We start from the raw sequence: 57671 nt of genomic DNA on the forward strand, positions 1-57671 counted from the left end.
CTGCATCGGGTGGCTCCTCTCAAAAGCAGTTCATAGCAACTGCACTATGGTGCATTGCCACGCCGGTTGATGCAGGAGCCATCCACCCCATCCGCACTGCAGACGCCGACCTAAACCGCACCTTGGGACCGGTCTGGGGCAAAACTGTTTCGCTATTGCTCGGCGCGGACCGTTGACAAGATTCGCAAGATCCGTCCGGTGGCGTCGGCAGGGTACGGCACGCGACACAGAGCCCGCGCGCGCAACATCCTGTCGCGGGCAACCTGCGCTGATATCATCCGAAACATAAGCCGAAGTCGGTTTTATCATTTTTTGCGTCGGACTGATTTCGCGTCCGTGCTGAACTCTGCGTCATAAACAATACAATCGTGAATCAGAGAACTCGGAGAGCGGGCTCATGAAAACCCAAGTCAAAGCACTTGTTGTCGGTGGTGGTGCCATCGGGACCTCGATCGCATATCACCTGGCCAAGGCCGGTTGGGACGACGTCATGCTCATCGAGCGTGACGAGCTGACCTCCGGCTCTACCTGGCACGCAGCCGGCCTGTTGCCGCTGTTCAACATGTCCTACGCGACAACCCATATCCACAAATACTCGGTCGATTTCTACAAGACCCTGGAGGCTGAAACCGGCCTCAACGCGGGCTTTGCGGTCGTCGGCAACCTGCGCATGGCGCAGACGCAGGAGCGCATGGACGAATACATGCTCTATGCCTCCACCGCCGAGACCTGTGGCGTGAACTACGAATGGCTGACCCCGGATGAGATCAAGGCACGCTGGCCGCTGATCGAGACCTCCGACCTGAAGGGCGCGATCTACCACACCGAGGACGGCTATATTAACCCCGCCGACGTGACCCAGGCGATGGCCAAGGGTGCGCGCCAGCATGGTGCCGAGATCGTGCGCAAGCTGCAGGCTGATGCTTTCCACTGGACCGGCACCCATTGGGAAGTCACCTGCACCAAGATGGTGGAAAAGGGCGGCAACCTTGTCGAAAGCGACGAGCAGGTGGTGATCACCGCCGAGCATGTCGTCACCGCCTCCGGCAACCACGCGCAACGCACTGCCAAGATGCTGGGCATCAAGATGCCCGCGGTCCCGGTCGAGCACCAGTTCATCGTCACCGATGTGGATCCGGCGCTGCAGGCGTTCCGCGACGAGGGCAACCCGGAGCATCCGGTGATCCGTGACGCCGACGCACAATCCTATGTGCGCGAAGAGCGTGGCGGCTGGATCCTCGGCGTTTACGAAAAACACGCGCCGGCCTGCTTTGAATATGGCGTGCCGGACAGCTTCCGCGCCGACCTGTTCCCGCTGGCGCTGGAGCGCATCGAAGACCAGTATATGGCGATGATCCACCGCATGCCCTCCAGCGAGGAATGCGGCCTGAAGGACGACTTCAACGGCCCGATCTGCTACACGCCGGACGGCAACCCGCTGGTTGGCCCCGCACCGGGCCTGCGCAACATGTGGCTGGCAGAGGGCTTCTCCTTCGGCATCACCGCAGCGGGCGGCACCGGTTATTACCTGGCGCAGATGATGGTGGACGGCGAGGCCGAGATCGACATGGCGTCGCTCGACCCGAAACGCTACTCCTCCAACTGGATGACCACCGAGTTCGCGGCGCGCAAGAACGAGGAAGCCTACGACCACGTCTACATCCTGCACCACCCGGACGAGGAACGCCCGGCGGCCCGCCCGCTGCGCACCGCGCCCGCCTTCGACCGTCAAAAGGCCCGCGGCGCACAATTCGGCTGGGTCAACGGCTGGGAACGCCCGAACTACTTCGGCCCCGTGGATGCGCCGGACAGCTTCGACCATGACGCCCGCAGCTTCCGCCGTGGCGGCTGGTGGCAGCATGCCGTGGATGAGGCCAAGGCGATCCGCGAAGGCGCGGGCCTGATCGACGCGACCGCCTTCACCAAGCATATCGTAAAGGGTCCCGGCGCGACGGCTTTCCTCGACTGGTTCACCTGCAACAAGCTGCCGAAAGTGGGCCGCATCAACCTGACCTACGCGCTGACCGTGGCGGGCACCACCCGCACCGAGTACACCATCGTCCGCCTCAAGGATGACGAGTACTATCTGGTCTCCGCCGGGGCATGGACCGAGTATGATGCCGACTATCTGAAGAAGGCGATTGCCGACAAGGAAGCCGACTTCGGCCGTATCGAGCTGCAGGACGTGACCACCCAATGGGGCGTCTTTGCCATCGCCGGTCCGAAGTCCCGCGACGTCCTCAAGGAGGTCATCCGCGACGCCGATCCGGAAACCGCCCTGTCGAACAAGCGCTTCCCGTGGCTGTCTGCTCGTCAGATCGAACTGGGCATGTGTCCGGTCAACGCGATCCGCGTGGCCTATACCGGAGAGCTGGGCTGGGAACTTCACCACCCGATGGAGATGCAGAACTACCTGTTCGATCTGCTTGAAAAGGCCGGCGAGAAACATGGCATGAAGCTGGTCGGGGCCCGCGCTCAGAACTGGCTGCGTCAGGAGAAATCCTACCGCGCCTTCGGCAACGAGCTGGGCCGTGACGCGACCCCGCTGGAGGCCGACCTGCCGCGCTTTGTCGACCTGAACAAGGAGTTCTTCGGCAAGGACAAGCTGGAAGAGACCGGCGTGCGCGTCAAATGCTGCACCCTGCTGATCGACGGTCCGGCGGATGCCGATCCCTGGGGGCACGAGGCGCTTTATGCCGAGGATGGCACCCGGGTGGGGCGTCTGACCTCCGGCGGCTACTCGGTTGCGTTCGAGAAATCCATCGGCATGGGCTACGTCAAGCCCGAGCAGGCGGTCGAAGGCACCAAGCTGAAGGTCAAGATGCAGGACAAGCTCTGGGATGCGGTTGTCACCTGCGACAGCCCCTATGATCCGAAGAACGAAACCATCCGCAAGGACGGCTGATCCCCTCCGACACTGCGCGCCGCCTCTCGAAAGTGATGCGGCGACACCACCATAGAGAAGCGCTCCGACTTGGTCGGAGCGCTTTTCGCTTGGTCAGCGCCTGAAATCGCGGGATATTGTGTCAGTTACGGCGGCGTTCGGGAGTGAGGCCGCCTGAGGTTAAAGAGACAGTGATAACGAGTAGACTTCTAGCCGTCTTTGGGGACATTCCGGCACATCGCCTCGACTGTGCCACCCGCATGTTCTGTGTCCTGCTTTTGCTCGGGCTTGCCGTAAAAAGTGCGGTGCTGGCACATTGGGTGCTTGTTGGTTTTCTGATCGCACTTGCCGGTATCATCTTTGTCAACCTGCTGGCCTTGTGGCGGCACAGCACGGCGCGTGTGCCGCTCTCTGTGTTGGTGGCGGTTCTCACTGCGACCGTTATTCTGACAACCTATTATGTCGGTATATCTGGTGCGATCTGGATGTTTCCGGTGTTGGTGGGGCTGCGCTTTGCTGCGTCCCCGGCGCAGTATCAGCCCGCACGACTTGTGCTTATCGTGATGGTGCCGCTGGTGGTGCTGTATCACGGGGATGCCGGGAATGCTGGGCGCTTGCTGGCGGCGGCTTTGATTTCCTCCGCCTATCTTTGGCTCGCTGAGGGGGAGATGGTGTCCCTGCGCGCAAAACTGGACCGTGATGAGGGGCGCGATCCCCTGACACGAGCCTTCTCCCGCGCCAGTCTTGAACAGGACCGGGAGATGATATCGCGCCTCGCGCCGGTCGGGCTGGTGGTGATCCGGCTGGATGGGGTGATGGCGCTGCGCAACCAAGGGCAAGACCGTCAGGCAGACAAGTTGATAGCCTCTGTGGCCAGAGAGATCATACCGATCCTCAGCACCCGAGAGCGGCTCTATCGCCTTGGCAGCAGTGAATTCATGATCGGGCTGGCTGGCTGGCGCGCTTTTGAGAGTTACGAGCTGGGGCAGCACATCTGCAGGTCAGTACAGCCGACGCTGCCCGAGGGCGTGAACGCACAGAGCGGTGCCGCTGAGGTGCATGACCCGGAGGAGTTCGAAAGCGCCCTGGCCCGTGCCATGGCCGGATTGGATACAGCGCCAACCGGCGTTGCTCCGTTTTCACCCGAGGTGCTCTGACATTCGTCCTCTGGCAGGCTTTCATCTATCGCGACCCGACAGGGATTGCGTTCAATGGGAGAGATCGGCGTCGGAGATGATCCCGTCGTTATCCCGATCAAGGCTATGTGCAAGCCGTGCGGAATGATGATTATATTCCCTACGTGAAATGAAGCCATCGGCATCCGTATCCGCAAAGGTGAAGGCATCAATCCGGCCGGGGCTGGCGCTTTGCGCCTGATAGCTCTGACCCATTTGAGCGTAGCGCGCCTGCGCAGCTCGCAGCGATGCGTCGAACTCATCGGGGCTGATCTCGTCGTCGCCGTTCAGGTCAATCTCGTTAAACTGGAGGTTGCGCAATGCAATGGCCTCATCCACCAACACGACCCCGTCGCCATCAAAATCGAGACTGCGCAGGAAACTCGGATCAGCCAGCGCCGAAGACGCGGCAACCGTTGCTGCAATCAGTGAGGTTGCGAGCACACGCCCGACAATACAGGCCGCGGCAGGGGCGGCGATAGGGCGGGGACGTTGCAACATCGGAGAGACCTTGTTCTTCTACTATCGTAGAAATAGGCGCTCAGTTGACGGTTTTGGAGAGGGCGGTGTTACAAAAACTTTATATTTGTGCACATCTCATGTGCGCGACAAGATCAAGCACAGGTTGTTCGCGGGCATCTCCACCTGCTTTGTCAGCTGAAGCCCTGCCGCCGCGGCCCATGTGGTGATGTCATCCACGTCCTTGTAGCCGATCTCCGGGTCGTGGGTGCTGAGGGCGGCGTGGAAATTGCGATCACCCTCGCTGACCAGCTGACCGTCGCGCGTAAAAGGGCCGTAGATCACCATCCGCCCGCCCGGCGCCAGCGCCGTAGAGGCTTCGCCCAGCAGGGTGCGGACCTCATCGGCGCTGACCAGATGTAACAGGTTGGCCAGCAGGATCAGATCAAACGGGCCGATCAGCCCGCCCCATCCGGATGATGTGGCATCCAGCGCCGCCGCCAGCTCCACGTTTTGCACCTCTGCGTCTGTCACATAGGCGTCGATACTGGCGCGGCGGCTCGGATCGATGTCGCTGGGCTGCCAGTTGAGGCCGGGCAGGGCGCGGGCATAGCCGACCACATGCTGTCCGGTGCCGCTTGCGATCTCCAATGCGCGACCCGTGGCGGGGGCATGCTGTTCCACCACCGCCAGAAGCGGCGCGAGATTGCGTGCGGCAGCAGGGGCAAAGAGTTTGCCGCCGGCGGTTTCCTCGGCCACTGAGGCCTGTCCGGGTACGGATCGAAACGGCATCAGGTGAACCTCTCGGGGCTGAGGGCGGCAACCATGTCGGCGTCAATTTCCGGCGTGCGCCTTGCCACCAGATCGCGCAGCAGCCGGGCCGAGGCCGGGGCACTCTGGAACCCGTAGCCGCCTTGTCCGGCATACCACCAGAAACCGCTCTGCCGTGGATCCGCGCCAAACACCGGCACCCCGTCGGGGGCAAAGCTGCGCAGCCCGGCCCAGCTGGTTTCCAGCCGGGTCACGGGCGTGGTGACCATCTCCTCGTAGCGGGCAAGCCCTTCGGCCAGCACCATGTCGTCGGCCCAGGCATCCTGCGGCGGCACCGGCTCGGCATCGGCGGGCGAGACCAGCAGTTTGCCGGCCTGCGGTTTGGCATACCACGCCTCGTGCACGCCCATCAGCATCGGCCAGTTGCTGACGTCATGCCCGCCCGGGGCGGGCAGCTGCGCCATCGAGCGGCGTCTGGGCTGGATGCCCAGCGGCGCCACCCCGGCCATCTCGGCGATGATATCGGCCCAGGCTCCGGCGGCATTGACGATCTGGCGCGCCTCGAAGCTGTCGCTGCGGGTCTCCACCCGCCAGCCCGCGTCCAGCCGGGTGATCGCTGTGACCTCCTGCCGGGTGCGGGTCTCGCCGCCACGCTGGCGCAGCAGCTTGGTCCAGTCGCCCATCAGCCGGTCCGTGTCGATATCGGTGGCGGTCTCATGGGCGGCGGCAAAGGCCACGCTGTAGGGGTTCAGGATCGGCACCCGCGCCAGCGCTTCGCTCACCGGGATTTCATGCAGGTCCAGCTCGGTCAGATCTGCCTCGAAACCGGCCCGCTGGTCGGCACGCGCCACCAGCATCAGCCCGCGTGGGCTGAGATAGCTGTCGCACGCCGCGCCGGGAGCGTCAAAAAACGCGCGACTGGCCTGCGACAGCGCCTTGATCGGGGCAGGGCCGTAGTCCTCCTCGAACATTGCCGCCGACCGCCCCGAGGCATGAAATCCCAGCGCGTCTTCGCGCTCCAGCAGCACCACCGAGCCCAGTTCGGCCAGATGCGCCGCTGCGCCAATCCCGGCCACGCCGCCGCCAATGACGAGGAAATCGATCATGCTTCCTCCAGCCGGTCGGTTGCGGGCGCCGGGCGGGGGCTGAGCGCTGCGATGCGGGCATAAAGCTCCGGCGACATCTCGAACTGCGTTGCGGCCAGCGAGGGCGCCAACTGCGCGGCGGAGCGCGCCGACAGGATTGGCGCAGGGCGTGCCGGGTGACCGGCGGCCCAGGCCACGGCCAGCGTGGCGGCGTCAATGTCCAGTTCCTCGGCAATTTCCAGCAGATCACGCGCCGACTGATGCATCCAGTCCTGGCCGTAGCGCGCGGCGTAGCGTTTGTCCTCACTCAGCCGCCCAGAGCCGCCGCGGGCGTATTTGCCGGTCAACAGCCCGCCGCCCAGTGGCGAATAGGGCACCGGCAGGATGTTCTGGTCGGCGCACATCGGCAGGAGTTCTACCTCCGCCTGGCGCTTCACCAGCGAATACATCGGCTGCAGCACGTCGATCTGCAGGCCCAGCCGTGCGGCCAGCGCCACCGCCTTCATCACCTGCCAGGCGGCGAAGTTCGACAGGCCCACGTGACGGATCAGCCCCTGCTGCTTCAGTTCGGCGAAACAGGTCAGCGTGTCCTCCAGCGGCGTGTCGGGATCAAACCGGTGCAGGTAGAGCAGGTCCACCCCGTCGAGGTTCAGCCGCTGTCGGCTTTGGTCGAATTGCGCCCGCATGTTGGCGGCGCTGGCACCGCCGGTGATGCCGACCTTGGTTGCCACATAAAGCGCCTCGCGCTCCGGGGCGATCAGCTTGCCGAGGATCTCTTCGCTGGCGCCCTCGGTGTAGACCCAGGCGGTGTCGAAGTGGCGCAGGCCGGACGCGCGGCAGGCGGCGAACATCTCGGCCGAGGCCTGCGCGTCGGCGCGACCGCCGAACTGCATGCAACCAAAGGCAAAACGGCCAATATCGTGACCGTTGAGAGTGGTGAGCGGGGGGCGAGATGTCTGTGTCATGCGGCGGAGAGTGGCACGCAGATGGGCCGAGGGCAACGGTGCGATGCCCAGGGCTTTCACATTCCAGCGCAGCAACGTGAATGGATGTTTCAGCCCATTGCCGCTACATCGAGATCATGTTTGACGCCAAGATACGCCCGCTCATTGATCCGGTCCTGAATGCGCAGGGGGCCCGCCTTGCCGCGCTTGGGGTGACGGCCAATCAGATCACCCTGCTGGGGCTGGCGCTGGGGCTGCTGTCGGCGGCGCTGATCGCCTGCGGGGCTGTGGGCTGGGCGCTGCTGCCGCTGCTGGCCTCGCGGCTTGCGGATGGGCTCGACGGGGCGGTGGCACGGGCAGGCACGCCGAGCGATTTTGGCGGTTATCTCGATATCGTCTGCGATTTTGTCTTCTACGGCGCAGTGCCGTTGGCCTTTGTGGCGCTGGCGCCAGAGGTCAACGGGTTGGCGGGTGCCTTCCTGCTGTGCAGTTTCTACGCCAATGGGGCGAGCTTCCTTGGCTATGCGGTGCTGGCGGAAAAGCACGAGATGAAAACCCGGGCGCGCGGGGTGAAGACGCTTTATTTCACCGGCGGGCTGCTGGAGGGGGCGGAGACCATCGGTTTCTTCGTGCTGCTGTGTTGCCTGCCGGGATCCTTCGTGCCGCTGGCCTATGCGTTTGGCACGCTCTGTTTCCTCACCGCGCTGTCGCGTGTGCTGCTTGCGGCCAAGGTGTTCGGCGACTGAGGCGTATTGATCGCATGAGGTACGAGGGCGGGGCGTGGCTCCCGCCGCCTCGGGTCCTCTGTCCCTTCGGGATCAGAGCCTCCCTCGGCGTTGGGCCGGGCAGCCAGCCCGGGGAACCCGGGCTGGCTGCCGCCGCGCGTGCCCCGGAGGGGCGCGCGCGGCCACGCCCGTTGGGCGTGAAGAGGCGCGGCTGCTCCGATCAGGGAGGAGCCGCGCACGGGCAAGCCAATTGTTTTCAACAGCTTAATGCCTGTTGCGCCGGTCCCAGATCTATGCGCGCGCAGATGGCGCAACGGGCATAAAAAGTATCAGCATCAGTGCCCCATTGTTTCGTGCGCGAAACATAAGGTCAGCAGTACTGACTTGCTTGGCCGAGGACGTGCTGGGGGGCAGCCACCGTTGGTATCGCTTGTATGCAGATCGTTGATCCGGTCCGCAGGTGCCGTTTGTTCTCTCCCGAGACAAGAAAAGACCCGCCCCAAAGGGCGGGTCTCTCCAGATCGCGATCACGAAATGCTTACTCCGGGATCGAACCTTCGATACCTTCGACATAGAAATTCATGCCGGCAAGGGTTCCGTCGTCCGCAGTCTCACCTTCAGCAAGGAAGTCGGAGCCGTCCTGCTTTTTCAGCGGGCCAGTGAAAGGGTGGTACTCACCAGATGCCATTGCATCCTTCAGGGCCAGTGCTTCGGCTTTCACCTCGGCAGGAACTGCATCCGAGATCTCACCGATGCCGACCATGCCCGGGCCAATACCGTCCCATGTGTCAACAGAACTCCAAGTGCCGTCCATCACGGCCTTGGTGCGCGCGATGTAATAGGGCGCCCAGTCGTCAATGATCGAGGATACGCGCGGGAAGGGCGCATATTCCGCCATGTCAGACGCCTGACCAAAGGTGACCACATTGCCCGCCGCCTGCGCTGCGGCCTGCGGTGCGGTGGAATCGGTGTGCTGCAGGATCACGTCGGCGCCTTGTTCGATCAGCACTTTTGCGGCGTCGGCTTCCTTGGCCGGGTCAAACCAGGTGAAGGCCCAGACGATCTTGAACTCGACGTCCGGGTTGACCTTCTTGGCGTGGATATAGGCGGAGTTGATGCCGCGGATCACTTCCGGGATCGGGTAGGAGCCGATGTAGCCGACGATGTTGCTCTCGGTCATATGGCCCGCGATGGTGCCCTGTACGGCGCGCCCCTCGTAAAACCGCGCGGAATAGGTCGAGACGTTCTCGGCGCGCTTGTAGCCGGTGGCGTGCTCGAACTTCACATCCGGGAATTTCTTTGCGACGTTGATGGTGGGATCCATGTAGCCAAAGGAGGTGGTGAAGATCAGGTCCGCGCCCTGCAGGGCCATCTGGGTGATCACGCGCTCGGCGTCGGGGCCTTCTGCGACGTTTTCCACATAGACGGTTTCGACCTTGTCGCCGAATTCTTCGACCACGGCCTTGCGGGCCTGATCGTGTTCATAGGTCCAGCCGCCATCGCCGACGGGGCCGACGTAGACAAAGCCGACCTTGGTCTTGTCCTGGGCCAGCGCGCCACCGGCGGCCAGACCCAGCGCAACAGCAGCGCCGGTAAGAAGTTTGGTGAGTTTCATGAGATGGGTTCCCCCTGGTTGGTTCTAATGTTGTGACCCGCCCCGGTTCGCCCCGAAGCTGGATTTTGGTGTGCTCGCCCGCGCCGCAATGCGCCCCGGACGAGGAGACGCCCCCCGAAATCAACGAGAGGCGTGGAAACTCCGGCCGAGCGACGCGGGCGCGCTGCTTTTGTCGGCGGACAGGATGACGAGCACCAGAATGGTGATCAGATAAGGTGACATTGCCAGATACTCCACCGGAATGGCAACGCCCGCCGCCTGCAGATTGAGCTGAACCACGGTGACGCCGCCAAAAAGATAGGCGCCGAGCAACGCACGCCAGGGTTTCCAGCTGGCAAAGACCACCAGTGCCAGGGCGATCCAGCCGATACCGGCCGTCATGCCTTCGGTCCACTGCGGCACCCGGATCAGGCTGATATAGGCGCCGCCAAGCCCGGCGCAGGCGCCGCCGAACAGGATCGCCAGGGTGCGGATCTTGACCACTTTGTAGCCCAGCGCATGAGCGGCCTCGTGATTTTCGCCCACCGCGCGCAGGATCAGCCCGGCCCGCGTGAATTTCAGCACCGCCCAGACGGCGGCGGTGAGCGCGATGCCGAAATAAAGCACCACGTCATGGGAGAACAGGATACGGCCCAAGATCGGCAGATCCGACAGCAGCGGCAGATCCACTCGTGCCATCTGCGGTGGTTTTACCCCCACATAGCGCTGCCCCATCAGCGCCGAAAGCCCCAGTCCGAACAGCGTCAGCGCCAAACCAGAGGCGACCTGATTGGCCAGCGCCAACTGCGTCAGCCCCGCAAACAGCAGCGACAGCGCCGCGCCCGCCACGGCGGCGGCGACAAACCCCATGAGCGGCGAGCCAGTCTCCACCGCCGCGGCAAAGCCCGCGATGGCGCCCACGATCATCATGCCCTCGACCCCGAGGTTCAGGACACCGGATTTCTCCACCACCAGCTCGCCGATCGCGGCCAGTAACAGCGGCGTGGCTGCGACCATCAGCGAGGCGATGAGAAGGACCGGGTTAATTGCAGACAGATCCATCACACGACCTCCGGCTTGCCAATTGAGATGCGAAAGTTGGTCAGCATGTCCAGCGCCAGAAGAAAGAACAGCAACATCCCCTGAAACACCTGGATAGCCGCCGAGGGCAGGCCCAGATTGCCCTGCGCGATGTCGCCGCCAATATAGGTCAGCGCCATCAGCCCCCCGGCCAGCAGGATGCCTACCGGATGCAGACGGCCCAGAAAGGCCACGATGATCGCGGTAAAGCCGTAGCCGACGTTGAAATCGATCGAGACCTGACCCGAGGGGCCGGAGACTTCGAACATGCCGGCAAGCCCGGCCAGCGCGCCCGAGGCGCCCAGACAGAACAGCACCAGCCGTGCCGGCTTCACCCCGGCAAACCGCGCCGCCCGCGGCGCCTCGCCGGTCAGGCGGATGTGGTAGCCCAGCATGTGCCGGTTCAGAAGCACGTAGGAGAAGATCACCGCGATCAGCGCCGCCACCACGCCCCAATGCATGCCGGTCCCGGCGATCAGCTCGGCGTTATGGGCACTGTCGTATTGCTGCAGGTTGCGCGAGCCGGGAAAGCCAAACCCTTCGGGGTTTTTCATCAATCCCAATGACATGGAGGCCAGAAATTGCTCCGCCACATAGACCAGCATCAGCGACACAAGGATCTCGTTGGTGCCGAACCGTGTCTTCAAAACCGCCGGGATCATCGCCCAGGCCCAGCCGCCAAAGGCGCCGGCCAGGATCATCAGCGGAAAGATGATCCAGGACTCCATCGGGTAGAAGGCCAACCCCACCCCCGCGCCGGTCAGCGCGCCGATGATGTATTGTCCTTCGGCGCCGATGTTCCAGATCCCGGCGCGGAACCCCAGTGACAGGCCAATGGCGATCAGCACCAGCGGCGCCCCTTTCACCAGAAGCTGCGGGCGGTAGTAAAAGGCGAACTCGCCAAACAGCGGTTCCCAGAAAATCGTGCGGATCGCCTCCACCGGAGGCTTGCCGAGGGCGGCAAACAACAGCCCCCCCATCAGCATGGTCGCCAGCACCGCCATCAGCGGTGTCGCCAGCGACCAGGCGCGCGACGGCTGCGGTCTTTTCTCTAACCGGATCATCCCTATTGTCCCTCTTGGCCGGAAATTCGTGCTCCGGTCCTTTTCATCTTTTCCCAAATACCTCCGCCGGAGGCTTCTACCCCTGGAGCCATGCCCCCATGATGGCCGACAGAGGCGCTACACATGCGCCACTTCCATGCCATGGGCGCCACCCATCATCAGGCCGATCTCGTCTACCGTCAGCTCCGCCGTGGGGCGGGGGGCGGACAGGCGGCCTTCGTTGAGGGCGGCAAAATTGTCCGAAATCTCCATCAGCTCATCGAGATCCTGGCTGATGCAGATCACCGCCGCGCCATTGGCGGCCAGATCCAGCAGCGCCTGGCGGATCGCTGCCGCCGCCGCCGCATCGACACCCCAGGTCGGCTGGTTTACGACCAAAACCTCGGGCCGTTGCAACACCTCGCGGCCAATGACGAATTTCTGCAGGTTGCCGCCCGACAGCGACCGGGCCGCATTCTCCGGCCCCGGCGTGCGCACGTCAAAGCCCTTGATGATCCTTTCGGCAAAGCTCCGGGTGGCGCCCCACTTCAGAAACCCTTTGTTATCCAGCCCCTCGCGCACCGACCCGGTCAGCAGCGCATTCTCGGTCAGGCTCATGTCGGGTGCTGCCGCATGGCCAAGCCGCTCTTCGGGCGCCGTCAGAACCCCGAGGCCACGCCGCGCGGTAGGCCCCATATGGCCAATGGGCTTGCCGTCGAACTTCACCGCATCGCGGGCGCAGGTCACCTCGCCGGACATCACCGACAGCAGCTCGTCCTGTCCGTTGCCCGCCACCCCGCCGATGCCGAGGATCTCGCCCCGGCGCACCGCCAGATGCACGTTCTTCAGCGCGGTGCCAAAGGCAGAGGGCGCAGGCACCGACAGGCCGGTGATGTCCAGCGCCACCTCGCCAAACGCCTTGGCGCTGCGCTCCGGTGTCTTCAGCGCTGTGCCCACCATCAGCTCCGCCATGTCGCGCGCCGAGGTGTCGGCCGGCGTGCATTCGCCCACGTTCTTGCCCAGCCGCAGAATGGTCGCGTGGTCGCACAGCGTGCGGATTTCCTCCAGCTTGTGGCTGATATAGAGGATCGAGGTGCCCTCGCTTTTCAGCTTCTTCAGGGTCTCGAACAGGATCTCCACCTCCTGCGGCGTCAGCACCGAGGTCGGCTCGTCCATGATCAGCAGCTTGGGGTCCTGCAACAGGCAGCGGATGATCTCCACCCGCTGACGCTCGCCCGCGGACAGATCGCCGACGGTGCGGAAGGGATCAAGCGGCAGGCCATAGGCCTCTGATACTTCGCGGATACGGGCGGCCAGATCGCGCAGGGCGGGCGGCTTCTCCATCCCCAGCGCGATATTCTCGGCCACGTTGAGCGCGTCAAACAGCGAGAAATGCTGGAATACCATGGCGATGCCGTCAGCCCGCGCCTGGCGCGGCTCGGCGGGCTCATAGGGCGCGCCACGCAGGATCATCCGACCGCTGTCGGGCTTCACCAGACCATAGATCATCTTCACCAGCGTCGATTTCCCGGCGCCGTTTTCGCCGAGGAGCGCATGCACCTCGCCCTCGCCGATGGCAAAGGAGACGGAGTCATTGGCCACAACGCCGGGGTAGGCCTTGGTGAGACCTTCGAGGGTCAATAGGGGGGGCGTGCTCACGCGCTGTGCTCCTTGTTCAGCTCGGTATTCCGGTCCGCGCGCCGTGACAGCGCCATGAGTTCTGCGGCCACGCCGATGGCGATGGCCTGAGGGTGTTTGCCCAGTTCGGGCAGGCCGATCGGGCAGGTAAGGCGGGCAATCTGCTCCTGCGAATGCCCCAGGTCAGACAGACGCGCCCGAAACCGCGCCCATTTGGTTTTTGATCCGATCAGCCCGGCAAAGCCGAAGCCATGTCCCAGCAGGGCGTGGCATAGCGCCAGATCCAGCTGATGGGAATAGGTCAGGATCAGATGCTGGGCGTCCGGAGCCGCATGCGGTACGAGCCGCTCTGGCGCTCGCTCGGGCAGGGCGGTGACGCCGGCGGGAATACTGTCGGGAAACTTCTCCGCGCTCACATCCACCCATGTGATATCCAGATCCGGCAATGGGGCCAGCACCTCTGCCAGGGCCCGGCCCACATGACCGGCACCCCAGATCCACAGCGATTGGCTGGGGCGATGCACCGGTTCCACCATCCAGCCCTGCAGCAGCTGAGCCTCGGGGCGTTGGCCCTGGTTGCGGGCGGCATTGAGCAGACGGCTCACAGCCAGCGGTTGCGATCCCGGAGCGGTCGCGCGGACCACAACGTCCTGATCCGGATCGGGCAGGTCTGCGGCAGTGTAGACTTCGCTCAGCAGGGTGACGGAACCGCCACAGCATTGCCCCAGATCCGGCCCCAGCGCATGGGTGCTCAGGCGGCGGGGCATGTTCTGGCCGCGCGCCAGTTCCGCCGCCTCGTATTCCAGTGCGCCGCCGCCGATGGTGCCCGATTGCCCGCCATCCCAGACCAGCATCGCCGCGCCCACCTCGCGGGGGGAGGAGCCTTTGACCTGAGCCACCACCACGCGGGTGACGCGGGCATGGGCTGCGACCGCGTCCCTCAGGGCCTCCAGATCAAACGCCATTCTGCACCTGTCCGATCGCGCGCCAGATCTCCTCCGCCGTGGCCGGCGCATTGAGATGCGGATAGGCCGCGCCATAGGCCCCGACCGCATCCGACAATGCCAGCCAGGCGGAAATCCCCAGCATGAAAGGCGGCTCGCCCACCGCCTTGGAGCGATAAATGGTCTCTTCCCGGTTCGGCGCATCATAAAGCGCCACATTGAACACATCGGGACGGTCCGAGCAGGCGGGGATCTTGTAGGTGGAGGGCGCATGGGTCCGCAATTGCCCCTTGCCGTCCCAGACCAGTTCTTCGGTGGTGAGCCAGCCGACCCCCTGCACATAGGCCCCTTCGACCTGACCGATATCCAGCGCCGGGTTCAACGAGGCGCCGGCATCATGCAGGATATCGCAACGCAGGATGCGGTTCTCGCCCGTCAGACGATCCACCACAACCTCGGTCACCGCAGCGCCATAGGCAAAGTAGAAAAACGGTCGCCCCTGGCCCTTGATCCGGTCCCACTCCAGCGAGGGCGTCTTGTAATACCCCGTAGCCGACAGGCTGACACGCCCGGTGTAGCAGAGCATCGCAGCCGCCTCGAAGGAGATCTCCTCCGCGCCGATGCGCACAATGTCGCCCCCAAAGACCACCGCCGAGGCGGGCTGTTGATAGGTCTCAGCCAGATGCGCCACCATGCGGTCGCGGATGGTGTCACAGGCGGCCTTCACTGCCATCCCGTTGAGGTCCGAACCCGAAGAGGCCGCCGTGGCGGAGGTATTGGGCACCTTGGCGGTATCGGTTGCGGTGATCTTCACCCGCTCCAGATCAACCCCAAACCGCGCGGCCGCCACCTGCGCCACCTTCTGGAACAGCCCCTGTCCCATCTCGGTGCCACCGTGATTGAGATGGATCGAGCCATCCTGGTAGACATGCACCAGCGCACCGGCCTGGTTGAGATGGGTCAGGGTGAAGGAAATCCCGAATTTCACTGGCGAAAACGCAATCCCGCGCTTCAGCCGGTCATTTCCTGCGTTCCAGTCCGCAATCTCTGCCCGCCGCGCCGTATAGCCCGAGCTCTCCAACAATTGTGCCGTCATCTCATGCAGCTCAAAGTCAGTCACCTCCATGCCGTAGGGGGTGCTATTGTCCTTCATCTTTTCAGAAATATCTCGGGGGGAGGCCGCAGGCCGGGGGGCAGAGCCCCCGTTATCCGTAGCAGTGGCAGATCCCCCGGCTGCAGGCGCATCATAATAATTCCGCAGCCGCACCGCGACCGGGTCCAGCCCCAACACATGCGCGGCGTGATCCATCACCCGCTCGATGCCAACCATGCCCTGCGGGCCGCCAAAGCCGCGATAGGCGGTGGCGCTTTGCAGATTGGTCTTCAGTCGATGGCTCTCGATACGGATCGCAGGGATGGCATAGGCATTGTCGGCGTGCAGCATAGCCCGGTCGGCGACCGGCAGCGACAGATCCTGCGCCCAGCCACAATTCACCAGATGGGTGAACTCAATGCCCGCAATCCGTCCCTCGGCATCAAACCCGGCCCGGTAGGAGATGCGAAACGCGTGGCGTTTGCCGGTGATGGTCATGTCGTCATCGCGGTCATAACGCATCTTGCAGGTTTTTCCGGTGTGCCGCGCCGCCACGGCGCAAGACACGGCCAGCGCGTTGCCCTGGCTTTCCTTGCCGCCAAAGCCACCACCCATGCGGCGGGTCTCCACCCTGACGCTGTGCATCGGCAGGCCAATGGCCTCGGCCACCTTGTGCTGGATCTCGGTCGGGTGCTGGGTGGAGGAGTTGACGATCATGCCGCCATCCTCCTGCGGCATCGCCAGCGCGGCTTGCCCTTCGAGGTAGAAATGTTCCTGCCCGCCGAGCTCGAACGTGTCCTCGATGACATGTCGCGCGGCGTCGATGGCGGCCGCAGCATCGCCTTTCTGATAGATGCGCGGGCCGTCCTCGAACCGGCTGTTTGCGGCCAGCGCCGCCTCCAGTGTCAGCAGCGCCTCTTCCTCGGCATACTCAACATCGCCCTTGCGCGCGGCGACGCGAGCGGCGCGATGCGAGGTGGCCACCACCAGAAACACCGGCTGACCGAGGTAATGCACCTCCCCGGCCGCCAACAGCGGTTCGTCATGCAGCGATGGCGAGACGTCATTGTCAAACGGCAGATCGTCGGCGGTCAGCACCGCGACCACGCCCTTGCTGGCCCGCACCGCATCGAGGTCCATGGCGGTGATCCGGCCCTTGGCAATCTGCGACAGGCCAAAGGCCAGATGCAGCGTGCCTTTTGGCGTCGGGATGTCATCCACATAGCGCGCCTGACCGGTCACATGCAGGGCGGCGGCGTCATGGGGCAGGGGGTGTGCAACGCTCATTGGCTCACCTCCAGCACATGGGATGGCGCGCCGTTCAGATCGGTGAAGTAGCGCATCAACATGTTGCGGGCAGTCTGCTGCCGGTAGCTGGCAGAGGCGCGCATGTCGCTCATTGGGGTGAAATCGGCATCAAGGGCCGCCTGTGCCGCCTGGATCGTCGCCGCAGTCCAGGGCTGGCCGATCAGCGCGGCCTCCACATGAGCAGCGCGTTTCGGGATGCCGGCCATGCCGCCAAAGGCGATCACTGCGGCTGTGACGCTGCCGTTCACCACGGTCACGTTGAAGGCGCCAAGCACGGCAGAGATGTCCTGATCGAAACGTTTGGAGAGTTTGTAGACCCGCAAGGCATCGGGCTGGCGGTCAAAGCTGACTACTTCGACAAATTCTCCCGGGGCGCGGTCCTGCTTGCCATAGTCGACAAAGAAATCCTGCAGCGGCAGGGTGCGGCGCGCCTCGCCTTTTCGCAGGTGCAGGGTTGCGCGCAAGGCGATCAGCGCGGGTGGGTTGTCCCCGATGGGCGAGCCATTGGCGATATTGCCGCCAATGGTCGCCGCCGCGCGCACCTGCTGGCTGGCGTAACGGCGGATCATCTCGGCATAAGAGGGATGCAGCGGCGCGAGGGCCTCCCGCACCCGGTTCATGTCGGCCATGGCGCCGATGCGGACCTCGCTGTCGGTCACGGTGATCTGTTTCAGGTCGGTGCAGCCGTCGAGGAAGATCACGTCATCAAGATCGCGCAATTGTTTGGTGACCCAGAGGCCCACATCGGTCGCCCCGGCGATCAGCGTTGCCTTGGGGCGGGCGGCATAGGCTGTGGCCAGCGCGTCCGAGGAAGTGGGGCGCAGGGTGTTTGACGGCGCAGCTGCTGTTGCGGGGGGCTCTGCCCCCCGGTCTGCGACCTCCCCCCGAGATATTTCTGAAAAGATGAAGGACCTGTCCGCCGCGATCCAGTCCGGAACGGGGGCGGCCTGTGCGGCCTCGGCGGCGCGGATGATCGGCGCGTATCCGGTGCAGCGGCAGAGGTTGCCGGCCAGCTGGTCGTCGTGGTCGGTGGCGCCATTTGTATGAGCGGTGACCATCGACATGATGAAACCCGGGGTGCAGAAGCCGCATTGGCTGCCGTGCTGCTCCACCATCGCCTGCTGCACCGGGTGCAGAACACCGTCGGGGCTTGCCGCGCCCTCGACCGTGCGGATGGATTTGCCCTGCAGCTGCGGCAAGAACAGGATGCAGGCGTTCAGCGCCCTGACGCCGTCCTGATCGGTGACCATGACCGTGCAGGCGCCGCAATCACCTTCGTTGCAACCTTCCTTGGTGCCGGTGAGGCCGCGGTCGTCGCGCAACCAGTCGAGAAGCGTGGTGGTCGGCTCGGTGTCTGGAAGCGAGACCTCTTCACCATTGAGATGAAAGGTGATCGTCATCTTGAAAGCCAGTCGCGTTACCCTGTTGCCCCATGCTGCGCGGCCTTCGATGCGACGTAGAAGGGGGCGCGGGGTTGTGTCCTATTGTCACGTTCAGCTTGTGAGGGCCGGAACGCCAAAGCAAGACCTAATGCCGGGCCCAAACCGGCAATGGAACCTCGCTGGCGCGTTTGGCGTATGGCAAGCATTGCGCGACTACCTTTTGATTTGTAACAATTTTGCGCAAGCGATGCTATGGCAGAACGTGCTTTGAGACGTAGGAGTTTCAAAAAAATCCATAGAATGGATGAACATCTTTTAAGCGGGCCGTCCAGGTGTCTGCAAAGGTGTAAAACCCATGCCGGCGTTCGAAGCGTCATTTCAATCGGTCTGAATGTCCGTAAGGGACATGCAAGGACCGGGGGCGGGCCTTCGGATGACTGCTATCTTCCTCTCTTCAAGGCAGACACACACCTTACATGTGCAGGGCGCCACCGATGTTTTTGCTTGCTGAAACTTTATATTTCGATAAAACGCGAAATATGGAAAAAGAGATTCCCCTTCGCCTCGCCGTCCTTGGCCACCCGCATCGCCTTTCGGTGTTGCGGCTGCTGATGCGCCGGTATCCGGACCGTGTTCCCGCAGGTGAGATCAGCGCGGCACTGGATGTGAAACCCAGTACATTGTCGTCATATCTTTCTGCTTTAATGCAGGTCGGGCTGGTGACCAAAGCCCGTGAGGGGACCTGGCTGTACTATCGCGCCAACGTCCCCGCCATGACGGAGACGCTGAATGCGCTGGTTGTCGACTGCTGTCGGGGACGCCCTGAATTGTGCCTTCCGTTCCAAACAGACCCGCGATCGGAGATCGAACGCATGACTGAACAGACTTATAATGTCCTTTTTATCTGCACCGGAAATTCTGCCCGCTCCATCTTTGCGGAAACGCTTTTGCGCAGTGAGGGGGGGGACCGTTTCAACGTCTATTCGGCTGGAATAAGACCATATTCAGAGTTGAACCCCGTTGCGCTCGACGTGCTGCGTGCCAAGGGGCATGAAACAGCCAACCTGCGCGCCAAGAATGTCAGCGAATTCATCGGCGACACCGCTCCCAAGTTCGATTTTGTCTTTACGGTGTGCGACCAGGCCGCGAACGAGGAATGTCCCGCGTGGGACGGCCAGCCCATTTCGGGCCATTGGGGCATGCCGGACCCGGTGAAGGCCGAAGGCAGCCAGGCCGAACAGAGCCTCGCATTTCAGCAGGCATACGGCACCCTGAAGAACCGCATTCGCGCCTTTGCCGCGCTGCCCTTTGCTGAGCTGGACCGGGTTTCGCTGCAACGTGCGGTGGATGACATTGGCCAGTCGCACTGTGCTGAGCCTGAACACCTGACCATATAGATCGAGGATACATCATGACCGTTTACGCATTGAACGGCCTTGGCCGGATGGGCAAGCTGGCCCTGAAGCCGCTGCTGGAGAGCGGTGCCGAAATTGCCTGGATCAACGACGCGGTGGGGGATGCGCAGATGCATGCGCATCTGTTGGAATTCGACTCCGTGCATGGCCGTTGGCAGGCGGAGATTTCGTCTGACGCTGACAGCATCACCATTGATGGTGCCCGGCTTCCCGTTCACGCCAGCCGGCGCATCGAAGATCTGCCGCTGGCGGGCGTGGATGTGGTGATCGACTGCACCGGCGTCTTCAAGAGCGAGGCCAAGCTGGCGCCCTATTTCGAGGCCGGTGTGAAAAAAGTCGTAGTGTCCGCCCCGGTCAAGGACGGCGAGACCGCCAATATCGTCTATGGCGTCAATGATGATGTCTACGACGCCGCGCGCCACCACATCGTGACCGCCGCCAGCTGCACCACCAACTGCCTTGCGCCGGTGGTGAAGGTCCTGCACGAGAATATCGGCATCAAACACGGCTCGATCACCACGATCCATGATGTGACCAACACCCAGACCATTGTTGACCGACCCGCCAAGGATCTGCGGCGCGCACGTTCGGCGCTGACCAATCTGATCCCGACCACCACCGGCTCTGCCACTGCGATCACGCTGATCTACCCGGAACTCACCGGAAAGCTGAACGGTCACGCGGTGCGGGTGCCGCTGCTCAATGCCTCGATCACCGATTGCGTCTTTGAAGTGGCGCGCGAGACCACTGCCGAAGAGGTCAACGCCCTGTTCAAACAGGCCGCCGAGGGCGCGCTCTCTGGCATTCTCGGGTATGAGGAACGGCCGCTGGTCTCGTCTGATTACACCAACGACACACGCTCGTCGATCGTGGATGCGCCCTCGACCATGGTGGTCAACGGCACCCAGGTGAAGATCTACGCCTGGTACGACAACGAGATGGGCTATGCCCACCGGCTGGTGGATGTGGCCAAGATGGTGGGTGACAGCCTGTGACCTCCGCGCCCGCGCAAAACGGCCTGGCCGCCTATATGGCGGTGACGGCGGCCTATTGGGCCTTCATGCTGACCGATGGCGCCCTCAGGATGCTGGTGCTGCTGCATTTTCACACCCTGGGTTTCAGCCCGGTGCAGCTGGCCTATCTCTTTGTGCTTTATGAAATCGCGGGCATGGTCACCAACCTGTCAGCGGGCTGGATCGCGGCGCGGTTTGGCCTTACCTCGACGCTTTATGCCGGGCTTGGCTTGCAGGTGGTGGCGTTGGTGGCGTTGACGCAGCTTGATCCCAACTGGCAGATCGCCACCTCGGTTGCCTTTGTGATGCTGGTGCAGGGTCTGTCGGGCGTGGCCAAGGATCTGGCCAAGATGGCGTCGAAATCCGCCGTGAAGCTGCTGGCCCCAAAGGACGGCGACGGGCTGTTCCGCTGGGTTGCGGTGCTGACTGGGTCGAAAAATGCGGTCAAGGGCCTTGGCTTCCTGCTGGGGGCTGCACTGCTGGCGCTGGCGGGTTTCACCTGGGCGACCCTTGGCATGGCCATCATCCTCGGGCTGATCCTGATCGCGGTGCTGATCGCCATGCCCGCAGGCCTGCCCACCGGGCGCAAGGGCGCAAAATTCTCCGAGGTTTTCTCCAAATCTCGCAATATCAACTGGCTGTCGGCGGCGCGGGTGGTCCTGTTTGGCGCGCGTGACGTCTGGTTCGTGGTCGGCATTCCGGTCTATTTCTACGCCGTCCTGTCGGATGGCACCGAGGACGGCAACCGCGCCGCTTTCTTCCTGATCGGCAGCTTCATGGCGATCTGGATCATCTGCTACGGCGCGATCCAGGCCGCGGCTCCCCGCATCCTGCGGGCGCCGTCGCGCAGCGAGGCCGAGTTGATCGCCGCCGCCCGTCGCTGGGCCGGCATGCTGGCGGTGGTGCCTGCGGTTCTGACCGGCGCGGTGCTTGTTGCAGCCGGACCGGCCCTGTGGCTGACGGTCACACTGGTGATCGGACTGCTGGTCTTTGGCGCTTTGTTTGCGGTGAACTCCGCGCTGCATTCCTATCTGATCCTTGCCTTCTCGAAGGACGAGCGGGTGACGATGGATGTCGGATTTTATTACATGGCCAATGCGGGCGGGCGGCTTCTGGGCACGGTTCTGTCGGGCCTGACCTATCAACTGGGCGGCGTTGCGGCCTGCCTTGGCACCGCTGCGGTGATGATCGCGCTGAGCGCGCTGGCCGCCGGTCGCCTCTCCTCTGCCCCCTCAGACCCCGAGAAAGTCGCCGCATGAATATTTTTGAGCGTTACCTGAGCCTCTGGGTCGCCCTGGCCATGATCGCAGGCATCCTGCTGGGCAGCACCGCGCCGGGGCTGGTCGATCTGGTTGCGCGCGCCGAGGTGGCCAGTGTCAATCTGGTGGTCGCGGTGCTGATCTGGGCGATGGTCTACCCGATGATGATCGGCGTGAACCCCAACAGCCTCAGGGATGTGGCCCGCCAGCCCAAGGGGCTCGCCATCACGCTGGTGGTCAACTGGCTGATCAAACCCTTCACCATGGCCGCGCTTGGGGTGTTGTTCTTCGAGGTGGTCTTTGCCCCCTTCCTGCAGCCCGCAGACGCGCAGCAATATATCGCCGGGCTGATCCTGCTGGGGGCCGCGCCCTGCACCGCGATGGTCTTTGTCTGGTCGCAGCTGACCAAAGGCGACGAGAGCTATACCCTGCTGCAGGTCTCGGTGAATGACCTGATAATGGTGGTGGCCTTTGCCCCGATCGTGGCGTTCCTGCTGGGGGTCACCGATATCGTTGTACCCTGGAGCACGCTGGTCCTGTCGGCGGTGCTGTTTGTGCTGTTGCCGCTGCTGGCCGGTCTCTGGACCCGCAGCCGGCTTGGAGACGAGGCGCGCATCGACGCCTTCCTGGCCCGGATCAAGCCGCTCTCCGTCATCGGCCTGATTGCGACCGTGGTGATCCTCTTTGGCCTGCAGGGGCAGGTGATCCTTGATCGCCCCGTGGTGATCGCGATGATCGCGGTGCCGATCCTGATCCAGAGCTATGGCATCTTCTTTCTCGCCTATGGTGCGGCCTATGCGCTGCGCGTCCCGCATCGCATCGCGGCTCCTTGCGCGCTGATCGGCACGTCGAACTTCTTCGAGCTGGCCGTGGCGGTGGCGATCAGCCTGTTTGGCCTCAACTCCGGCGCCGCGCTGGCCACGGTGGTCGGGGTGCTGGTCGAGGTTCCGGTGATGCTGACCCTGGTGGCCTTTGCCAATCGCACACGGGCACGGTTCGCGACAGGTGACACATCCTGACGGGAGGGGGGCGCACGATGCTGGTTTCGGCAGGTGCGCATCCTGCTGCATCCGTGTAGTATGGTGCCATCAACACGGGTGTTGATTTACCTTCCGGCTCTCTTAACTGTGTGTGCATGACCCCTCCTTCGATGCCTTTTCCGCTTTCCAGAGGTCGCGCCCATGAGGTGTGCGGCGCTGCTGCGTTCTCCTTTGCATTTGGGCTGGCCGCCCGTCTTGGCGGGCAGAGCCTTTGGATCCGCGAATCCTGGGAGACGGGCAAGATCAACCCGGATGGGATTGCGGACTTTATCGATCCTGCCGACCTCCTGCTGTGCCATGCGGACAGCCAGAGAGAGGTTCTGGCCGTCGCCGAAGAGGCCTTGCGCTCTGGGGCGGTGACGCTTGTCGTGATGACGCTGAGCAAGCCCTTGGGCCTGACCGAAGGGCGGCGTTTGCAGTTGGCGGCGCGTGACGGAAACGCTGTCGGGCTTGCCCTTATTCCCGAAGGGATGGGCAGCAATGCTGCGGAAACCAGATGGCGGTGCGATCCGGTTTTTGTCTCCCGGGACTCGACTCTTTTGAAGTGGGAGCTTATCAAGAACAAATCGGGAACGTTAGGTGTCTGGTATGTTCGATGGGATGCAGCGTCGCGTCGTTTCGCTATGGTTTCCCCGGCTGGCAAGTGACCGGGCATTGCGGTCGAGGCCGATTGAGGGGCCGTTCGTCCTCACGCTCAAACAGAAGAATGCAAACCGGGTCTATTGCCTGAATGCAGAGGCTGAACGCCAAGGTTTGCACGCGGGCATGCCTTACTCCGATGCGCGTGCCTTCTGCCCTGATCTGCGCAGCCGGGTGGCGGACCCGCAGGAGGATTTGCGATTTTTGCATGTGCTGCGCCGTTGGGCCACGCAGTATTGTCCCTGGGTGGGGCTGGAGGATGCAGAAGGCCTGGTGCTGGATGTGACCGGGTCGGTGCATCTCTTTGGGGGCGAAGAGGCCCTGCTGGCGGAGATGAGCGGGAAGCTTCAACGCGCAGGGTTTGAGGTGCGGGCCGGTCTCGGCGATACGCGCGGCGCGGCCTGGGCGCTGGCGCATTATGGGGCAGGGGTGGCGCCGACCGGCGATATGCTGTGTGCAATAGGGGCGTTGCCCGTTGCGGCACTGCGGTTGGAGGCGCGCGAAACGGTTGCCCTGCAACGGTTGGGGCTGCGCCGGGTTTCCGATCTGGCTGCGGCCGCGCGTGCGCCACTGACGCGCCGGTTTGGTCCGGGGGTGCTGCGGCGCCTTGATCAGGCTCTGGGGGCACAGCCGGAAGACATCTCGCCACTGGCGGAGGCGCCACACTATGGCGTCCGCATCACCCTGCCGGAGCCTATCGGACTGGTCGATGACGTGATGGCCGGAACACGGCGCCTGCTGGAGCAACTCTGTCACAAGCTCAAGGCGCAGGAGGTCGGTGCGCGCATCCTCTGTCTGACGCTGGATCGTGTGGATCATGACAGCCAGCAGGTCGAATTGCGGCTTGCCCGCCCCCTGCATGATCCGGGGCGTATTCTGCCGCTGTTCGAACGCGGTGTCAGCGACATCGATGCGGGGTTTGGCATCGAGCGCCTGCGCCTTGAGGCGACGCGGGTCGAGGATGTGCATGCAACCCAAATGAACCATGTCTCAGCCGGGCGTAAGGACCAGTTGGAGGATTTGATCACGCGGATCGGCACGCGCATCGGCCTGGATAACATTCAAAGGTTTCTCCCGGCCGACAGCCATATCCCGGAGCGCAGTTTCACACTTTCATCTGCAGCCTATTGCGAACCTCAAAGTGGCTGGGCCCCCGCCCGACCGCGCCCGTTGCTGTTGTTCGCTCCGGAGCCGATCTCTGGCAGTGGCCCGCATCCGCCGCAACGGTTTCGCTGGCGGCGGATGGCGCTGACCACGGGGCGGGCCATTGGTCCTGAACGCATTTGTCCCGAATGGTGGTTGGAAGATGAAAACTGGCGCAGCGGGCTGCGGGATTACTGGCGTGTCGAAACGCAGCAGGGGCGGCGGCTGTGGCTCTTTCACACGCCGCAGGCACCGGGATGGTTTGTGCAGGGGGAGTTCACATGAGCGAAGTCAATCGCACGCCCCGCCCGGTTGAGACGTTTGACCGGAGCATGCGGGGGGGGCATTCGGAGAGCCCCGGTTATGCAGAGCTGTGTGTGACCAGCAATTTCACCTTTCTGACAGGTGCCTCACACCCCGAAGAGCTGGTGGCGCGCGCGGCGGAATTGGGGCTGGCGGCCCTGGCCATCACGGATCGAAATTCCCTGGCGGGTGTGGTGCGGGCCTGGAGCGCCCTGAAGGCGCTGCGGCGCGAGGCAGCAGAGGCTGTTCAAATCAGATCGCAGCACCGTATCGACCCGTCCTCCCGGCAAGAGGTCGGTGTTGCGACGCCAATTGAAAAGCCGGATGTGTTCACTCTGCCCAAGCTGATTGTCGGCTGCCGGCTGGTGTTGCGCGACAGCTCCGTGGATTGGGTCGCCTTGCCCCGCGATCACGCGGCCTATACGCGGCTGACCCGCCTTTTGACACTGGGCAAGCGGCGGGCGTCCAAGGGGGCGTGCCATCTGGACAGCAAGGATCTGTTGGCGTCCTGCCGGGGGATGATCCTGATTGCCTTGCCACAGGCGGGGTTGAGAGAGGCCATTGCCGATATTCAGAAGATGCGGCAGACGTTTTCGCATCACGTCTTTCTGGGGGCGGTTCCGCGCTATGATGGCAGCGATCAGGCCTATCTGGCCCGCTGCGCAGAGGTGGCGCAGAAGACCTGCGCGCCGATGGTGGCGGTGGGGGATGTGCTCTTGCACCGGGCCAGTCGCAGGCAGCTGGCCGATGTGCTGACCTGCATGCGCGAGCATCTCACCATCGACGAGATTGGCAGCCGGGCGCTGCCGAATGCGGAACGCCGGTTGAAGGCGGGCGCGGATATGGCGCGGCTGTTTCGCGACTATCCGGCCGCCCTGCGCCGCACGTTGGAGATCATGGACAAATGCAGCTTTGATCTGGGCGAACTCTCCTATGATTACCCCCATGAGGTGGTCGGGCAGGAAACCCCGCAGGACCGGTTGGCGCGCCTCGCCCAAGACGGGCTGGCCTGGCGCTATCCTGAAGGGCCGTCCGAGCGGGCGATAAACCTGTTGCAAAAGGAACTGGCCCTGGTCGGGGATCTGGGGTTTGCGGCTTATTTCCTGACTGTGCATGACATCGTTCAATTTGCGAAGTCACAGGATATTCTGTGTCAGGGGCGCGGCTCTGCGGCCAATTCGATCCTGTGCTATCTCCTTGGCATCACCGACGTCAGCCCGGATATGATCACCATGGTGTTTGAGCGCTTTGTCTCGAAACACCGGGGCGAGCCGCCGGATATCGACGTGGATTTCGAACATGAGCGTCGCGAAGAGGTGATCCAGTGGATCTATGACAAATATGGCCGTGATCATGCCGGTCTATGCGCCACGGTGATCCATTTTCGATCCCGCGCCGCGATCCGCGAGGTCGGCAAAGTCATGGGATTGTCGCAGGATGTGACGGCGGGATTGTCCGGGCAGATCTGGGGCATGAGCAACGGCGGTGTCGATCCCAAACGTATGCAGGAACTTGGTCTCAACCTTGAAGATCGCCGTCTGATGCAGACCATTCGCCTGATCGGTGAAATCATCGGCTTCCCAAGACATCTGTCGCAGCATGTCGGTGGCTTTGTGATCACCCGGGGGCGGCTGGACGAACTGTCGCCGATCGAAAACGCCGCGATGGAGGACCGAACTGTCATCGAATGGGACAAGGACGACATCGACGCGCTTGGCATTCTGAAGGTCGATGTGCTCTCGCTCGGCATGCTGACCTGCGTGCGCAAGGCCTTTGAACTGCTGCGAGTCCACGAGGGGCGGGAGATGTCTATCGGGGAGGTGCCGCAGGATGATACGCCCACATATGACATGTTGTGCCGGGCGGATGCGGTGGGCGTCTTTCAGGTGGAAAGCCGGGCTCAGATGAATTTTCTGCCGCGGATGAGGCCGCGCGAATTTTATGATCTGGTGATCGAGGTGGCCATCGTGCGCCCGGGGCCCATTCAGGGGAATATGGTCAAACCCTATATCCGCCGTCGGCATGGTCTGGAGCAGCCGGAACCCTTTGGGCCGGACCTTGAGAACGTGACGAAACGCACATTGGGGGTGCCGCTGTTTCAGGAACAGGCCATGCAGATCGCGGTTGTCGGTGCCGGCTTCACGGCCGAAGAGGCGGATCACCTGCGCCGGTCTCTTGCCTCGTTCCGGCGGATGGGAACCATCGGCACGTTTCGGGATAAGTTCATCACCGGCATGTTGGAGAATGGCTATGCCCAGGACGTCGCGGAGCGGTGTTTTTCCCAGATCGAAGGCTTTGCGGATTATGGTTTTCCCGAAAGCCATGCCGCTGCCTTTGCCATGCTGGCCTATGTCTCAGCCTGGCTGAAATGCCATTATCCGGCGATCTTTGCCTGCGCCTTGCTGAACTCACAGCCCATGGGATTTTATGCTCCGGCACAGATCGTGCGGGACGCGCGTGAGCACGGGGTGGAGATCCGTCCGATCTGCGTGAATGCGTCGAAATGGGACAATGCGCTGGAACGCCGTGCGGACGGCAGTCTGGCCCTGCGATTGGGGTTTCGCCAGATCAAGGGGTTCAAGAAGGAGGAGGCGGGCCTGATCGTGGCTGCGCGCGGCAACGGTTATCCCGATCCCGAAGCGCTCTGGCTGCGCGCGGGGCTGCGGCCCGAGGTGCTGACACGGCTGGCCGAAGCGGATGCATTCGCCGATATGGGACTGACCCGCAGGGATGCCCTGTGGCAGGTCAAAGCCATTCGCAGCCCCAGCCCTTTGCCGCTGTTCAACGATCCGATCGACGGCGAAAGCATTCGCGAGCCGGAGGTGGAGTTGCCGGTGATGCATCTGGGAGAGGAGGTGGTCGAAGATTACGTCGCCACCCGGATGACATTGCGCGCCCACCCGATGGAGCTGCTGCGCCCCTCCATTCCGGAACTGGTGCCCCATGCGGCGCTGCAGACCGTGCCAGCGGGGCGCCACACGGTGTGTGGCCTGGTGATCACGCGCCAACGTCCGGGGACGGCCTCGGGGGTTATTTTCCTGACACTGGAAGATGAAACCGGCGTCAGCAATGTGGTCGTCTGGCCAAAGGTCTATGAGCGGTTTCGGCGGATTGTGATGGGGGGGCGGCTGCTGAAAGTGCGGGGCTACCTGCAGCGCGAGGGGATCATCGTGCATCTGATCGCCCAGGAGATTGCCGACATGTCCTACAAGCTCGCAGAGCTTGGCCACCCGCTGGAGGATGCGGTCGGCATAACGCAACCTCAGGCGGATGATGCGCCGCGCAAACAGAACACCGGCGCCAGTGCACGGCACCCGAGAGAGCAGGCCAAACGGTTGTTCCCAAGTCGTGACTTTCATTAAGGGCGGGCGGCGGCCGGGGTTATCATGCACCAAGGTCACGCGACATCCCGACATGGCCCCGACACGGCGACCGTTGTCGGCAAACTGGAATTCCCAAGCCCGTCTTCAGCAGCGCAGCCAGTCCTCGGCGAAGCGCACGACCTCGGTTCCGGCCAGCTTTTGCACGCGGTCCAGCTCTGCGATCAGCCCGGAGCGCCGCTGTTTGCCCATCGCGACGCCAGCCTCCGGCCAGAAGGCACGCACCTGCAACACCTCGCCACTGCGCTTGCAGTCGATCCGGCCGATCAGGCGATCCCCCTGCAGAACCGGAAAAACGTAATACCCATAGCGCCGCTTGGCTTCGGGGACGAAAATCTCGATCCGGTAGTGAAATCCGAAAAGGCGCTCGGTGCGGGCGCGATCACGCAGCGCCGGGTCAAAGGGTGACAGGAGACGCACGCGTGTCGATGGGCTGGGCAGCTCTGCGGCCTGCGCAAGCAGAGCCTGCGTTGTATAACTCCGGCGGCAGGTGCCGTCGGCCTGTTCGATGTCGGCCTCGACGATCTGTCCCGAAGCCAATGCCGCGGCGCACCAGTGTTTGGCCTCGGCGCGGGTCACGATGTCGAAGAAGGCCGCCAATTCCCCACTGGTGCCAAAGCCAAGCCGATTGAGAGCGGCGGACATGGCCCAATCGACGATCTCGGCCTCTGAATGTCGTGCGTTCAAGGTTTCAGCAGGGATGACCCGTTCGCTGAGGTCGTAAAATTTGCGAAAGCCCACACGGTGACAAATGGCCAACCTGCCGGACCGCCAGAGGAACTCCAGCGCGGTTTTGGAGGGGTGCCAGTCCCACCACCCGGATGAGCCCTTCTTTTCACCGTCTCCGACATCCTTGGAGCAGGTCGGACCATGGTCGGAGATATGGCGCAGAACGGTGTCGATCTCGGAGGTCCAGCCGGGGCGGCGCCCGTCCTGCCAACGCCGCTGCATGCGCGCTTCATCGCGGGCAAATTTCAGGCGCCACTGCGGGTAGAATTGCATCGGAATAGCCGCCGCGTCATGGGTCCAGTGCTCGAAGGCCGAGCGATCATTTGCAACCAAACGCTCCAATGCGCGCGGGCGATACTGGCCGCGTCGAGACCAGAGGATGAGGTCATGCGCGCGGGCGAGCGTGTTGACGCTGTCGATCTGGACAAAGCCCAGATCATCAAGGACTTGGTCGAGATCCGCGCCTTTCCCGGCGCCGGATCTCTGTTGCAGCAACAGATGTCGATCCAGAAACAGGCGACGGGCGGTTTGATTGTCGAGAAAAAAGGAGCGTGTCATCGGGGAACCATAGCGCGGCGTGGCTCCGCTGACAGGTGAAAACGGGCAAGCGCCCGCAATGCGGGCGCTTGCATGTCATTTTGCAGAACGTGGCCCGCGGCGACGCATCGCGATCCCAAAGGAAAACGCCAACATCAGTGCGGTGAAGGCATAGATCGCCAGAGCAATCGGACTTTGCAGGAGGATATTGAAATCGCCGCCGGAGATCGACAGGGCACGTCGCAGATTGTTTTCCATATCTGCCCCCAGCAAAAGGCCCAGCACCACCGGAACCAGGGAGATATCGAACTTGCGCAGCGCATATCCAAGCAGGCCAAAACCGATCATCACAAACAGGTCAAAGGTCGAATGGCTGATCGAATAGATGCCAATAAAGCTGACCATCACCACAACCGGCATCAGGAACCATTGGGGCAGCGACAGCAGGCGGGTGAATATGCCCACCATTGGAATGTTCAGAAGCAGCAGTACGACATTGGCGAGATAGAGCGCTGCAATCAGCCCCCAGACAAGGTCGGGCTGGCGTTCAAACAGCAGCGGACCCGGCTGGATGTTGAGTGAGACCAAAAGCGCCAGCATCACGGCGGTCGTGCCGCTGCCGGGGACACCCAGTGTCAGCATCGGAATAAGAGCGCCACCGGAGGCTGCGTTGTTGCCGGCTTCGGGTGCGGCGATGCCGCGGGGGTCACCGGTTCCGAATGTGCCGTTCTTGTCGTTCAGCTGCTTCTCCGTGCTATAGGACACAAATGCGCCGAGTGATGCGCCTGCGCCAGGAAGGACGCCGCAGACAAAGCCGATCAAGGCGCCTCGAATCGATGCGCCAAAGCCCTCGAATACCTCACGCAATCGCGGCAACGTCCGACCAAGTTTGACCGGCCCTGCTCCGGAGAGGGCATGGCTTTCGAAATACATGATAATTTCACTGACCGCGAACAGGCCAACGATGGCGACGATCGGATCAAAGCCGTCGTAAAGATGGAACGACCCAAAGGTGAAGCGGGCGGTGCCGGTTCCGGGGTCCAGACCAACACTGGCCAGCAGAAGGCCGATCATGGCCGCCAGCAGCGTCTTGAACGGGTTCACGCCAGTGACTCCACCAATGGTGGCAAAGGCCATGACGTAGAGCGCAAAATAGTCGGCCGGGCCGAAATGGATTGCGGCCTTGGCCAGCAGTGGTGCGAAGAAGGTCAGTCCCAGTGTGGCAACCGTTGCGCCGACGAATGAGGCCACGGCGGAAATGCCAAGCGCCTTTGCCGCCTGACCACGCCGGGCCATGGGATAGCCATCCAGCGTGGTCATGATTGCAGGTTCGTCACCGGGGATATTCAGCATGATGGAACTGATCCGCCCGCCGTACATGCAGCCGTAATAGATGCAGGACAGCATGATCAGCGCGGAGCTGGGTTCGAGTTTCATGGCAAAGGCGACGGGGATCAGGATCGCCACGCCATTAACCGGGCCAAGCCCGGGCAGCGCGCCAATCAGTGTACCGGCGAAACAGCCGAACACCGCCAGCGCGAGGTTGAGCGGCGTCACCGCGACGGCGATGCCGCCGATGAGGGAATTCAGGATGTCCATGCAGTCTCGCTAGCCGAAGGTGGCAGGGGCAAGGGGCAAGGGCAGCCCCAGCAGGTTGTCGAAAATCAAATAGAGCGATACGCCGACCGCAACGCCGGTCACTCCGGCCTTTTTGGGCTCTGCCCCAAACAGCAGCGCGAGGCACGCGGTTCCAAGCATGGTCGACAGCGGGAAACCCAATGGCTCCAGCAGAAGAACATAGCCGACAAGAACGGCAAGCGTGAAGGCCTGCCGGATAAAGGCCGGCAGCGGTTGTGCGTCGGGATTGGGGTCAGGGCGCAGGATCAGCCCGAGGCTGAGAAGGGCCGCCGCAGCGGCCACCATCTGCGGAAACAACGCCGGGCCCAGGGGATCCCCGAAACCGGCCTTGTAGTCGCGCGCGACCCAGACGGCCGAGACCGAGACCATAAAGATCACGGCCCCGGCAATGCGGTCGATCATTGGATGACCCCGATGCTGCGCGAGATGTCTTCCATCTGCTTGGCTTGCTCTGCGACATAGGCTTCGAAGGCCTCACCGCCACGCCACACAGTAATGAGACCATTCGCCTCGGCGGCCTCTTTCCACTCGGCGGTGTCAAAGAGTGACTTCAGTTCCTCGACCCAGGCCTGATATTCCGCGTCCGAGACATCGCCGCCGGTATAAAACCCACGCCAGTTGTATCCGGTTACGTCATAGCCCTGCGCCTTGGCCGTCGGTGCATCCGGAAAGGCCGGGATGGGGTCGTCGGACAGGGCCGCAATGATCCTGATGTCGCCGGATTCCACAAAGCCCGCAATCTCACCAAGGTCCGTGGACACCGCGCCGACCTGACCGCCGAGCATCTGTGTCACCGCAGGGCTGCCGCCGTCAAACTGTACCCAGCGAATTGCCTTATAGGCGTCATCGTCCATGCCCGCTTCATCGGCGAGCATCAGAAGGCGGATGTGATCCCAGCCACCGGCGCCGGAAGATCCTGCCACAGGCACTGACGTTGGATCGGCCTTGAGGGTATTGAGCAGGTCATCGACGGTTTCATATTCCGAATCTGCGGGGACCACGATCACGCCAACATCCGTGCCGAGCATGCCGACCCAGCGCATCACGTCGATACCACCCGGATACTTGCCTTGGGCGATCTGAGTGACGCCAACGGTCGAAGTTGCAACCAGAACGTCGCCGTCATCCGCACGCTTGCCTGCGACGTTGGCAAAGGCGACGGCGCCCACACCGCCGGGCATGTTGGTGACCTGAACGGAGCCCTCTTCAAGACCCAGTTCGGTAAGCAGGCGACCGACGGTGCGGCAGGTGAAATCCCAACCTCCCCCGGGATCGGCAGGGGCAATACATTCTGCCGCGCTCGCAGTAATTGCGCTCGTGGCGGTTAGGCCGGTGGCGAGTATCGCGCCGGCGAGTAGTTTGCGTGTATAGGACATGGTTCCTCCCTTAAGTCCTCGGCCCAAAGGCCATTTTCCCGGAACTCCCACTCCGGGATCGTCTTGCTACGCGTCCGTATCGTTCCGCGCCTGTGCGCTGGTGTGACCCACGACGCCGCGCGTGCCGAGAAAGCGGCGCGCGCCCTCCACGGCCGCCAGAATCTGGTCCCGCACCGCCTGGGTGTGCAACCGGATCTTGCGGGCCGCCTCGTCCTCGTAGCCCGCGGCAACCAGATCGAGGATTTCGCTGTGTTCCTTGAATGCCGCGTCGCGTTGCGTCTTGTCGCTGGCCAGTAGCCAGCGCAGTCGCAACGCGCGACCGACCGCTGCATGGACCGCATCGCGCAGGAACGGGTTACCGGACAACGCCGCCAGCTCCACATGCACGTCGAGCCCGGAGGCCATCCAGTCCTCGACCTCGAAGTCGGTGCGCCCGCGCTCGACGGTGCGGCGCAGCGCGTCGAGGTCTTCGGGACGGGCGCGCCGACATGCGAGGCGCACGGCGGTGTCTTCCAGCTCTTCACGGAATTCGAAGAGATCGTGGATTTCCTGCAGGTCGATCGGCGCGATCATGTATCCGCGCCGTGGGTCACGGACGATCAGTCCTTCGCCGATCAGGGCTGCCAGAGCAGCGCGGATTGGGGTGCGGGACATGCCGTAGCGCTCTTCCAGGGCGCGTTCCGATACAGGTTCTCCGGGGGAAAAGGCCATCGACAGGACATCCCGACGGATTTCCTGAAGTGCGCGTTCCGTGCGCGGCAGCTCCTCTTTGCCTGTCACTTTGTCGCTCGTCATGGTCCGCATTGACCCTCCTTGCGCTAATGGTATACCAACGCGGTCGACCACATCAACAGCTTTTGGAGGAGAGCTCATGACCGAGGTTCCGCTAGACGGGTTTCCCGAGCGCGTGCGCATTGTGGACGTGGGCGCACGTGATGGGCTGCAGGCTTGGCCAGACCCGGTGTCCACTGATGTGAAGATCGAACTGATCAACACGCTGATTGCTGCCGGTGTGCCGCAGTTGGAGGTGACGTCCTTTGTCGCGCCGCGCGCCGTGCCCAATATGGCGGATGCACGTGAGGTCATGGCAGGAATTGACCGCAGCCGGGGTGCAGAGCTGACGGCGTTGGTGCCGAACGCGCGCGGTGCCGAACGCGCGATTGAGGCGGGCGTCGATGCGATGGTGGTGTTTCTGTCTGCTTCGGAAAGTCACAATCGGGCCAATGTGAATTGCAGCCGCGACAAGTCGCTGGCCGCAGCGGCGGAGATCGCTCGTATGGGGCAGGATGCGGATGTGCCGGTTTATGGTGCCATTGCCACCGCGTTTGGCTGCCCCTTTGAGGGCAATGTCGCGATCGAGGATATTGTGCAGGTGGCGAAGTCCTATGGCGACTGCGGTATCGCGCAGCTTACCCTCGGCGACACAACCGGCATGGCAACGCCCCGACTGGTGCAGGAGCGGTGTCGGACTTTGGCGACCGAGGTGCCTGCGGCGGATATCGCATTGCATTTCCACAATACGCGCGGTGTGGGGCTGGCCTGCGCCTACGCCGGACTGCAGGAAGGGATCACCCGGTTTGAGGCAAGTATCGCCGGGATCGGCGGTTGTCCATTTGCACCCGGCGCAACCGGCAACATCTGTACAGAAGATCTGGTCTACATGCTGCAGGAGAGCGGCGTGGCGACCCGCATAGATCTCGATGCGCTGATTGAGGTCGCGCGACGCACCGAGAAGGCGCTTGGACAGACTTTGCCGGGGCAGGTCATGAAGGCCGGTCCGCGGCTGCGCAGATACGAGCGCGAGGATGTCCGGTCCTCAAGTGGGAGTCGCGAATGATCTCCGGGAATGAGATGAAGCCGCCGCTGGATGGCATTCGCGTCGTCGACCTGACCCGCGTGCTGTCCGGACCATTCTGCTCCATGTTGCTGGGCGACATGGGGGCCGAGGTCATCAAAATCGAAAGCCCGGCGGGGGATCCGGTGCGCGGGCAGGGGCATCACAAGAACGGGTTCTCGTGGTATTTTGCGAGCTTTAACCGCAACAAGAAGTCCGTGGTGCTCGATCTCTATTCCGATGAAGGACGCGACACTCTGGCCCAACTGCTTGAGACTGCGGATGTGTTGCTGGAGAATTTTCGCCCCGGTGTTCTTGCGCGCATGGGGTTCCCGCAAGATCGCCTCGACAGCATAAATCCGCGCCTTATCGTTGCCAGCGTCAATGGATTTGGCTCGACTGGCCCCTATACGGATCGTCCCGCCTTTGATTTTATTGCGCAGGCCATGAGCGGCTTCATGAGCGTCAATGGTCCCGCAGGAGAGCCGCCGCTTCGCGCCGCGCAGCCCGTAACGGACCTCGTGGCGGGGTTGTACACCGCGTTTGGGATCGCATCGGCGCTGCACGGGCGCAACCGCGACGGGGTGGGGCAAGCTGTTGAGACCTCGATGGTGAACGGCGTCTTGAGCATGATGGCCTATCTGGCGTCAGAGCATTTCGTCACCGGAGAAAACCCGCAGCGCACCGGCAACGACCATCCGCTTGTTGCGCCCTACGGGCTCTATAATACGGCTGACGGGCAAATCGCTATTGCGGCATCGAATGATCAGATATTGCGTCGATTGCTGGGTGAAATCGGCTTGCCGAACCTGCTGGACGATCCGCGCTTTGCCAGCAATGATGCGCGTTTTTCGCGGCGCGCGGAGTTGCACGACATTCTCGATGCGGCGCTGGCCACGGATACGCGCGAAAACTGGATTGCCCGATTGAATCGCGCTGGCGTGCCGACTGGGAAGGTCCAGACCCTCAAGGATGTGTTTGAGGACCCGCAGATTCAGGCGCAGAAGATGGCTATCGATGTGCCACACGGTGACCGAGGCGACGTCCGGATGCTGGGCTTTCCGGTGAAATTGTCGCGCACCCCCTGCGAGGTGCGCCTGCCAGCCCCGGAATTAGGCGAACATACCGAGGAGGTTCTGGCTTCATTGCGCAGGCACGCGTCAGGATAACACGCCAATAGGGTGAAGTCCCTAGCGCGCCTCTCAAATCACAAGCCGCCGTGGTTCTGTGAGAAACCCACACAGGCAGGACATGAAGCGCGCGGCATCGGCCCCGTTGATCACCCTGTGGTCGTAGCTCAGATCCAGCGGGGCCTTGAGCACCGGCTTGAAGGCTTCGCCATCCCATTCGGGGACCATCTGCGACCGGGTAATGCCGAGGATCGCCAGCTCCGGCGGATTGACGATCGGGATAAACGCCGAGCCACCGATCCCGCCGAGGTTCGAGATACTCATCGAGGCGCCGCCCATCTCATCGGGGGCAATCTTGCGCGACTGCGACCGAGCGGCCAGATCCGTGATTTCACCTGAAATTTGAAACAGGCCTTTTCTGTCCGCATCCCGAATGACCGGAACCATCAACCCATGCGCCGTGTCCACGGCAATGCCGATGTGAACATAGTCTTTGAGGATCAGCGTCTTGCCGTCTGCGCTGAGCGAGGCGTTGAACGTGGGGAATTCCCGCAGGCTGCGCGCCAGCGCCATGACGTGAAAGGCCAGCGCTGTCAGCTTGATGCCACGGGCCTGCGCGTCCGGTTTCCAGCTCTGGCGCAGCGCTTCGATCGCGGTCATATCCGCCTGATCGTGATGCGTCACCTGCGGGATCAGCGCATTGGCGGCACCAAGATTACCTGCAGCCACCTGCGCGAACCGGCTGAGCGGCTCTTCTGTCACGGGCCCATAGGCACTGTGGTCGACCTGCCAATACTGGGCGTTCTGAGCGGCGCCCGCGTCTCCCGCGTTTGGCGCGCGTGTCGTCGTGGTAAGATCCTCGTGGCCGATGGTGGTGCGGCCCAGATCCTGTGCCAACTGCGCCAGGTCTATGCCCTTGTTCAACGCAGATGCGCGGACCGATGGGGAGGCGATGATATCCGACATATGTGCCTCCTTACCAACTGGCCGAAATATATTGGGTTTCCATGAACTCAAGCATGCCTTCATGGCCGCCCTCGCGGCCCAGTCCCGACTGTTTCACACCACCGAAAGGGGCGGCGGGATCACTGACGAGCCCACGGTTGAGCCCGACCATGCCGTATTCCAGACGTTCGCACAGTTGCAGCGCGCGCTTCATGTCGCGGCTGAAAACATAAGCGACCAGCCCGTATTCCGTAGCATTGGCCCGGGTGATCGCGTCGTCTTCATCTTGGAAGGTCTGTATCGCGGCAACCGGGCCAAAGATCTCGTCATGCACGCAATCAGCGGTTTCCGGCACGTTCGACAGCACCGTGGGCGGGTAGAAATATCCCTTGCCCGCAGGGATGTCGCCGCCACATTCCAGTCTTGCACCCTTGGCGAGCGCGTCCTGCACGAAGCCCGCCACCTTGTCTCTTGTGTCGGCATTGACCAACGGGCCCACGTCGACCGACGGATCGCTGCCATCGCCGACTTTCAGTTCCGACATGGCCGCGCTGAGGCGACGGGTGTATTCCGCCGCCACGCTGTCATGCACGTAGATGCGGTTGGCGGCGGTGCAGGCCTCGCCCAGGTTGCGCATCTTGGCCAGCATGGTGCCGGCCACCGCCTCCTCGATATCTGCATCGTGACAGACAATCAGGGGCGCGTTGCCGCCCAGTTCCATCGCGGGTTTCAGGACCTGATCGGCGGCGGAATGCAGCAGCTTGCGCCCCACTCCGGTGGAGCCGGTAAAGGACACGACGCGGACGCGGGGATCATGCAGCATGTGGTCGACCAACGCGCCGGTGCGCCGCGAGGGCAGCACGTTCACGAGGCCCGGCGGCACCCCGGCCTCTTCCAGCAGCGGCATCAGCGCCAGCATGGTCAGCGGGGTTTCCGAGGCAGGTTTGATAATGACACCACAGCCAGCCGCCAGCGCAGGGGCAATCTTGCGGGTGCCCATGGCGGCGGGGTAATTCCACGGGGTGACCAGCACCGCGAGGCCTGCAGGTTTGTGCTGCACCATGATCCGCGCGCCGGAGGCAGGCGCATGGGTCAAAATCCCGTCTGCCCGCACGGCCTCTTCGGCGAACCAGCGGAAGAACTCGGCCGCATAGGTCGCCTCGCCCATGGCATCGGCCCCGGCCTTGCCATTCTCCAGCGTGATCAGATGGGCAAATGTGTCCAGCCGCGCTGTCATCAGCTCCCAGGCCTTGCGCAGCACTTCGGATCGTTGCCGCGGCGTGCGGGCGGCCCAGTCCTTCATCGCGGTTTCTGCGGCATCCAGCGCGGCGTTTGCATCGGCGATTTCTGCCGAGGCGACGGAGGCCAGAACAGTTTCGGTCGCCGGGTTCACCACGTCAAAGCGGGCGCCCTCGGCGCCAGGGTGCCAGCGGCCGTTTATATAGAGATCCGTGTGGTCCATGTCATACTCCATGGGTCATCAAAATGGGGTCAAAGCAGGTGGCGGAGCGGCTGCTCCAGTCGGCCTGCCGTCTCGGACAGAAGGGTGACCGCTGCGGGCCCGGAGAGTTGTTCGGCGCTGCACTCCAAGGTGAGGGAAAGCCCCTCTCCGCAGGTTGTCAGGGTCAGGACCGGGGCATGTTCGGGCCCGATGGCGACGGTCGTTATCCGCGCTTGCCGCAAGTCGCGCAAAATCAGGTCGGGGGAGGGGTCTTCACCGTCATGCGGCGTGACGCCACCCAATGCGCCGCGCGGTACGTGAAAATGACGCAGTCCCCCTGGTTGCTCGACCGCGACCACCGCGTCATCACGTTCCAGCCCGGCGCCCGCCAGCCCGGCAAGCAGCGCTCTGGGGTCGCCGATATCTGCATGCTCTGCCGCCCAGTTGGTGAAGGCCGCAAGGTCCACAGACGTCAATTCCGCGGTCAGGCGGCGGGCGGGCTGTGACGCCTGTGCCTGCATCGCCTGTGCCTGTGTCGGCAATGCTTTCAGCACCTCCAGATCGCGCACATGATAGGGCTGCGGGTGTCCCGCCTGCACCAAATGCTCCAGATCCAGCCCCTGTTCGCGCGCCAGTCTGCGCGCTTTGGGGGAGGCCAGAATGCGCCCGTCGGAACGGGGCGTCCCCGCTGGTGCCGCATTGGTGCGGCGCTCGGGATCGGGCTTGGGCGGCGGGCTTGGTTTGCGGTTCGTGTCTTCCGCCGCAGGCGGCGTGTTGTTCGCGACCGTCTGTGTGGCATGGCGCCGGACCACAGGTGTGTCCGGGGGCGTGGCGGAAATGATGGCGATAATATCCCCGACGGGCACATCCTCGCCCGCCTCGGCCAATTGTGCAGCGACATAGCCGTCAAAGCCGGCAGGCACCTCAACCGTGCTCTTGTCGGTTTCCACCTCGAACAGAATATCATCCTCTGCCACGGCTTCTCCCGGGGTCTTGTGCCATGCCACCAGTTGCCCGGTGTCTTGCGCCATGCCCAATGTCGGCATGATGACGCTGTTGCCCTCGGGCAGGGCATCCGCTGGGGATGACGCGTTGTCTGACGGCGCAGGGGAGGGGGAGGCGCTGTCGCCGGGGGCGTCCGCGATCCGGGCGATGACATCTCCGACCGGGACATCATCGCCAGCGGCGGCGGCCACATCGGTCAGGAAGCCCGGTTCCTGTGCTTCGACCTCCATCGTGGCCTTGTCGGTCTCCACCTCGAACAGCACGTCGCCCGCCGCAACCGCATCGCCCGATGCCTTGTGCCAGGCGACGATGCGTCCGGTGTCCTGCGCCATGCCGAGCGCGGGCATGATGACGTCAAGCGGCATGGATCATCTCCCCGGCGCAGAGTTTGCGGGCTTGCTCTGCCACGGCCTCGGGTGTCGGGACGGTCAGATCCTCCAATGCGGGCGAGAAGGGGACGGGCACATCCATCGCCCCCATCCGCAGCGCGGGCGCGTCGAGGTGATAAAACGCCTTTTCGTTGATGCGGCTGGCGATCTCTCCGGTGACGCCGTAGCTCTGGTGCCCCTCATCCACCACGATCACGCGGCTTGTTTTCTTGGCGGAGGCCACCAGGGTCGCCTCATCCAGCGGCACGATGGTGCGCGGGTCGATCACCTCTGCGGAAATGCCCTCTGCGGCGAGGAGTTCGGCCGCCTTCTCGCAGACCTGCACCATGGAGGAGGTGCCGATCAGGGTGATATCGCGCCCTTCGCGTTTGACGTTGGCCACGCCAAAGGGGATCAGCAGATCGCCGCCTTCGGGCACCTCGGCCTTGTCGTTGTACATCAGCTTGTCTTCGAAAATCACCACCGGGTTGTCGTCGCGGATGGCGGTTTTCATCAGCCCCTTTGCCTCCAGCGCCGAGGAGGGCATTGCGACCTTCAGCCCCGGAATATGGGCGACCAGCGCGTGCAGGGACTGGCTGTGTTGCGCGGCAGAGCGGCGGGTGGCGCCAAGGTTCGTGCGCAAGACCAAAGGCACATTCAGCTTGCCACCAGACATGTAGTGGGTCTTGGCCGCCTGATTGCAAAGCTGGTCCATGACCAGAAACAGGAAGTCGCCGAACATCAGGTCCACCACCGGGCGGCTTCCGGTCATGGCGGCCCCGACGGCGATGCCCATGAACCCGGGTTCGGCGATCGGCGTGTCGACGACGCGCGCGGTGCCGAATTCCTCGACCAGACCAGACAGGACCTTGAACGGTGTTCCGGCTTCGGCGACATCCTCGCCGATGATGAACACGCTTTCGTCACGGCGCATTTCTTCGGCCAAAGCCTCGTTTACCGCCTGTGACAGGGTAATCTCTCGCATCATTTCCTCCTCAGGCCAGCGCGTGGGGGACGTCGGTGTAGACATGCATGTCGACCTCCGCGCCATCGGGGTAAGGCGCATCAAGCGCGTAGGTGACGGCCTCTTCGGCATCTTTGCGCACGGCTGCGTTCAGCGCCTCGATCTCGTCCTCGGTTGCGATCCCTTCGTCCACAAGCCAGGCCCGGAACCGCACGATGGGGTCGCGGTTGTCTTTCCAGTCGCGTTCCTCATCCTTCGAGCGGTAGTATTCGCGATTGATGTCGCCGACATGGTGGCCGTGGTAGCGGTAGGTCATCAGCTCCATGAAAAATGGACCCTCGCCCTTGCGCGCACGCTCCACCAGCTGCTGGGTCAGTGTATTGACCGCCAGCACGTCCTGACCGTCCACCTGATGCGCCTCGATGCCAAAGGCCTCGGCGCGGGCCGTGATGGAGCCGGCGGCGATTTCATCGGTCTTGGTGTATTCCGAGTAGCCGTTGTTTTCGCAGGCATAAATCACCGGCAGGTTCCACAGGGCGGCCATATTCATGACCTCGTACATCAATCCCTGCGCGGTCGCGCCATCACCGAAAAAGCACACGGCCACGTCGTCGCGCCCGGCCAGTTTGGCGCTGAAGGCGGCTCCGGTCGCAATGCCCATGGATCCTCCGACGATCGCATTGGCGCCGAGGTTGCCGTTGGACTGATCGGCGATATGCATCGAGCCGCCCTTGCCGCGGCAGTAGCCTTCTTCCTTGCCCAGCAGCTCGCAGAACATCTCTTTGAAGGCGGCGCCCTTGGCGACGCAATGGCCATGGCCGCGGTGGGTGGAGGTGATCTTGTCGCTGACCTTCAGGGCCTCGCAGATGCCCACGGCGACGGCTTCTTCGCCCGAATACATATGCGTCAGCCCCGGCATCTTGGCCGAGAGGTACAGCTGGTTGGCGTTGTCCTCGAAGGTGCGGATACGGACCATCTGGCGGTACATGCGCAGATAATCCTCTGAATTTGTCTGGGTCTGTTTGGCAGAACTCATGGTGTGTCTCCGGTCAAAAAATCCCGGCCCCGCAGTGATCGGGGCCGGGCAGGCGGGGAGGTGTCTCAGTACCTGTTGGCGATCGGCAGTTCTTCGGCGGGGAAGAGGCTGATGACTTCGCAACCGGTTTCGGTCACGACGACTTCTTCCTCTATCCGTGCAGCGGAATATCCGTCAGTGGCCGGGCAGTAGGTTTCCAGCGCAAACACCATGCCGGTCTTGATCTCCATCGGATGGTCCATGCTGACCGCACGGCTGATGATTGGGCGTTCGTGCAGTGCCAGGCCGAGGCCATGACCAAACTGCAGGCCAAAGGCCTGATCCTCGTTCGCAAAGCCAAGCGATTGTGCCGTCGGCCAGACTTCGGCAACCTTGTCGGTACTCACACCCGGCTTGATCATCGCGATGGAAGCGTCGATCCATTCGCGCGCTTTCACATAGGCATCGTTTTGCGCCGGAGTTGCGCGGCCGACGTTGAATGTCCGGTAATAACAGGTGCGATAGCCCTGATAGGACTGAAGAATGTCAAAGAAGGCCTGGTCGCCGGGACGGATCAAACGGTCGGTGAAGTTGTGCGGATGCGGGTTACAGCGTTCGCCCGAAATGGCGTTGATCGCCTCCACATCGTCGGAGCCCATCTCGTAGAGCATCTTGTTGGACAGAGCGACGATATCGTTTTCGCGCACGCCGGGTTTCAGCTCTTCATAGATCATGTGATAGACGCCATCGACCATTGCAGCGGCCTGGGTCAGAAGCTGGATCTCATCGGTGTTTTTGATCTCACGCGCTGCCAGCATGATCTGCTGTCCATCAACCACGTTGAGGCCTTCTTCTTTCAGGGCGTGGAACATAGCCGTTTCGGCATAATCCACACCAACGGGCATATCGGCCATTCCGGCATCGCGGATCAATCCGGCGATTTGTTTGGCGTATTTCTGCATCAACCCGAATTCCGGTGGAATGGTGCCCCGCATGCCGACAACGCCAGCAAGGCAGTGACTTGGCTCCAGCCAGTCGGAGTGCCGCTTGTGATGCTCCGCAGCAGAACCGAAATCCCACACATAGGGGCTGTCGTCGCCTGTCAGCAGGCAGAAGCGACACATCTTGTCGCGCTCCCATTCACCGATCTTCGTGGCTGAAACATACCGAATATTGTTCACGTCGAACAAAAGCAGCGTGCCTGCGTTTGAGTTTTTCAGGGATTGACGAGTCCGAGCGAGGCGATATCGACGCAGGCGGTCGTGATCAACGCGACGTTCAAAATCCACGGACATGTGGCCATGGGCCGGCAGCTTCTCGCGCCATTCCCAATTGGGCTCAAGATCCTGCGGTGTGAGCAGGTTCGGCATAAGGGCATTGCCCGGACGTTCTGACATGAGGAACTCCTTTCGGATGCGGCGAAGCCCACCCGTTATGTATTAATTTCAGTGACTTAATGTGTTACTGGATGCACCAGCCGCCATCTATGTGGATCATCTGGCCGGTCATGTAGTCGCTGTCGTCAGAGGCGAGGAAAGACGCGGTGCCGACGATATCCTTGGGATAGGACACCCGCTTGATCTGAAGCGCATCACGCACAATGTCGTCATAGGCCTGACCTTCGCGTTCCTTGAAGCCAATATCGACCAGATCCTTGTCGAGCTGCTCCCAGAGCGGCGTCACCACCACGCCGGGGGCGTAGCCGTTGACGGTGATTTTGTGCTCTGCAAGACCAATCGCCCCACAATGAGTCAGCGCCAGACAGCCGTATTTCGAGGTGCAGTAAACCGTCACATCCACCAGCGGTTTGCGCGAGGCAATGCTGCCCACGTTGATGAGCTTGTAGGGATGATCCTCCATCGGCCCCTGCGCGATCATCTGGCGCGCAGTTTCCTGCATCCCCAGCCACATCGCCTTGGTGTTGACGTTCATGATCATGTCCCAGTTGTCTTCATCAATATCCATGAAGAACCGGGGCTTGTTGAGGCCAGCATTGAACAGACCGATGTTAATGGACCCAAAGGCGTCAACGGTGGCAGCCACAGCGGCGGCGTTGTCCTCGCGCTTGGTCACATCCATTTTGACCGCAATCGCCTTGCCGTTGCCAGCGCTGTTGATCTGGTTCGCCATCGCCTGCGCTTCATCGCCATCAAGGTCGCCGATGCAGACATTAGCCCCCTGCGCGGCAAAGGCTTCGGCGTTGGCAGCCCCCATGCCGCGGGCGGCACCGGTGATCAGGATATTCTTGCCGTTCAGGCGATTGGGGTCCATGGGTCTCTCCTCCTCATGTCACGTAAATTTGTCCGAGCGCAGCATGTCTTCGGCCCGGGACTGGGCGCGGCGCAGGGTTTCGCGCGGGGTCTGGATGCCGCGCAGCATGTCGTGGAATTCCTCGCCGCAGATCTGGATCATTCGGTTGATCCCCGGCATCGGCGGACGCGGCCAGAATTGCAGCTCGTCACGCCAGGACATCGCATCCACCGCCTCGAAGATGGGCGAGATCCGCCGCACTTCGGGGTCTGCGCCCACGGAATAGCGCGGGTTGGTGCGGCTGCCATTCTGCACGTAAAGCTTCTGTGCTTCCGGTGAGGTGAAAACCAGCAGGGCCTCCACCGCGGCCGGCACCCGTTCGGGGGGCAGATTGGCCGGAATGCCCATCACATAGCCTCCAACCGGGGCGACCGGCGTAGCATCCGCACCGCAGGGGTGTGGCAGGTATCCGGTCTGTCCATGGGCAGGCGAGGAGCTGTCGAGTTCGAAATAGGGGGCAAGCAGGGTGTAGCCATAGGCCATGGCCACCTTGCCCGCCGCATAGGGGCGCACCCGCTCGTACCAGGACATCGACAGGATATCGGGTGGCGAATACTGCAGCATCTCCAGCAGATACTCTGCTGCCAGCAAACCGGCAGGTGTGTCTATGGTGGGACGCAGGTCGCCATCCAGCAGCCCGGAGGTGTCAAAGCCGCCAGCGATCACCGGCAGGTCGAGAACAGGCTGACCAAAATCTGCCAGCGTCATCAGCACGGTGTGGCCAAGCGCCGTCCCGCGCGCCGCGTTCCAGGCTATGCCATATCGGCCCTGTTGCGGCTCATGCAGAACCTTGGCCGCATTCAGCAGCGCGTCCGTCGAGGCGGGCGGTTCCAGCCCGGCCTCGGCAAAGAGATCGCGGCGATAGAACAGCAATTCTGGTGTTGTCTGGGCGGGCACGCCGTAGGGACGACCGCCGCAATGGGCCGCGTTCCAGCCTGCCGTGTGGAAATCCGCCGGGTCGAGACGCGCGATATCCATCACGTCGTCCAGCGGCATCAGCACATTCCGCGCGGCAAAGCTGCCAACCCAGGGCAGATCCACGGCGATGATATCGTACCGGCTGGCCTTGCGCTCCGCATTGCGCAGCGCTTCCTCGCGCAGGCGGTCGATGGAAAAGGCGCGCTGGTGGATCTGAGTGCCGATCACCTGTTCGAACTGGCGCTTCAGATTGTCCATCACCATGAAGGTGGGGTCGCCGTGCACCAGAACCCGCAGACCACCAGAGGCCTTCAGCGGTTCGGCCAGAACCTGTAGCGGTGGGATCGACTGCGCCGCCAGATAGGAGCCGCCGAAGTAGTAGTCGGTGGTGTCCTGCGCCGCGCCGCCGCGACCGAAGCGGGCGTCTCCGATGCGGCGCAGGCGTCCTGACAGGCGCATCCACTGGTCAAGCAGCGCTTCGCTTGGATGCATGGAAAAGCTTTTGCCGGTCTTGGTCCGTGGACGCTTCTCTATCAAGCCTGCGTCTGTCATCTCCTTCAGGCGACGGGTTGCGGTGGCATAGGGAACCCGCGCGGCGCCGATCAGTGAGGTCGGGGTGATGACCTTGCCTTCGAGGTGCCCACGCACGAGATGCAGCGCCATCCGATAGAACGGATTTGGCGCAAACAGCTCTATGGTGTCCTCAAGCTCATCAGCGAAGTCATCCAGAAACGACATCATCTGGAGCATTTCGGTTTTGGCCTGGGGCGTTACCATGTTGCCCTCGCTATGTCCGCGCATCATGTTCATGAGATGCGTTTGAACCTTTCTCTCGGAGGTCACTCCCGGCGGGGGAAACATATCCGGATTGGATGAATCATTGTCTGGCATTGCGCCGCTCCTTTGCAGGATGTTCAGTTTGGTCACTGGGTGGGATCGCGAATAAATCCATTATGGATATAAAATAATCCATTATGGATAAAATTCCGGGCACGCAGCTTTGCGGCACGCGGCATTCTTTGAGGCAGCCGCCGGAACTGGCGGGCCATGCTGACCGAACGGGAGGAGTTCGCCGGTATGGGACGAAACAGGGGAATATCTGGGAGGAGACCCGAAATGAAACTTAACAGTACTCTCGCTTCGGCCACCGCCGTTCTGGCACTGACGGCCGCCGGTGGTGTCGCCGCGGATACGATGAAGATCGGTATCACGCAGAACAACGTGGGTGTGGACAGCTATCAGACCACCTATGAAAAGGCCTTTATCGCGGCGGCGGAGGCCAATCCGGATATCGAAACAGTGGTGCTGGATGCCGGCGGTGATGTGGCGCGTCAGATCGCCCAGATGGAAGATCTGATCCAGCAAGAGGTCGATTCCATCATCATTTGGCCCACCAACGGTGAGGCGGTGATCCCGGCAGTACGCAAGGCGCATAACGCCGATATCCCGGTGATCGTGACCAATTCCAACATCGCGGAACAGGGATTTGATTTCGTCGCGTCCTTCTCTGGTCCGGACAATATCACCCAAGGGTCCCGCTCGGCAGAGATCATGTGCGACAAGTTCAAGGCAAGCGGCATCGAGGATGAGGCTCGCATCGTGCAGATTTCCGGTCAACCGGGCTACACCACGGCGATCGAACGCGCCAAGGGGTTTGAGGACCGTCTGCCGGAGGTTTGCCCCAACGTGACCCTGGTCGAGACACAGCCCGGTGACTGGAACCGTGAGAAATCACAAAAGGTGATGGAGGCCTTCCTCGTCAAATATGACGATATCGACGGTGTCTATTCCGGCGATGACAACATGGGCGTGGGCGCTCTGAATGCTGCCAAGGCCGCGGGGCGCGACGGTATCATCTTTGTGGGCGCCACCAACTTCTCGGTTGGGTATGAGGCGATGGAGCGGGGCGAATACTGGGGGTCGATCTACCAGTCTCCGGTCGATGACGCCGAAGCGGCCCTGCAGACTGCGGTTGATGTGCTCAGCGGCAAGGATGTGCCGTTCCTGAATTACTTCGATACGCCGAAGATCACCCAGGACAACATGGGCGAGTTCGACAAGCCGGTGTTCTGATCCCGGCTGCCATCGGGCGTGCGCCTGTGCGGCCCGCGCCCGATGCGCCATGCGAGACTTCACGACCACAACAGATTGGACATGAACCATGGGCCGCATGACCGGGCGTTCCTGTATTGTGACAGGCGCGGCGCAGGGGATCGGACGCGCCATTGGCGAGGCGCTTCTGGATGAGGGCGCAGACGTCTGTTTTGCCGACATCAACGGCACCCTGGCCGCCACGGTGGCAGAGGCAAACCAGCCCCGCGCGTCAGACCACGGCGGGCGGGTGACTTGGGCCGAAGTCGACGTGACCAACCGCCAGCAAGTGCGCGCGATGATCGCAAAGACCGTGGAGGCCTTTGGCAAGCTGGACGTGAAGTTCAACAACGCCGGTGTGAACCGGCCAATGAACTTTTTGGATGTGACCGAGGACAATTGGCATTTCATCATGAACGTCAACGGCTTGGGCTGCCTGATCGGAATGCAGGAGGCTGCCAAGCAGATGATCGCCCAGGGGACAGGCGGCAAGATCGTGAACACCGCCTCCATCGCCAGCCGTCAGGGTTTTGACAATGTGGCGCCCTACTGCGCCTCCAAATGGGGTGTGGTGGCGCTGGTTCAGTCCGGAGCGCGGGACCTGGCGAAGCATGACATCACCGTTACCGGCTTTGCTCCCGGCGTGGTGGCGACGGAAATGTGGGAGCAGGTGGATCAGGACCTGATGCAGATCGGAGCCGCGGATCGCCCCGGTCAGGCAATGGAAGAGTTTTCGGCCACCATCCTGCGTGGACGCGTGGCACGCCCCGAAGACATCACCGGGACAACGACATTCCTGGCATCAAAGGACAGCGACTACATGACTGGCCAGATCGTGATGATCGATGGCGGCATGACGCTGGTATGAGACAGAACCAGCGGGTGAGGGAGGAACAAATGCCGCCAACTGCGGAACACAAGGCAAGCCCGTCCGGCCGGACCGAGAGCTGGTTTGCCAGATTGAACATCACCGGTCTTCTTGCGCGGCAGGGCATCCTGGTGGCGTTCGTCATTTTCATGATCGGATTTACCGTCGCAAACGAGCGCTTTCTCGACCCGGACAACGTGATGGGCGTGATCCGCTCTTCGGCGATCCTTGGTGTCATGGCGCTGGGCGTGACGTTTGTGGTGATCAGCGGCAATCTCGACCTGTCTGTCGGGTCGATGATGTCCTTCTCCACCATCGTGGTGCTGGACCTGCACGACAAAATCGGCCCGGCGTTGGCGATCCCGGCGATGTTCGCCATGACGCTTTGCTTGGGGGCGTTGATCGGGTTTCTTGTCGGCTATCTCAGGCTGAACTCCCTGATTGTGACCCTTGGCATGCTGTCGGCCATTCATGGCCTGACGCTGACCTACTCGGGCGGCAAGAACATGGACATCGCCGATAAGGAAGGCACGTGGTTCGGCGTGTTCGGGCAGGGGGATGCCATGGGCATACCGATCCCGATCCTGTTGTTCGTTCTGCTCGCCGCACTCCTCGGCGCGGTGCTGTCAAAGACGCCCTTTGGTCGCAAGGTCTATGCCGTGGGCGGCAATGGCGTGGCGGCGACCTTTGCCGGCATTCGGCGGGCGCGACTGGTGTTTTGCTGCTATCTGATCTCGTCCTTTTGCGTGGCAACGGCCGGGCTCATTCAGGCAAGCCGGTCGCTGGGCAGTCAGAACACCGTCGGGCAGGGGCTGGAGCTGGAGGTTCTGGCGGCGGTCATCCTTGGTGGAGCCTCCCTGATGGGGGGCGCGGGTACGATCTTCAAAACCGTGATCGGCGTGCTGATCCTCGGCTTCATCCAGAACGGTCTGCTGCTGGTTGGGTTGCAGTTCTACGTTCAATACGTCGTCACATGGATCATCATCATCCTTGCCGTCTGGCTCGACATTGCGGCCAAGCGGGGCAAGCTTTGGTCCCCCATCGCGTAACGGAGGTTTGCACATGGCACCTGGCACACTCAGCACTTTCCTGAAGCGTGGCGCGATCTGGGGGTTCATCCTGTTCGAGCTGGTCTTCTTCACCATCGCCGGAGAGTTCCTGTCGCTCAGCGACAAGGCCTTCATGGATCTGGACAACATGTTGTTGTTGTTCAAGCAATCCGCCCCCATCGGCATTATCGCCATGGGCATGACGATCATCATGATCAACGGCAATATCGACCTTTCGGTTGGGGCGATCTATGCCATCAGCGCGATTGTCCTGTTGGACAGTATGACATGGCCGATGTTTGCTGGGCTGGGCGACTGGGTGATCCCGCTGTCCTGGGCGCTGGCGCTTCTGACCGGGGCCATGCTGGGCGCGCTCAATGGTCTTATCGTGTGGAAAACCGGCGTGGATGCCTTCATCGTGACGCTTGGGTCGATGCTGGGCTATCGCGGTCTGGTGTTCATGTACAATGGCGAGCAGCCAACCTCGCATCTGAACTGGACGCTTGTGGATTTTGCCGAAGCGCAGTTCCTGGGACTGCACACACCGACCTGGTTCCTGTTGGCGGCGACCGCAGCGATCTGGTTCCTGATGAACCGAACCGTGCATGGCCGCAACGCCTATGCGATCGGCAACAACCGTGAGGCGGCCGTCAATGCCGGGATCAGGGTTGGGCCGCATATGATGATAAACTTCGTCATCATCGGGTTTCTTGCCGCCCTGTCGGCAGTCGTCTTCTATTCCGAAAGCGGCTCTGTAAACCCCAACGATGGTGAGTTGTATGAGCTCTGGGTGATCACTGCGGTGGTGCTTGGCGGCACCAAGCTGACCGGCGGTGCGGGGTCGATCCTGTCCACTTTTGGTGGGGTGTTGGCGATCCAGCTGCTGCGCAAGGGGCTGGCCCATATCGGTGCTGACACGTCGACCGTGAACCTGGTGATCGGTTTGATCCTTGTGGCCGTCCTGTTTCTGGACCGTCAGTTGAACATCAAGGGCAAAGAGGAATTGAGACTATGAGCGAGCAAACTCCCGCGCTGCGCCTGGAAGGGATCGTAAAGACATTTCCGGGCGTGCGTGCCCTCGACAACGTGTCCTTCAGCGTGATGCCCGGAGAGGTGCACGCCCTGATGGGGGAAAATGGCGCTGGAAAATCCACCCTGATGAAGGTGCTCGGCGGTATTCACCAACCAGATGCCGGACAGATTATCGTCGGCGAACAGCCGGTGGTCATGGCGCTGCCCCTCGAAGCCAAGGCAAAGGGGATTGTGTTTATCCACCAGGAGCTGAGCCTCGCTGGCGAGCTGTCAGTTGCCGAGAATATCTATCTGGGAGAGCTGCCACGCAAGCGTCTGGGGTTGGTGGACTGGGCCACGCTCTACGCGCAGACGGACGCCATCCTTGAGCGCCTGAAGGTCGGCTTTGATGCGCGCACGCGTGTCGGCGACCTGTCGATTGCCAACCAGCAGATGGTGGAGATCGCCCGCGCGCTGACTGTAGATGCCAAGGCGGTGATTTTCGACGAGCCCACCGCCTCGCTCACCGATGCGGAGAAAGTGGTGCTCTTCGACGTGATCGCCAGCCTGCAGGCGCAGGGGGTTGGGATCATCTATATCTCTCACCGGATGGAGGAGATCTTCAAGATTACGGATCGCATCAGCGTGCTGCGCGACGGCCAGTTTCGCGGAACCCTCAAGACGGCTGAAACCACCGAAGAAGACGTCACCCAGCTGATGATCGGGCGCAAGCTGGACCTGTCGAGAGCCGCCAGCGATCACGAATTGGGCGACGTGGCATTGGAGGTGCGGGACCTCAGCTGCGGCAAGCTGTTCAATGACGCCAGTTTCACTGTGCGCTATGGCGAGGTGGTGGGGTTTTATGGTTTGATCGGGGCTGGCCGCACGGAGATCGCCGAAACGCTATTCGGTCTGCGGGATCCATCTGGCGGTCACATATTGCTCGACGGTCAGGAAACACGGATCCAGTCGCCCGCCGATGCAATTTCCAAAGGGATTTCTCTGGTGCCTGAGGATCGCAAGGAACAGGGGCTGGTGTTGGGCATGAACTGCCGCGACAACATGACGTTGCCGCAGGTGGACGACCTCAAGGCCGGCCCTTTTGTTGCCGAAGGGGCAGAGATCGCGATCTTTGATCAATACCGCGACAAGCTTGATATTCGTACACCCGGATGGCGCCAGATTGTCGGTAACCTGTCGGGCGGCAACCAGCAGAAGATCGTGATTGGAAAGTGGTTGTCGATGCGTCCGAAGGTGCTGATCGTGGATGAGCCGACGCGCGGGATCGATGTTGGGTCCAAATCCGAAATTCACAATCTGATCCGAGAGCTGGCGGCACAGGGCTATGCGGTGATCGTGATCAGCTCGGAAATGCCCGAGGTGTTGCATGTTTCCGACCGGATCATCGCCATGTATGGCGGGCGGATCACACGCACCTTTGGGGCAGATGAGGTCACCGAAGACAGCCTGATCCAGGCGATCTCGGGGATTTCGCACGCTGCGGAGCCGCGCCCGCAGGCGAGTTGAGAGCTACGGGATCTCATCAGGCAAGGCTGGACGGATGCCCTCGCACCCGTCTGGCCATCACGGGCCGCGCCCAGGTCGGCGCTGGCAACGATGCGATCAACGGCTGGCCGCACGGCTGGTGTTCCAACGCGGCGCATTGGTGTTCTCGATCTGGCAACGCAAGTGTCGCGAAAGTCGTCTTGTCCGCATCACCGATCTCAGTGCACAGTTGCTCTGACCAACAGCCGAGATCGTCATGCCCTCACATCCCTTTCAGGATCCCCTGTTGCCGGCCACGCGGACCTTGTTCGCGCATGAGCCCGCTTTGGTGCAGCTCTTCGGGTACGACCCGGAGCGCATCGAGACCCTGCCGGAGCTGATTGCGGCGGTGCTTGCTGCATGCTTGCCCGAGGGCGCGCCACGGGATCAACTGCGGGCCACTGCGATTGAGGTCCTGCACGATCAGCCGCAGGTGCTCGACCTTATTCTTGATGATCTGCTTGCAACCACCGCGCGGGACGAGGCACCCGGCGGGGCGGCTCAGGTTCTGCATTTTGCCCATGGGTTTCACGCGCTGATGTCCTACCGCCTGACGCGCGCGCTTTGGCTGGCGGGGCGAGAGACGCTTGCCCTGGCAGTGAAAGGCCAGTTTTCGCGCGCGCTGAGTGTCGAGATCTGGCCCCAGGCACAGATCGGGCGGGGCGTCTGGCTCGATCACGGGCTGGGTATCGTCATCGGTCAGACGGCGGTCATCGAAGACGATGTTTGCCTGTGGCATGGGGTGACACTGGGATCGAATTTTGTCGATATGGGCGAGGCCCGACACCCTATTCTGCGTCGTGGCGCGGTTGTGGGGGCAGGGGCGCTTGTGCTTGGCCCGGTGGAGGTCGGAGCGGGTGCAACGGTTGCAGCGGGCGCTATCGTGACGCGTAATGTCCCCGCCGGCCATCTGGTGACGGGGCCGCGCGGCACAGACCGTGGCGCGGGGCGGTTTGGCGGGTTTGCGGCGCTCAAGGATATAAAGCGGGGGATGCGATGACTGGACTTGGAATAGATCACCCGCTGGTGTGCGTGAACGACATTGTTCAGGCGCGCGAGACCTATCGGTCGCTTGGGTTCCTGATGAAGCCGCCGGGCCAGCACCCCTGGGGCACGTCCACCGCATTGGTGATCTTTCGCAATCAGCTATTGGAGCTGGTCGGGGTGCAGGATAAAACTCTGTTGGACAGCTATCCGGCGGGCACGTTCCGTTTTGGCCGCCATATTCAGCAGTGGCTCTCAGATCGCGAAGGCGTGCCCCTCTCTGCGTTGAATTCAACAGATGCTGCTGCCGATGAGGCCGCTGTGGTCGGGCGCGGCGGAACTTGCGAGGGCACGGTCGAGTTCGGCCGGGATGTGCGGCGCGAGGACGGGACGGCGGATCGAACGAAGACCACGCTCAAGATCTTTACCCGCGAGGGGCTGCCCCGGTTGAGCATGTTTGCCTGCCAGCAGCATCGCCGGGATCTGATCGAGTTTCCCGAGTGGATGAACCACCCCAACAGCGCGTATGGCTTTGCGTCTGCCACCATCCTCGCCGAACCTACGGATCAGCCCGCTGTGCGCGATTGGCTGTCGACCCTGCATGGCGCCACTGCGATGCGCGACACCGATTGGGGATTTGAAGTGACCACCGGCAATGGCAACTGGCGCGTGGTCAGTCGTGCGTCGGCGACCGCTGTATTCGGGCCCTTGCCTGATGATCTGGCCCCGGATGGGACGCCTTCGGTGATCTCGCTCGATATCAAATGCACTGCGCTTGCAAATCTGCGCCCGTTCCTTGCGGCGGGCGGTTTTGCCTACCGAGACATCGCTGAGACAGTGGTGCTGACCGAACCTGCGCGGTTGGGCGGCATCTTGCTGAGCTTTTGTGAAACACCCAAGACCTGAGAGACACTTATGTTCGACAACAGCCATATCGACGATGCCATCGCCTGGCGTCACGACCTGCATCGCCATCCCGAACTTGGATTTGAGGAACATCGCACCTCCGACATGATTGCCGGGCTGCTGACGGAGTGGGGTTGGCGGGTGCATCGTGGCCTCGCGGGCACTGGCGTCGTGGCGCAATTGGGGCAGGGCTCCCCTGTCATTGGCCTGCGGGCCGACATCGACGCGCTGCCGATGGACGAGGCAACAGGGCTGCCTTACGCCTCAGCCACGCCGGGCAAGATGCACGCCTGCGGACATGATGGGCATACTGCGATGCTGCTGCTTGCGGCGCGCCAGATCGCGCAGGAGGGCGTCACCACGGGGACGGTCACGCTGATTTTCCAGCCCGCCGAAGAGAATGACGGCGGCGCGCGGGTGATGGTCGAACAGGGCTTGTTTCGCGAGTTTCCGGTGGATCGGGTGTTCGGCATCCATAACTGGCCAGGCCTTGCGCCGGGGCGGATGGTCGCGCGCGATGACAAGATGATGGCGGCCTTTGCGGTCTTTGAGATCGAAATTTCGGGGCGCGGCGGGCATGGCGCCATGCCTGAGCAGTCTGACGGGGTGATCGCTGCTGCGGCGGCCATGGCGGGTGCATTGCAGGAAATCCCGGCCCGTGCGCTGTCTCCGCTGGAACCGGGGGTGGTGTCGGTGACGCAGATCCACTCCGGTTCGGCCTGGAACGTATGTCCGGATCGGGCTGTCCTGCGCGGCACCGCGCGTTGGTTTGACGCAGCAGCTGGCGACATGATCGAAGAGCGTCTGCAGTGTATAGCCAGGGCGAGCGCCGAAGCACAGGGGTGTACGGCGCAGGTGGATTACCAACGGCGCTATCCCGCGACGATAAACGCCGCGCCCGAGGCCGCAATCGCGCGCGAGGTGGCGACCGGGATGGGGCTTGATACCACATTGGCCGCCCCCAGCATGGCGTCTGAGGATTTCGCCTTCATGCTGAACGAGGTGCCCGGCGCATATCTCTGGCTGGGGGCCGCGCGCGACGGCGAGAACCCGGGCCTGCATTCGGCAAAGTTTGATTTCAACGATGCCGTGCTACCGGTCGGAGCCGAATACTGGGTGCGATTGGCCCGTCACTGCCTGGCCGCGTGATGGATGCGTTTGAGACGAAGTTCCTGCGCGAGTTTCTCGTGGTCGCGCATGAAGGCTCGATCCGGCGCGCGGCGGAGCGGCTCAACGTCGTCCCCTCCGCCATCTCGCGCAAGATCGCAGAAGCCGAAGCGCGGTTGGGTGTGCCCCTGTTCGAGCGCAGCTCCAAGGGGGTGAAACTCACCGAAGCCGGGGAGTTGATGCGAGAGCATGCGCAGCATGTGCGGGATGAACAAACCTACCTTCTGGATCAGATCGGCCACTACCAGGACGGGCGTAGCCAGATCGTGCGGATTGCCACCGGTGAGGGGTTTGCGTCGGATCTGATGGAGAACGGATTGCTCGCACTGACGCGAGACCATCCGCATTTGCGCTTTATCATCGACCACGCCGGGACGGATGAGTTGCAGCGCCGGGTGATCGAGGGGCAGTGCGATATCGGCATCGCCTATAACCCGCTGATGACCGAGGCGACGCGGTCACTTGCCCATTCCCGGCAATCGCTCTGTGGACTTGTGCCCAGCCACTCGCCGCTTGCCGGGCGCAGCAGTGTTACCCTCGCCGAGATGCTGGAGCAGCCGGTGGCGATGCTGAATGCAGGCTATGCGATCCGGCATCTGGTGGGGCAGGCTGCCGCCGACCGTGGCCTTGCGTTGCGCGTGCAGGTTGAGACTGCGTCAATCTCGCTCCTGTTGCGCTATGTCTGTGCCGGGGTCGGGGTGAGTTTCCTGCCGCGCTTTTCTGCAACCAATCAGGCGGAACGCGGAGATCTGGCGATCCTCGACATCGAAGAGACATCTTTGCAGCAGGTCAGCACACATCTCATGGTGCGCGCCCGGCGCCGCCTGCCGAAGTCTGTCGCTCTGGTCGCCAGTTTCCTGTCCGAGCATATGCTGGCGTTCCGCGACTAGTGTTGCCTTGACAGCAACGCATCGTGCCCGAATGGACTACTTCCTGTGATCGCCCTGCTTGGGCTTTGTTCGGTCGAACAGCCCCGAATTGGGCGTCATTCGACGGGATAGAGCACAAGATGGCAGCGAAGAGCAGCAAGACGGCAGGCGTGATCGGACTGGGGGCGATGGGCTTTGGTATGGCCTCTAGCCTGGTGGAGGCAGGCTATGATGTGGTTGGCTATGATCCCGCCGAGGCGGCGTGCAAGCGGGCCGAGGACGCCGGTATCACAGCGGTTCCCTGCACCGATGCAGTGTTCTTTGCAGCCGATTTGATCGTGCTATCCCTGCCGACGGCTCAGCACGTCGAGACGGTTGTTGCCGCGGCTGAAGAGACGGCCCTGCTGAGCGAAGGCGCTGCGCCAAAGGTTCTTATTGATACGTCCACATCCGAGGCTGCGGTCAGCCGGGAGCTATCTGCACGGCTTGCGGCCAAAGGGCATGGTTTCCTTGATGCACCGGTCAGCGGCGGTCCTGCTGGCGCGGCCTCCGGCCAGCTCTCGGTGATGCTGGGGGGTGACCCGCAATGGGTCGCCGTGGCGATGCCCGCCTTGGAGGCGATGGCCGCCAAGATCAATCATGTGGGGCCGAGCGGGGCGGGCAATGTCGCCAAGCTGGTGAACAACATGCTGGTCGCCAATCACATGGTGACCACCTTGGAAGCACTGCGTCTGGGCGAAGCCGCCGGAGTGGACGCCGAAGAGATGCTGAAGGTGATCAATTCAGCCACTGGACGCAGTGCTATCTCGGAAATTCATGTCCCGACATGGGTGCTGCCCAGGAGTTTCGACAGCGGGTTTTCGACGGGGTTGATGCGCAAGGATCTGCGCTTGGCACGCGAACTGGCCGCCGAGGCCGGCGTTGCTACCCCAATCGCGGATCTCGCCGCAACCCTATGGGCACAAGAGAATTCCGATCTGAGTGATGCGGATGATTTCATGCTGATGGGCGATCCAAAAGTGGATCGTCTGAGCCGGAAGGAGAAAGACTGATGACCGACGTTGTTGTTGATACCGCGCGCCGTGTCGCGCAACTGCTGAGCGAACTGACGGGCTCTGCGGATGTGCAATCCTATGTGGGCGGCGAACTTTTGCCCGGCACCGGCGCTGACCTGGAGCTGACAGATCCCGCAACCGGGCAGGTTTTTGCCCGCTATCGTGATGCCGGGGCCGAGGTCGTGGGTCGGGCCGCCACCGCGGCGAAGGCGGCGCAGAAGGAGTGGTACGCAAAGACCGCTTCGGAACGTGGCCGGATCCTGTTCGAGATTGGACGCCAGATCCGCGCCCATGCGGTTCTGTTGTCGGAGCTGGAGGCGCTCTCATCCGGGCGCCCGATCCGTGACACCGGCGGCGAACCGGCACGTATGGCGGAGATGTTCGAATATTATGCGGGCTGGTGTGACAAGATCACGGGCGACGTGATCCCGGTGCCGTCGACCCATTTGAACTACACGCGTCAGGAACCGCTTGGGGTGGTTGCCCAGATCACCCCCTGGAACGCGCCGCTGTTCACATGCTGCTGGCAGGTTGCGCCTGCGATCTGTGCCGGCAATGGCGTGGTGATCAAACCCTCGGAGCTGACACCGCTGACCTCGATCGTCGTTGGGATCCTGTGTGAAAAGGCCGGTGTGCCAAGGGGGCTGGTGAATGTGATCGCGGGCAATGGGCCAGGGTCCGGGCAGGCGATGATCGACAATCCGGAAACCGCATTGGTGGTGTTTGTGGGTTCGGCAGAGGCTGGCAGCCAGATCGCCGGAGCGGCAGCCAGGCGCCTCATTCCGTCGGTGTTGGAACTGGGCGGGAAATCCGCAAACATCGTCTTTGGCGATGCTGACATCGACCGTGCGGTGGTCGGCGCGCAGGCCGCGATCTTTGCGTCATGCGGACAAAGCTGCGTTGCGGGATCGCGCCTTCTGGTGCATCGCTCGGTACAGGCCGAAGTGGTCGACAAGCTGGCCACGGCTGCTGCGCGCATTCCGGTGGGCGTTCCGATGGACCCGCTCACCCAGGTTGGCCCCGTCAACAATCTGCGCCAATGGTCAAAGGTCGACAGCATGGTGCAGGAGGCCGTGGCGCAGGGCGCGCAGATCGCCAGCGGTGGTGCCAAACCCGAAGCGCTGGCGCAGAGCGGTGGATATTTTTACGCCCCAACCGTGCTGGATGCCGTCACCCCGTCGATGACCATCGCCAGCGAAGAGGTGTTCGGGCCCGTGGTTTCCGTGCTGCCCTTCGACGACGAGGAAGAGGCGATCACCCTTGCCAATGCCACGCCCTACGGGCTTGCCGGGGCCGTCTGGACCCGTGATGTCGGACGCGCACATCGGGTGGCGGCAGAGGTCCGGGCCGGAACATTCTGGATCAACAGCTACAAGACGATCAACGTCATGTCGCCGTTTGGTGGTTTTGGCCGCTCCGGCTACGGCCGGTCGTCGGGGCGCGAGGCCTTGGCAGCCTACACGCAGACCAAATCGGTTTGGGTCGAAACGGCGGAAAATCCCGTGCAGGGGTTCGGCTACGCACCGGGCTGAGATCTACGGAATAGGGGCGGTGAGCACATTGGTCCCATTGCAAATCCCAATCGCCCTCGTCAGAAGG

Annotated in this window: 47 protein-coding genes; 23 read left to right on the forward strand and 24 right to left on the reverse strand. The window is 62.6% G+C overall.

Annotated features, from left to right (window positions below; genetic code table 11):
- Nucleotides 1-397 precede the first annotated feature (397 nt).
- Together CLV89_RS07945 and CLV89_RS07950 are read left to right on the forward strand one after the other, a co-directional pair.
- Nucleotides 398-2905 (forward strand): GcvT family protein, encoded by a 2508-nt coding sequence (locus CLV89_RS07945; protein ID WP_106163131.1) that lies wholly within the window; start codon nucleotides 398-400, stop codon nucleotides 2903-2905.
- 239 nt (nucleotides 2906-3144) lie between these two features.
- Nucleotides 3145-4041 (forward strand): GGDEF domain-containing protein, encoded by an 897-nt coding sequence (locus tag CLV89_RS07950; RefSeq protein ID WP_243394966.1) that lies wholly within the window; start codon nucleotides 3145-3147, stop codon nucleotides 4039-4041.
- Nucleotides 4042-4092: 51 nt separating this feature from the next.
- On the opposite strand, the gene CLV89_RS07955 is transcribed toward CLV89_RS07950, so the two are convergent.
- From CLV89_RS07955 to CLV89_RS07970, 4 genes are all read right to left on the reverse strand, one after another.
- The gene (locus CLV89_RS07955) at nucleotides 4093-4560 is read right to left on the reverse strand and encodes an EF-hand domain-containing protein (RefSeq protein ID WP_106163133.1); all 468 of its coding nucleotides are present in this window, start codon (nucleotides 4558-4560) and stop codon (nucleotides 4093-4095) included.
- A gap of 96 nt (nucleotides 4561-4656) precedes the next feature.
- Complete coding sequence (locus CLV89_RS07960) at nucleotides 4657-5310, reverse strand: DUF938 domain-containing protein (protein ID WP_106163134.1); 654 nt, start codon at nucleotides 5308-5310, stop codon at nucleotides 4657-4659.
- Complete coding sequence (locus CLV89_RS07965; protein ID WP_106163135.1) at nucleotides 5310-6395, reverse strand: NAD(P)/FAD-dependent oxidoreductase; 1086 nt, start codon at nucleotides 6393-6395, stop codon at nucleotides 5310-5312. The genes CLV89_RS07960 and CLV89_RS07965 overlap by 1 nt, the downstream gene beginning before the upstream one ends.
- A complete protein-coding gene (locus tag CLV89_RS07970) occupies nucleotides 6392-7339 on the reverse strand; it encodes an aldo/keto reductase (protein WP_106163462.1) in 948 nt (315 codons plus the stop codon). Before CLV89_RS07970 ends, CLV89_RS07965 begins: the two co-directional genes overlap by 4 nt.
- A 116-nt stretch (nucleotides 7340-7455) precedes the next feature.
- On the opposite strand from CLV89_RS07970, the gene CLV89_RS07975 reads away from it, so the two are divergent.
- On the forward strand, nucleotides 7456-8064 hold the full coding sequence (locus CLV89_RS07975) for a CDP-alcohol phosphatidyltransferase family protein (protein WP_106163463.1): 609 nt from the start codon (nucleotides 7456-7458) through the stop codon (nucleotides 8062-8064).
- 517 nt (nucleotides 8065-8581) lie between these two features.
- Here CLV89_RS07975 and CLV89_RS07980 read toward each other — a convergent pair.
- The 7 genes from CLV89_RS07980 to xdhA all read right to left on the reverse strand — a co-directional run bounded on the left by CLV89_RS07980 (nucleotide 8582) and on the right by xdhA (nucleotide 18143).
- On the reverse strand, nucleotides 8582-9658 hold the full coding sequence (locus CLV89_RS07980; RefSeq protein ID WP_106163136.1) for a BMP family ABC transporter substrate-binding protein: 1077 nt from the start codon (nucleotides 9656-9658) through the stop codon (nucleotides 8582-8584).
- Between the two features lie 120 nt (nucleotides 9659-9778).
- Nucleotides 9779-10699: an ABC transporter permease gene (locus tag CLV89_RS07985; protein ID WP_106163137.1), complete on the reverse strand. Its 921-nt coding sequence runs from the start codon at nucleotides 10697-10699 to the stop codon at nucleotides 9779-9781.
- On the reverse strand, nucleotides 10699-11781 hold the full coding sequence (locus tag CLV89_RS07990) for an ABC transporter permease (protein ID WP_106163138.1): 1083 nt from the start codon (nucleotides 11779-11781) through the stop codon (nucleotides 10699-10701). Before CLV89_RS07990 ends, CLV89_RS07985 begins: the two co-directional genes overlap by 1 nt.
- Nucleotides 11782-11898: 117 nt before the next feature.
- Nucleotides 11899-13419 (reverse strand): ABC transporter ATP-binding protein, encoded by a 1521-nt coding sequence (locus CLV89_RS07995; RefSeq protein ID WP_106163139.1) that lies wholly within the window; start codon nucleotides 13417-13419, stop codon nucleotides 11899-11901.
- Nucleotides 13416-14363 carry a xanthine dehydrogenase accessory protein XdhC gene (gene xdhC / locus CLV89_RS08000; RefSeq protein WP_106163140.1) on the reverse strand — a complete coding sequence of 316 codons (948 nt, stop codon included), beginning with the start codon at nucleotides 14361-14363 and terminating at the stop codon, nucleotides 13416-13418. The genes CLV89_RS07995 and xdhC overlap by 4 nt, the downstream gene beginning before the upstream one ends.
- Nucleotides 14353-16722: a xanthine dehydrogenase molybdopterin binding subunit gene (gene xdhB, locus CLV89_RS08005; protein ID WP_106163141.1), complete on the reverse strand. Its 2370-nt coding sequence runs from the start codon at nucleotides 16720-16722 to the stop codon at nucleotides 14353-14355. The genes xdhC and xdhB overlap by 11 nt, the downstream gene beginning before the upstream one ends.
- Nucleotides 16719-18143, reverse strand: a complete 1425-nt coding sequence (xdhA, locus tag CLV89_RS08010; protein ID WP_106163142.1) for a xanthine dehydrogenase small subunit — start codon at nucleotides 18141-18143, stop codon at nucleotides 16719-16721. The genes xdhB and xdhA overlap by 4 nt, the downstream gene beginning before the upstream one ends.
- A 521-nt stretch (nucleotides 18144-18664) precedes the next feature.
- On the opposite strand from xdhA, the gene CLV89_RS08015 reads away from it, so the two are divergent.
- The 7 genes from CLV89_RS08015 to CLV89_RS08045 all read left to right on the forward strand — a co-directional run bounded on the left by CLV89_RS08015 (nucleotide 18665) and on the right by CLV89_RS08045 (nucleotide 28299).
- On the forward strand, nucleotides 18665-19522 hold the full coding sequence (locus CLV89_RS08015; RefSeq protein ID WP_106163143.1) for a metalloregulator ArsR/SmtB family transcription factor: 858 nt from the start codon (nucleotides 18665-18667) through the stop codon (nucleotides 19520-19522).
- A 14-nt stretch (nucleotides 19523-19536) separates the two neighbouring features.
- Nucleotides 19537-20535 (forward strand): ArsJ-associated glyceraldehyde-3-phosphate dehydrogenase, encoded by a 999-nt coding sequence (locus CLV89_RS08020; RefSeq protein WP_106163144.1) that lies wholly within the window; start codon nucleotides 19537-19539, stop codon nucleotides 20533-20535.
- Between the two features lie 35 nt (nucleotides 20536-20570).
- On the forward strand, nucleotides 20571-21812 hold the full coding sequence (gene arsJ / locus CLV89_RS08025) for an organoarsenical effux MFS transporter ArsJ (RefSeq protein WP_423837296.1): 1242 nt from the start codon (nucleotides 20571-20573) through the stop codon (nucleotides 21810-21812).
- Complete coding sequence (arsB, locus tag CLV89_RS08030; protein ID WP_106163146.1) at nucleotides 21809-22831, forward strand: ACR3 family arsenite efflux transporter; 1023 nt, start codon at nucleotides 21809-21811, stop codon at nucleotides 22829-22831. The genes arsJ and arsB overlap by 4 nt, the downstream gene beginning before the upstream one ends.
- A gap of 116 nt (nucleotides 22832-22947) precedes the next feature.
- A complete protein-coding gene (locus CLV89_RS08035) occupies nucleotides 22948-23499 on the forward strand; it encodes an ImuA family protein (protein WP_106163147.1) in 552 nt (183 codons plus the stop codon).
- Entirely contained in the window at nucleotides 23441-24919 is a 1479-nt protein-coding gene (locus CLV89_RS08040) for a Y-family DNA polymerase (protein WP_106163148.1), read from the forward strand. The genes CLV89_RS08035 and CLV89_RS08040 overlap by 59 nt, the downstream gene beginning before the upstream one ends.
- Nucleotides 24916-28299, forward strand: coding sequence for an error-prone DNA polymerase (locus CLV89_RS08045; protein WP_106163149.1), 3384 nt, complete (start codon nucleotides 24916-24918; stop codon nucleotides 28297-28299). The genes CLV89_RS08040 and CLV89_RS08045 overlap by 4 nt, the downstream gene beginning before the upstream one ends.
- A 105-nt stretch (nucleotides 28300-28404) precedes the next feature.
- Here CLV89_RS08045 and CLV89_RS08050 read toward each other — a convergent pair whose 3' ends face one another.
- The 5 genes from CLV89_RS08050 to CLV89_RS08070 all read right to left on the reverse strand — a co-directional run bounded on the left by CLV89_RS08050 (nucleotide 28405) and on the right by CLV89_RS08070 (nucleotide 33401).
- On the reverse strand, nucleotides 28405-29604 hold the full coding sequence (locus tag CLV89_RS08050; RefSeq protein WP_106163150.1) for a winged helix-turn-helix domain-containing protein: 1200 nt from the start codon (nucleotides 29602-29604) through the stop codon (nucleotides 28405-28407).
- Nucleotides 29605-29679: 75 nt separating this feature from the next.
- Nucleotides 29680-31182 (reverse strand): tripartite tricarboxylate transporter permease, encoded by a 1503-nt coding sequence (locus CLV89_RS08055; RefSeq protein ID WP_106163151.1) that lies wholly within the window; start codon nucleotides 31180-31182, stop codon nucleotides 29680-29682.
- A gap of 9 nt (nucleotides 31183-31191) precedes the next feature.
- Nucleotides 31192-31623 carry a tripartite tricarboxylate transporter TctB family protein gene (locus CLV89_RS08060; protein WP_106163152.1) on the reverse strand — a complete coding sequence of 144 codons (432 nt, stop codon included), beginning with the start codon at nucleotides 31621-31623 and terminating at the stop codon, nucleotides 31192-31194.
- Nucleotides 31620-32597 carry a Bug family tripartite tricarboxylate transporter substrate binding protein gene (locus tag CLV89_RS08065; RefSeq protein WP_106163153.1) on the reverse strand — a complete coding sequence of 326 codons (978 nt, stop codon included), beginning with the start codon at nucleotides 32595-32597 and terminating at the stop codon, nucleotides 31620-31622. The genes CLV89_RS08060 and CLV89_RS08065 overlap by 4 nt, the downstream gene beginning before the upstream one ends.
- A 66-nt stretch (nucleotides 32598-32663) precedes the next feature.
- Complete coding sequence (locus tag CLV89_RS08070; protein WP_106163154.1) at nucleotides 32664-33401, reverse strand: GntR family transcriptional regulator; 738 nt, start codon at nucleotides 33399-33401, stop codon at nucleotides 32664-32666.
- Nucleotides 33402-33468: 67 nt separating this feature from the next.
- On the opposite strand from CLV89_RS08070, the gene CLV89_RS08075 reads away from it, so the two are divergent.
- On the forward strand, nucleotides 33469-34434 hold the full coding sequence (locus tag CLV89_RS08075) for a hydroxymethylglutaryl-CoA lyase (protein WP_106163155.1): 966 nt from the start codon (nucleotides 33469-33471) through the stop codon (nucleotides 34432-34434).
- On the forward strand, nucleotides 34431-35600 hold the full coding sequence (locus tag CLV89_RS08080) for a CaiB/BaiF CoA transferase family protein (RefSeq protein ID WP_106163156.1): 1170 nt from the start codon (nucleotides 34431-34433) through the stop codon (nucleotides 35598-35600). Before CLV89_RS08075 ends, CLV89_RS08080 begins: the two co-directional genes overlap by 4 nt.
- Before the next feature lie 33 nt (nucleotides 35601-35633).
- Here CLV89_RS08080 and CLV89_RS08085 read toward each other — a convergent pair whose 3' ends face one another.
- The 8 genes from CLV89_RS08085 to CLV89_RS08120 form a co-directional block, all read right to left on the reverse strand.
- The gene (locus CLV89_RS08085) at nucleotides 35634-36527 is read right to left on the reverse strand and encodes a 2-oxo acid dehydrogenase subunit E2 (RefSeq protein ID WP_106163157.1); all 894 of its coding nucleotides are present in this window, start codon (nucleotides 36525-36527) and stop codon (nucleotides 35634-35636) included.
- A gap of 10 nt (nucleotides 36528-36537) precedes the next feature.
- Entirely contained in the window at nucleotides 36538-37968 is a 1431-nt protein-coding gene (locus tag CLV89_RS08090) for an NAD-dependent succinate-semialdehyde dehydrogenase (protein WP_106163158.1), read from the reverse strand.
- A gap of 29 nt (nucleotides 37969-37997) precedes the next feature.
- Nucleotides 37998-39317, reverse strand: a complete 1320-nt coding sequence (locus CLV89_RS08095; protein ID WP_106163159.1) for a biotin/lipoyl-containing protein — start codon at nucleotides 39315-39317, stop codon at nucleotides 37998-38000.
- Nucleotides 39307-40350, reverse strand: a complete 1044-nt coding sequence (locus CLV89_RS08100) for an alpha-ketoacid dehydrogenase subunit beta (RefSeq protein WP_279327874.1) — start codon at nucleotides 40348-40350, stop codon at nucleotides 39307-39309. The genes CLV89_RS08095 and CLV89_RS08100 overlap by 11 nt, the downstream gene beginning before the upstream one ends.
- Nucleotides 40316-41320 carry a thiamine pyrophosphate-dependent dehydrogenase E1 component subunit alpha gene (locus tag CLV89_RS08105; RefSeq protein ID WP_106163161.1) on the reverse strand — a complete coding sequence of 335 codons (1005 nt, stop codon included), beginning with the start codon at nucleotides 41318-41320 and terminating at the stop codon, nucleotides 40316-40318. Before CLV89_RS08105 ends, CLV89_RS08100 begins: the two co-directional genes overlap by 35 nt.
- A gap of 65 nt (nucleotides 41321-41385) precedes the next feature.
- Entirely contained in the window at nucleotides 41386-42696 is a 1311-nt protein-coding gene (locus tag CLV89_RS08110; RefSeq protein WP_106163162.1) for a M24 family metallopeptidase, read from the reverse strand.
- 64 nt (nucleotides 42697-42760) lie between these two features.
- Entirely contained in the window at nucleotides 42761-43570 is an 810-nt protein-coding gene (locus CLV89_RS08115) for an SDR family NAD(P)-dependent oxidoreductase (RefSeq protein ID WP_106163163.1), read from the reverse strand.
- Between the two features lie 18 nt (nucleotides 43571-43588).
- Nucleotides 43589-45304 carry an ABC transporter substrate-binding protein gene (locus CLV89_RS08120; RefSeq protein ID WP_243394967.1) on the reverse strand — a complete coding sequence of 572 codons (1716 nt, stop codon included), beginning with the start codon at nucleotides 45302-45304 and terminating at the stop codon, nucleotides 43589-43591.
- A gap of 339 nt (nucleotides 45305-45643) precedes the next feature.
- Here CLV89_RS08120 and CLV89_RS08125 point away from each other — a divergent pair, with 339 nt between their 5' ends.
- The 11 genes from CLV89_RS08125 (at nucleotide 45644) to CLV89_RS08180 (ending at nucleotide 57604) form a co-directional block, all read left to right on the forward strand.
- The gene (locus tag CLV89_RS08125; RefSeq protein ID WP_106163165.1) at nucleotides 45644-46600 is read left to right on the forward strand and encodes a sugar ABC transporter substrate-binding protein; all 957 of its coding nucleotides are present in this window, start codon (nucleotides 45644-45646) and stop codon (nucleotides 46598-46600) included.
- Nucleotides 46601-46688: 88 nt separating this feature from the next.
- Nucleotides 46689-47486, forward strand: coding sequence for an SDR family NAD(P)-dependent oxidoreductase (locus CLV89_RS08130; RefSeq protein ID WP_106163166.1), 798 nt, complete (start codon nucleotides 46689-46691; stop codon nucleotides 47484-47486).
- Between the two features lie 149 nt (nucleotides 47487-47635).
- The gene (locus tag CLV89_RS08135) at nucleotides 47636-48535 is read left to right on the forward strand and encodes an ABC transporter permease (RefSeq protein ID WP_243394977.1); all 900 of its coding nucleotides are present in this window, start codon (nucleotides 47636-47638) and stop codon (nucleotides 48533-48535) included.
- 13 nt (nucleotides 48536-48548) lie between these two features.
- Complete coding sequence (locus tag CLV89_RS08140; protein ID WP_106163168.1) at nucleotides 48549-49550, forward strand: ABC transporter permease; 1002 nt, start codon at nucleotides 48549-48551, stop codon at nucleotides 49548-49550.
- Nucleotides 49547-51073 (forward strand): sugar ABC transporter ATP-binding protein, encoded by a 1527-nt coding sequence (locus CLV89_RS08145; RefSeq protein WP_106163169.1) that lies wholly within the window; start codon nucleotides 49547-49549, stop codon nucleotides 51071-51073. Before CLV89_RS08140 ends, CLV89_RS08145 begins: the two co-directional genes overlap by 4 nt.
- Before the next feature lie 265 nt (nucleotides 51074-51338).
- Entirely contained in the window at nucleotides 51339-52091 is a 753-nt protein-coding gene (locus tag CLV89_RS08155; protein ID WP_243394968.1) for a serine acetyltransferase domain-containing protein, read from the forward strand.
- Entirely contained in the window at nucleotides 52088-52981 is an 894-nt protein-coding gene (locus CLV89_RS08160) for a VOC family protein (protein WP_106163172.1), read from the forward strand. The genes CLV89_RS08155 and CLV89_RS08160 overlap by 4 nt, the downstream gene beginning before the upstream one ends.
- Nucleotides 52982-52990: 9 nt before the next feature.
- Complete coding sequence (locus CLV89_RS08165; protein ID WP_106163173.1) at nucleotides 52991-54130, forward strand: M20 aminoacylase family protein; 1140 nt, start codon at nucleotides 52991-52993, stop codon at nucleotides 54128-54130.
- Complete coding sequence (locus CLV89_RS08170) at nucleotides 54130-55038, forward strand: LysR family transcriptional regulator (protein WP_106163174.1); 909 nt, start codon at nucleotides 54130-54132, stop codon at nucleotides 55036-55038. Before CLV89_RS08165 ends, CLV89_RS08170 begins: the two co-directional genes overlap by 1 nt.
- 119 nt (nucleotides 55039-55157) lie before the next feature.
- Nucleotides 55158-56069 carry an NAD(P)-dependent oxidoreductase gene (locus tag CLV89_RS08175; RefSeq protein ID WP_106163175.1) on the forward strand — a complete coding sequence of 304 codons (912 nt, stop codon included), beginning with the start codon at nucleotides 55158-55160 and terminating at the stop codon, nucleotides 56067-56069.
- Nucleotides 56069-57604 carry an aldehyde dehydrogenase family protein gene (locus CLV89_RS08180; protein ID WP_106163176.1) on the forward strand — a complete coding sequence of 512 codons (1536 nt, stop codon included), beginning with the start codon at nucleotides 56069-56071 and terminating at the stop codon, nucleotides 57602-57604. The genes CLV89_RS08175 and CLV89_RS08180 overlap by 1 nt, the downstream gene beginning before the upstream one ends.
- Nucleotides 57605-57671: the final 67 nt, after the last annotated feature.

It is taken from the genome of Tritonibacter scottomollicae, assembly GCF_003003215.1.
Taxonomy (GTDB): Bacteria; Pseudomonadota; Alphaproteobacteria; order Rhodobacterales; family Rhodobacteraceae; genus Epibacterium; species Epibacterium scottomollicae.

What these genes read in the sequence shown, in the direction of transcription:
- CLV89_RS07945 (WP_106163131.1), top strand. Translation starts at nt 398, where the DNA reads ATGAAAACCCAAGTCAAAGCACTTGTTGTCGGTGGTGGTGCCATCGGG.
- CLV89_RS07950 (WP_243394966.1), top strand. Translation starts at nt 3,145, where the DNA reads ATGTTCTGTGTCCTGCTTTTGCTCGGGCTTGCCGTAAAAAGTGCGGTG.
- CLV89_RS07955 (WP_106163133.1), bottom strand. Translation starts at nt 4,560, where the DNA reads ATGTTGCAACGTCCCCGCCCTATCGCCGCCCCTGCCGCGGCCTGTATT.
- CLV89_RS07960 (WP_106163134.1), bottom strand. Translation starts at nt 5,310, where the DNA reads ATGCCGTTTCGATCCGTACCCGGACAGGCCTCAGTGGCCGAGGAAACC.
- CLV89_RS07965 (WP_106163135.1), bottom strand. Translation starts at nt 6,395, where the DNA reads ATGATCGATTTCCTCGTCATTGGCGGCGGCGTGGCCGGGATTGGCGCA.
- CLV89_RS07970 (WP_106163462.1), bottom strand. Translation starts at nt 7,339, where the DNA reads ATGACACAGACATCTCGCCCCCCGCTCACCACTCTCAACGGTCACGAT.
- CLV89_RS07975 (WP_106163463.1), top strand. Translation starts at nt 7,456, where the DNA reads ATGTTTGACGCCAAGATACGCCCGCTCATTGATCCGGTCCTGAATGCG.
- CLV89_RS07980 (WP_106163136.1), bottom strand. Translation starts at nt 9,658, where the DNA reads ATGAAACTCACCAAACTTCTTACCGGCGCTGCTGTTGCGCTGGGTCTG.
- CLV89_RS07985 (WP_106163137.1), bottom strand. Translation starts at nt 10,699, where the DNA reads ATGGATCTGTCTGCAATTAACCCGGTCCTTCTCATCGCCTCGCTGATG.
- CLV89_RS07990 (WP_106163138.1), bottom strand. Translation starts at nt 11,781, where the DNA reads ATGATCCGGTTAGAGAAAAGACCGCAGCCGTCGCGCGCCTGGTCGCTG.
- xdhC (WP_106163140.1), bottom strand. Translation starts at nt 14,363, where the DNA reads ATGGCGTTTGATCTGGAGGCCCTGAGGGACGCGGTCGCAGCCCATGCC.
- xdhB (WP_106163141.1), bottom strand. Translation starts at nt 16,722, where the DNA reads ATGAGCGTTGCACACCCCCTGCCCCATGACGCCGCCGCCCTGCATGTG.
- xdhA (WP_106163142.1), bottom strand. Translation starts at nt 18,143, where the DNA reads ATGACGATCACCTTTCATCTCAATGGTGAAGAGGTCTCGCTTCCAGAC.
- CLV89_RS08015 (WP_106163143.1), top strand. Translation starts at nt 18,665, where the DNA reads ATGGAAAAAGAGATTCCCCTTCGCCTCGCCGTCCTTGGCCACCCGCAT.
- CLV89_RS08020 (WP_106163144.1), top strand. Translation starts at nt 19,537, where the DNA reads ATGACCGTTTACGCATTGAACGGCCTTGGCCGGATGGGCAAGCTGGCC.
- arsJ (WP_423837296.1), top strand. Translation starts at nt 20,571, where the DNA reads ATGGCGGTGACGGCGGCCTATTGGGCCTTCATGCTGACCGATGGCGCC.
- arsB (WP_106163146.1), top strand. Translation starts at nt 21,809, where the DNA reads ATGAATATTTTTGAGCGTTACCTGAGCCTCTGGGTCGCCCTGGCCATG.
- CLV89_RS08035 (WP_106163147.1), top strand. Translation starts at nt 22,948, where the DNA reads ATGACCCCTCCTTCGATGCCTTTTCCGCTTTCCAGAGGTCGCGCCCAT.
- CLV89_RS08040 (WP_106163148.1), top strand. Translation starts at nt 23,441, where the DNA reads ATGTTCGATGGGATGCAGCGTCGCGTCGTTTCGCTATGGTTTCCCCGG.
- CLV89_RS08045 (WP_106163149.1), top strand. Translation starts at nt 24,916, where the DNA reads ATGAGCGAAGTCAATCGCACGCCCCGCCCGGTTGAGACGTTTGACCGG.
- CLV89_RS08050 (WP_106163150.1), bottom strand. Translation starts at nt 29,604, where the DNA reads ATGACACGCTCCTTTTTTCTCGACAATCAAACCGCCCGTCGCCTGTTT.
- CLV89_RS08055 (WP_106163151.1), bottom strand. Translation starts at nt 31,182, where the DNA reads ATGGACATCCTGAATTCCCTCATCGGCGGCATCGCCGTCGCGGTGACG.
- CLV89_RS08060 (WP_106163152.1), bottom strand. Translation starts at nt 31,623, where the DNA reads ATGATCGACCGCATTGCCGGGGCCGTGATCTTTATGGTCTCGGTCTCG.
- CLV89_RS08065 (WP_106163153.1), bottom strand. Translation starts at nt 32,597, where the DNA reads ATGTCCTATACACGCAAACTACTCGCCGGCGCGATACTCGCCACCGGC.
- CLV89_RS08070 (WP_106163154.1), bottom strand. Translation starts at nt 33,401, where the DNA reads ATGCGGACCATGACGAGCGACAAAGTGACAGGCAAAGAGGAGCTGCCG.
- CLV89_RS08075 (WP_106163155.1), top strand. Translation starts at nt 33,469, where the DNA reads ATGACCGAGGTTCCGCTAGACGGGTTTCCCGAGCGCGTGCGCATTGTG.
- CLV89_RS08080 (WP_106163156.1), top strand. Translation starts at nt 34,431, where the DNA reads ATGATCTCCGGGAATGAGATGAAGCCGCCGCTGGATGGCATTCGCGTC.
- CLV89_RS08085 (WP_106163157.1), bottom strand. Translation starts at nt 36,527, where the DNA reads ATGTCGGATATCATCGCCTCCCCATCGGTCCGCGCATCTGCGTTGAAC.
- CLV89_RS08090 (WP_106163158.1), bottom strand. Translation starts at nt 37,968, where the DNA reads ATGGACCACACGGATCTCTATATAAACGGCCGCTGGCACCCTGGCGCC.
- CLV89_RS08095 (WP_106163159.1), bottom strand. Translation starts at nt 39,317, where the DNA reads ATGCCGCTTGACGTCATCATGCCCGCGCTCGGCATGGCGCAGGACACC.
- CLV89_RS08100 (WP_279327874.1), bottom strand. Translation starts at nt 40,350, where the DNA reads ATGTCTACACCGACGTCCCCCACGCGCTGGCCTGAGGAGGAAATGATG.
- CLV89_RS08105 (WP_106163161.1), bottom strand. Translation starts at nt 41,320, where the DNA reads ATGAGTTCTGCCAAACAGACCCAGACAAATTCAGAGGATTATCTGCGC.
- CLV89_RS08110 (WP_106163162.1), bottom strand. Translation starts at nt 42,696, where the DNA reads ATGTCAGAACGTCCGGGCAATGCCCTTATGCCGAACCTGCTCACACCG.
- CLV89_RS08115 (WP_106163163.1), bottom strand. Translation starts at nt 43,570, where the DNA reads ATGGACCCCAATCGCCTGAACGGCAAGAATATCCTGATCACCGGTGCC.
- CLV89_RS08120 (WP_243394967.1), bottom strand. Translation starts at nt 45,304, where the DNA reads ATGGTAACGCCCCAGGCCAAAACCGAAATGCTCCAGATGATGTCGTTT.
- CLV89_RS08125 (WP_106163165.1), top strand. Translation starts at nt 45,644, where the DNA reads ATGAAACTTAACAGTACTCTCGCTTCGGCCACCGCCGTTCTGGCACTG.
- CLV89_RS08130 (WP_106163166.1), top strand. Translation starts at nt 46,689, where the DNA reads ATGGGCCGCATGACCGGGCGTTCCTGTATTGTGACAGGCGCGGCGCAG.
- CLV89_RS08135 (WP_243394977.1), top strand. Translation starts at nt 47,636, where the DNA reads ATGATCGGATTTACCGTCGCAAACGAGCGCTTTCTCGACCCGGACAAC.
- CLV89_RS08140 (WP_106163168.1), top strand. Translation starts at nt 48,549, where the DNA reads ATGGCACCTGGCACACTCAGCACTTTCCTGAAGCGTGGCGCGATCTGG.
- CLV89_RS08145 (WP_106163169.1), top strand. Translation starts at nt 49,547, where the DNA reads ATGAGCGAGCAAACTCCCGCGCTGCGCCTGGAAGGGATCGTAAAGACA.
- CLV89_RS08160 (WP_106163172.1), top strand. Translation starts at nt 52,088, where the DNA reads ATGACTGGACTTGGAATAGATCACCCGCTGGTGTGCGTGAACGACATT.
- CLV89_RS08165 (WP_106163173.1), top strand. Translation starts at nt 52,991, where the DNA reads ATGTTCGACAACAGCCATATCGACGATGCCATCGCCTGGCGTCACGAC.
- CLV89_RS08170 (WP_106163174.1), top strand. Translation starts at nt 54,130, where the DNA reads ATGGATGCGTTTGAGACGAAGTTCCTGCGCGAGTTTCTCGTGGTCGCG.
- CLV89_RS08175 (WP_106163175.1), top strand. Translation starts at nt 55,158, where the DNA reads ATGGCAGCGAAGAGCAGCAAGACGGCAGGCGTGATCGGACTGGGGGCG.
- CLV89_RS08180 (WP_106163176.1), top strand. Translation starts at nt 56,069, where the DNA reads ATGACCGACGTTGTTGTTGATACCGCGCGCCGTGTCGCGCAACTGCTG.